Source organism: Inquilinus sp. NPDC058860 (assembly GCF_042743185.1).
Lineage (GTDB): Bacteria > Pseudomonadota > Alphaproteobacteria > DSM-16000 > Inquilinaceae > Inquilinus.
In genome coordinates, this window is sequence record NZ_JBHYMS010000022.1 from 1 (window position 1) to 55,255 (window position 55,255).

At 69.7% G+C, this 55,255-nt stretch carries 53 protein-coding genes, 1 tRNA gene, 1 pseudogene and 1 riboswitch (1 of these 56 cut by a window edge); of the genes and pseudogenes, 32 read left to right on the top strand and 23 right to left on the bottom strand.

The annotated features are described in order from the left end of the window. Positions 1-6: 6 nt before the first annotated feature. Together ACFW16_RS16820 and ACFW16_RS16825 are read right to left on the bottom strand one after the other, a co-directional pair. Positions 7-897: a hypothetical protein gene (locus tag ACFW16_RS16820; protein ID WP_380306968.1), complete on the bottom strand. Its 891-nt coding sequence runs from the start codon at positions 895-897 to the stop codon at positions 7-9. 98 nt (positions 898-995) lie between these two features. Beyond that, positions 996-1,550 carry a helix-turn-helix domain-containing protein gene (locus tag ACFW16_RS16825; protein ID WP_380306970.1) on the bottom strand — a complete coding sequence of 185 codons (555 nt, stop codon included), beginning with the start codon at positions 1,548-1,550 and terminating at the stop codon, positions 996-998. A gap of 85 nt (positions 1,551-1,635) precedes the next feature. Here ACFW16_RS16825 and ACFW16_RS16830 point away from each other — a divergent pair, with 85 nt between their 5' ends. From ACFW16_RS16830 to ACFW16_RS16850, 5 genes are all read left to right on the top strand, one after another. After that, positions 1,636-2,751, top strand: a complete 1,116-nt coding sequence (locus ACFW16_RS16830) for an aminotransferase class I/II-fold pyridoxal phosphate-dependent enzyme (protein WP_380306972.1) — start codon at positions 1,636-1,638, stop codon at positions 2,749-2,751. Positions 2,752-2,848: 97 nt separating this feature from the next. Next, positions 2,849-3,409, top strand: a complete 561-nt coding sequence (locus ACFW16_RS16835; RefSeq protein ID WP_380306974.1) for a hypothetical protein — start codon at positions 2,849-2,851, stop codon at positions 3,407-3,409. A gap of 2 nt (positions 3,410-3,411) precedes the next feature. Beyond that, a complete protein-coding gene (locus ACFW16_RS16840) occupies positions 3,412-3,624 on the top strand; it encodes a hypothetical protein (RefSeq protein WP_380306975.1) in 213 nt (70 codons plus the stop codon). A 229-nt stretch (positions 3,625-3,853) separates the two neighbouring features. Continuing rightward, positions 3,854-4,813, top strand: coding sequence for an N-acetyl-gamma-glutamyl-phosphate reductase (gene argC / locus ACFW16_RS16845; protein ID WP_380306977.1), 960 nt, complete (start codon positions 3,854-3,856; stop codon positions 4,811-4,813). An 8-nt stretch (positions 4,814-4,821) separates the two neighbouring features. Beyond that, entirely contained in the window at positions 4,822-5,376 is a 555-nt protein-coding gene (locus tag ACFW16_RS16850; protein ID WP_380306979.1) for a gamma carbonic anhydrase family protein, read from the top strand. On the opposite strand, the gene ACFW16_RS16855 is transcribed toward ACFW16_RS16850, so the two are convergent. After that, the gene (locus tag ACFW16_RS16855) at positions 5,373-6,668 is read right to left on the bottom strand and encodes a lysophospholipid acyltransferase family protein (RefSeq protein ID WP_380307124.1); all 1,296 of its coding nucleotides are present in this window, start codon (positions 6,666-6,668) and stop codon (positions 5,373-5,375) included. The two genes, ACFW16_RS16850 and ACFW16_RS16855, sit on opposite strands and share 4 nt — an antisense overlap. Between ACFW16_RS16855 and ACFW16_RS16860 the strand changes: the two genes are divergently transcribed. Beyond that, positions 6,621-6,797, top strand: a complete 177-nt coding sequence (locus ACFW16_RS16860) for a hypothetical protein (RefSeq protein WP_380307130.1) — start codon at positions 6,621-6,623, stop codon at positions 6,795-6,797. The two genes, ACFW16_RS16855 and ACFW16_RS16860, sit on opposite strands and share 48 nt — an antisense overlap. Before the next feature lie 22 nt (positions 6,798-6,819). Then, positions 6,820-8,190, top strand: coding sequence for a tetratricopeptide repeat protein (locus tag ACFW16_RS16865; protein WP_380306981.1), 1,371 nt, complete (start codon positions 6,820-6,822; stop codon positions 8,188-8,190). A 24-nt stretch (positions 8,191-8,214) separates the two neighbouring features. On the opposite strand, the gene ACFW16_RS16870 is transcribed toward ACFW16_RS16865, so the two are convergent. Continuing rightward, complete coding sequence (locus tag ACFW16_RS16870; RefSeq protein ID WP_380306983.1) at positions 8,215-8,943, bottom strand: DUF6065 family protein; 729 nt, start codon at positions 8,941-8,943, stop codon at positions 8,215-8,217. A gap of 99 nt (positions 8,944-9,042) precedes the next feature. On the opposite strand from ACFW16_RS16870, the gene ACFW16_RS16875 reads away from it, so the two are divergent. Continuing rightward, positions 9,043-9,816 (top strand): transporter substrate-binding domain-containing protein, encoded by a 774-nt coding sequence (locus ACFW16_RS16875; RefSeq protein WP_380306985.1) that lies wholly within the window; start codon positions 9,043-9,045, stop codon positions 9,814-9,816. 39 nt (positions 9,817-9,855) lie between these two features. Here the strand turns inward: ACFW16_RS16875 and ACFW16_RS16880 are convergent, their stop codons facing one another. From ACFW16_RS16880 to coaA, 5 genes are all read right to left on the bottom strand, one after another. Next, positions 9,856-10,086: a hypothetical protein gene (locus ACFW16_RS16880; RefSeq protein WP_380306987.1), complete on the bottom strand. Its 231-nt coding sequence runs from the start codon at positions 10,084-10,086 to the stop codon at positions 9,856-9,858. Positions 10,087-10,111: 25 nt separating this feature from the next. Next, the gene (locus tag ACFW16_RS16885) at positions 10,112-10,294 is read right to left on the bottom strand and encodes a hypothetical protein (protein WP_380306989.1); all 183 of its coding nucleotides are present in this window, start codon (positions 10,292-10,294) and stop codon (positions 10,112-10,114) included. Positions 10,295-10,395: 101 nt separating this feature from the next. Further along, positions 10,396-10,605, bottom strand: a complete 210-nt coding sequence (locus ACFW16_RS16890; RefSeq protein ID WP_380306991.1) for a cold-shock protein — start codon at positions 10,603-10,605, stop codon at positions 10,396-10,398. 213 nt (positions 10,606-10,818) lie between these two features. Next, positions 10,819-11,577, bottom strand: coding sequence for a phosphotransferase family protein (locus ACFW16_RS16895; protein ID WP_380306993.1), 759 nt, complete (start codon positions 11,575-11,577; stop codon positions 10,819-10,821). 2 nt (positions 11,578-11,579) lie between these two features. Beyond that, positions 11,580-12,545, bottom strand: coding sequence for a type I pantothenate kinase (gene coaA, locus ACFW16_RS16900; protein ID WP_380306995.1), 966 nt, complete (start codon positions 12,543-12,545; stop codon positions 11,580-11,582). A gap of 103 nt (positions 12,546-12,648) precedes the next feature. Continuing rightward, a riboswitch (SAM-I-IV-variant riboswitch) is annotated at positions 12,649-12,758 on the top strand. A 44-nt stretch (positions 12,759-12,802) separates the two neighbouring features. Here coaA and ACFW16_RS16905 point away from each other — a divergent pair. Continuing rightward, positions 12,803-13,078, top strand: a complete 276-nt coding sequence (locus ACFW16_RS16905) for a hypothetical protein (protein ID WP_380306997.1) — start codon at positions 12,803-12,805, stop codon at positions 13,076-13,078. 100 nt (positions 13,079-13,178) lie between these two features. On the opposite strand, the gene phaC is transcribed toward ACFW16_RS16905, so the two are convergent. Continuing rightward, on the bottom strand, positions 13,179-14,909 hold the full coding sequence (gene phaC / locus ACFW16_RS16910) for a class I poly(R)-hydroxyalkanoic acid synthase (RefSeq protein WP_380307126.1): 1,731 nt from the start codon (positions 14,907-14,909) through the stop codon (positions 13,179-13,181). 320 nt (positions 14,910-15,229) lie between these two features. Between phaC and ACFW16_RS16915 the strand changes: the two genes are divergently transcribed. From ACFW16_RS16915 to ACFW16_RS16940, 6 genes are all read left to right on the top strand, one after another. After that, on the top strand, positions 15,230-16,249 hold the full coding sequence (locus ACFW16_RS16915) for an OmpA family protein (RefSeq protein ID WP_380306999.1): 1,020 nt from the start codon (positions 15,230-15,232) through the stop codon (positions 16,247-16,249). A 43-nt stretch (positions 16,250-16,292) separates the two neighbouring features. Further along, a complete protein-coding gene (locus tag ACFW16_RS16920) occupies positions 16,293-17,528 on the top strand; it encodes an LL-diaminopimelate aminotransferase (RefSeq protein WP_380307001.1) in 1,236 nt (411 codons plus the stop codon). Next, positions 17,525-18,817, top strand: coding sequence for a homoserine dehydrogenase (locus ACFW16_RS16925; RefSeq protein ID WP_380307003.1), 1,293 nt, complete (start codon positions 17,525-17,527; stop codon positions 18,815-18,817). Before ACFW16_RS16920 ends, ACFW16_RS16925 begins: the two co-directional genes overlap by 4 nt. Before the next feature lie 143 nt (positions 18,818-18,960). Continuing rightward, a complete protein-coding gene (gene glpX, locus ACFW16_RS16930) occupies positions 18,961-19,932 on the top strand; it encodes a class II fructose-bisphosphatase (protein WP_380307128.1) in 972 nt (323 codons plus the stop codon). An 82-nt stretch (positions 19,933-20,014) separates the two neighbouring features. Then, on the top strand, positions 20,015-21,790 hold the full coding sequence (gene recJ / locus ACFW16_RS16935) for a single-stranded-DNA-specific exonuclease RecJ (protein WP_380307005.1): 1,776 nt from the start codon (positions 20,015-20,017) through the stop codon (positions 21,788-21,790). A gap of 38 nt (positions 21,791-21,828) precedes the next feature. Then, a tRNA-Glu gene (locus tag ACFW16_RS16940) sits at positions 21,829-21,904 on the top strand. Positions 21,905-22,077: 173 nt separating this feature from the next. Here the strand turns inward: ACFW16_RS16940 and ACFW16_RS16945 are convergent. Together ACFW16_RS16945 and dgoD are read right to left on the bottom strand one after the other, a co-directional pair. Further along, positions 22,078-22,878, bottom strand: coding sequence for an FCD domain-containing protein (locus ACFW16_RS16945; protein ID WP_380307007.1), 801 nt, complete (start codon positions 22,876-22,878; stop codon positions 22,078-22,080). A gap of 1 nt (position 22,879) precedes the next feature. Beyond that, positions 22,880-24,121 carry a galactonate dehydratase gene (gene dgoD / locus ACFW16_RS16950; protein ID WP_380307009.1) on the bottom strand — a complete coding sequence of 414 codons (1,242 nt, stop codon included), beginning with the start codon at positions 24,119-24,121 and terminating at the stop codon, positions 22,880-22,882. Between the two features lie 208 nt (positions 24,122-24,329). Between dgoD and ACFW16_RS16955 the strand changes: the two genes are divergently transcribed. The 4 genes from ACFW16_RS16955 to ACFW16_RS16970 all read left to right on the top strand — a co-directional run bounded on the left by ACFW16_RS16955 (position 24,330) and on the right by ACFW16_RS16970 (position 30,252). Then, positions 24,330-25,181, top strand: coding sequence for a carbohydrate ABC transporter permease (locus ACFW16_RS16955; protein ID WP_380307011.1), 852 nt, complete (start codon positions 24,330-24,332; stop codon positions 25,179-25,181). After that, entirely contained in the window at positions 25,181-26,026 is an 846-nt protein-coding gene (locus ACFW16_RS16960; RefSeq protein WP_380307013.1) for a carbohydrate ABC transporter permease, read from the top strand. The genes ACFW16_RS16955 and ACFW16_RS16960 overlap by 1 nt, the downstream gene beginning before the upstream one ends. 17 nt (positions 26,027-26,043) lie before the next feature. After that, a complete protein-coding gene (locus tag ACFW16_RS16965) occupies positions 26,044-27,333 on the top strand; it encodes an ABC transporter substrate-binding protein (RefSeq protein ID WP_380307015.1) in 1,290 nt (429 codons plus the stop codon). Positions 27,334-27,543: 210 nt separating this feature from the next. Next, positions 27,544-30,252 carry a glycoside hydrolase family 2 TIM barrel-domain containing protein gene (locus ACFW16_RS16970; RefSeq protein ID WP_380307017.1) on the top strand — a complete coding sequence of 903 codons (2,709 nt, stop codon included), beginning with the start codon at positions 27,544-27,546 and terminating at the stop codon, positions 30,250-30,252. Between the two features lie 63 nt (positions 30,253-30,315). Here ACFW16_RS16970 and ACFW16_RS16975 read toward each other — a convergent pair whose 3' ends face one another. The 3 genes from ACFW16_RS16975 to ACFW16_RS16985 all read right to left on the bottom strand — a co-directional run bounded on the left by ACFW16_RS16975 (position 30,316) and on the right by ACFW16_RS16985 (position 33,144). Continuing rightward, a complete protein-coding gene (locus tag ACFW16_RS16975) occupies positions 30,316-31,581 on the bottom strand; it encodes a cysteine desulfurase-like protein (RefSeq protein WP_380307019.1) in 1,266 nt (421 codons plus the stop codon). A 24-nt stretch (positions 31,582-31,605) separates the two neighbouring features. Then, complete coding sequence (locus ACFW16_RS16980; RefSeq protein WP_380307021.1) at positions 31,606-32,283, bottom strand: amino acid ABC transporter permease; 678 nt, start codon at positions 32,281-32,283, stop codon at positions 31,606-31,608. 72 nt (positions 32,284-32,355) lie between these two features. Continuing rightward, the gene (locus ACFW16_RS16985) at positions 32,356-33,144 is read right to left on the bottom strand and encodes an ABC transporter substrate-binding protein (protein WP_380307023.1); all 789 of its coding nucleotides are present in this window, start codon (positions 33,142-33,144) and stop codon (positions 32,356-32,358) included. Positions 33,145-33,499: 355 nt separating this feature from the next. Between ACFW16_RS16985 and ACFW16_RS16990 the strand changes: the two genes are divergently transcribed. Continuing rightward, positions 33,500-34,291, top strand: a complete 792-nt coding sequence (locus tag ACFW16_RS16990; protein WP_380307025.1) for a cyclase family protein — start codon at positions 33,500-33,502, stop codon at positions 34,289-34,291. Positions 34,292-34,332: 41 nt separating this feature from the next. Continuing rightward, on the top strand, positions 34,333-34,836 hold the full coding sequence (locus ACFW16_RS16995) for a MarR family winged helix-turn-helix transcriptional regulator (RefSeq protein ID WP_380307027.1): 504 nt from the start codon (positions 34,333-34,335) through the stop codon (positions 34,834-34,836). 135 nt (positions 34,837-34,971) lie between these two features. Here ACFW16_RS16995 and ACFW16_RS17000 read toward each other — a convergent pair whose 3' ends face one another. After that, positions 34,972-36,519, bottom strand: a complete 1,548-nt coding sequence (locus ACFW16_RS17000; protein WP_380307028.1) for an indolepyruvate oxidoreductase subunit beta family protein — start codon at positions 36,517-36,519, stop codon at positions 34,972-34,974. Positions 36,520-36,524: 5 nt separating this feature from the next. Further along, the gene (locus tag ACFW16_RS17005) at positions 36,525-38,678 is read right to left on the bottom strand and encodes a thiamine pyrophosphate-dependent enzyme (protein WP_380307030.1); all 2,154 of its coding nucleotides are present in this window, start codon (positions 38,676-38,678) and stop codon (positions 36,525-36,527) included. 219 nt (positions 38,679-38,897) lie between these two features. On the opposite strand from ACFW16_RS17005, the gene ACFW16_RS17010 reads away from it, so the two are divergent. Then, entirely contained in the window at positions 38,898-39,836 is a 939-nt protein-coding gene (locus ACFW16_RS17010) for a GNAT family N-acetyltransferase (protein ID WP_380307032.1), read from the top strand. Positions 39,837-39,881: 45 nt separating this feature from the next. Here the strand turns inward: ACFW16_RS17010 and ACFW16_RS17015 are convergent, their stop codons facing one another. Continuing rightward, positions 39,882-40,910 (bottom strand): LacI family DNA-binding transcriptional regulator, encoded by a 1,029-nt coding sequence (locus ACFW16_RS17015; RefSeq protein WP_380307034.1) that lies wholly within the window; start codon positions 40,908-40,910, stop codon positions 39,882-39,884. 213 nt (positions 40,911-41,123) lie between these two features. On the opposite strand from ACFW16_RS17015, the gene ACFW16_RS17020 reads away from it, so the two are divergent. Further along, positions 41,124-42,215 carry a fatty acid desaturase family protein gene (locus ACFW16_RS17020; RefSeq protein ID WP_380307036.1) on the top strand — a complete coding sequence of 364 codons (1,092 nt, stop codon included), beginning with the start codon at positions 41,124-41,126 and terminating at the stop codon, positions 42,213-42,215. A 53-nt stretch (positions 42,216-42,268) separates the two neighbouring features. On the opposite strand, the gene ACFW16_RS17025 is transcribed toward ACFW16_RS17020, so the two are convergent. Further along, positions 42,269-43,315, bottom strand: coding sequence for a LacI family DNA-binding transcriptional regulator (locus ACFW16_RS17025; RefSeq protein ID WP_380307037.1), 1,047 nt, complete (start codon positions 43,313-43,315; stop codon positions 42,269-42,271). A 194-nt stretch (positions 43,316-43,509) separates the two neighbouring features. On the opposite strand from ACFW16_RS17025, the gene ACFW16_RS17030 reads away from it, so the two are divergent. The 7 genes from ACFW16_RS17030 to ACFW16_RS17060 all read left to right on the top strand — a co-directional run bounded on the left by ACFW16_RS17030 (position 43,510) and on the right by ACFW16_RS17060 (position 49,714). Beyond that, a complete protein-coding gene (locus ACFW16_RS17030) occupies positions 43,510-44,544 on the top strand; it encodes a substrate-binding domain-containing protein (RefSeq protein WP_380307039.1) in 1,035 nt (344 codons plus the stop codon). A gap of 74 nt (positions 44,545-44,618) precedes the next feature. Then, positions 44,619-45,584, top strand: coding sequence for an ABC transporter permease (locus ACFW16_RS17035; RefSeq protein ID WP_380307041.1), 966 nt, complete (start codon positions 44,619-44,621; stop codon positions 45,582-45,584). A gap of 11 nt (positions 45,585-45,595) precedes the next feature. Further along, the gene (locus ACFW16_RS17040; protein ID WP_380307043.1) at positions 45,596-46,381 is read left to right on the top strand and encodes an ATP-binding cassette domain-containing protein; all 786 of its coding nucleotides are present in this window, start codon (positions 45,596-45,598) and stop codon (positions 46,379-46,381) included. Beyond that, the gene (locus ACFW16_RS17045) at positions 46,378-47,352 is read left to right on the top strand and encodes an ABC transporter permease (RefSeq protein WP_380307045.1); all 975 of its coding nucleotides are present in this window, start codon (positions 46,378-46,380) and stop codon (positions 47,350-47,352) included. The genes ACFW16_RS17040 and ACFW16_RS17045 overlap by 4 nt, the downstream gene beginning before the upstream one ends. Positions 47,353-47,369: 17 nt before the next feature. Continuing rightward, complete coding sequence (gene iolG / locus ACFW16_RS17050; protein ID WP_380307047.1) at positions 47,370-48,377, top strand: inositol 2-dehydrogenase; 1,008 nt, start codon at positions 47,370-47,372, stop codon at positions 48,375-48,377. A gap of 11 nt (positions 48,378-48,388) precedes the next feature. Continuing rightward, positions 48,389-49,351 carry a sugar phosphate isomerase/epimerase family protein gene (locus ACFW16_RS17055; RefSeq protein ID WP_380307049.1) on the top strand — a complete coding sequence of 321 codons (963 nt, stop codon included), beginning with the start codon at positions 48,389-48,391 and terminating at the stop codon, positions 49,349-49,351. Positions 49,352-49,411: 60 nt separating this feature from the next. Beyond that, the gene (locus tag ACFW16_RS17060; protein WP_380307051.1) at positions 49,412-49,714 is read left to right on the top strand and encodes a helix-turn-helix domain-containing protein; all 303 of its coding nucleotides are present in this window, start codon (positions 49,412-49,414) and stop codon (positions 49,712-49,714) included. A 67-nt stretch (positions 49,715-49,781) separates the two neighbouring features. Here the strand turns inward: ACFW16_RS17060 and rhmD are convergent, their stop codons facing one another. From rhmD to ACFW16_RS17080, 4 genes and pseudogenes are all read right to left on the bottom strand, one after another. Next, the gene (gene rhmD, locus ACFW16_RS17065) at positions 49,782-50,972 is read right to left on the bottom strand and encodes an L-rhamnonate dehydratase (protein ID WP_380307053.1); all 1,191 of its coding nucleotides are present in this window, start codon (positions 50,970-50,972) and stop codon (positions 49,782-49,784) included. A 28-nt stretch (positions 50,973-51,000) separates the two neighbouring features. Beyond that, on the bottom strand, positions 51,001-51,756 hold the full coding sequence (locus ACFW16_RS17070; RefSeq protein ID WP_380307055.1) for an SDR family NAD(P)-dependent oxidoreductase: 756 nt from the start codon (positions 51,754-51,756) through the stop codon (positions 51,001-51,003). Between the two features lie 14 nt (positions 51,757-51,770). Then, positions 51,771-52,556, bottom strand: coding sequence for a mandelate racemase/muconate lactonizing enzyme family protein (locus ACFW16_RS17075; protein ID WP_380307057.1), 786 nt, complete (start codon positions 52,554-52,556; stop codon positions 51,771-51,773). A gap of 32 nt (positions 52,557-52,588) precedes the next feature. Next, positions 52,589-52,867: pseudogene (locus ACFW16_RS17080) on the bottom strand (hypothetical protein); the annotation flags it as partial. Between the two features lie 147 nt (positions 52,868-53,014). Between ACFW16_RS17080 and ACFW16_RS17085 the strand changes: the two are divergent. Beyond that, on the top strand, positions 53,015-54,205 hold the full coding sequence (locus ACFW16_RS17085; protein ID WP_380307059.1) for a sugar ABC transporter substrate-binding protein: 1,191 nt from the start codon (positions 53,015-53,017) through the stop codon (positions 54,203-54,205). A gap of 2 nt (positions 54,206-54,207) precedes the next feature. Next, a protein-coding gene (locus tag ACFW16_RS17090; RefSeq protein WP_380307061.1) for a sugar ABC transporter ATP-binding protein crosses the window boundary here: on the top strand, positions 54,208-55,255 show its 5' portion. The gene runs 479 nt beyond the window's last position; the window shows 1,048 of its 1,527 coding nt (coding positions 1-1,048); its start codon is at positions 54,208-54,210; the stop codon falls past the right edge of the window.

A 55,255-nucleotide genomic window follows, 5' to 3' on the forward strand; every position in this document is an offset into this window, starting at 1 on the left:
GCCGCCTCAACCGCGCCTCATGAACCGCCGTGTACGGAACCGTACGCACGGTGGTGTGGGAGGAGGGCCGCCGTAAGGCGCCCTCCTACCCGATTGCGGCGGCCGGCGGCGCGGCGAGGGCGTGGTCGCGACCAGGGTCGGGATCACCGCAGCCGGCTTGACCGGTCCGGCCGGGGCGGGGACCGCCACGGTTGTCGCCACCGTCGGGATCACCGCCGGCTTGGTCGGCTCGATGGCGGTGACGCCGGCGAAGCGGCGGCCGTAGTCGCTGATCCGCACGCCGTTGTCGTCGGCCGGGTCATAGGCACCGGCGGTGGCGAGGAAGCGCTCGGTCCCGTCCGGCCCGCCCAGATGCATCATGGCGCGCAGCCCGTCCCAGGTGATCGGCACCCCGGCGACATAGCCGCCGATCCGCCGGTCCAGGCCGCGCTGGGCGATCTCGCGGTCGAGATGGGCGAGATGCAGCCGGAAGGCCGCGATCTGCGCCGCCGGCGTGTCCAGGAAGTCGCCGATCGACCGGACCCCGGGATAGCCCGGGATGTGGAAGGTGCCGCGCCAGCGGTTGCGGGTGTCCTCCGCCGTCAGCGTCTCGCCCGGGTCGTAGATGCCGGCGATCGCCGCCGCCGATTCGCCGAGCTGGAACAGCCCGGCATAGCCGCCCTTGTTCATCTGCAGCGGATCGCGGCTGCTCTCGGCCGCGGCCAGCAGGTCGGCGAAGGCGTGGTCGCTGGAATGCGGGATCTCGGCCTGAATGTCCGGGCCGAGCGGGATCGCGGGGCCGAGCGGCGGGACCGAGACGGCCAGATCCGGCGCCGGGGGATTCTTCGCCGGCGCGGCCGTCATCAGCAGGCTGCCGGCGACGATGGCCAGCACGGCGTTGCGTCGCGATGAAGTCATCCGATCGCCGCTCTGGTGAGTCCGCGGCCCGCACTGTGCCGGCCGAAGCCAAGCGAGGCAAGCATAGTTTGCCGGGTGGGACGGCGTGACTCAGATGCTCAGCGTCCGCCCGGACTCACCACCTTGACGAAGCGCACCGGCCCGCCCTCCGCCCGATAGGCATAGGGGCGGTCGCTGGCCAGGCGCAGCGCGTGGCCGGCGGGGGCGGCGAGGGCGGCGCCGTCGACCTCCAGCACCAGCGTGCCCTCCAGCACTCGGATCAACTCGACCGTCCCGGCCGGGTCCGGGCTGGCGTCGTAACGGGCGCCGGCTTCGAGCGTCCAGTCCCACAGCTCGGCCCGGCCGCCGGAGGCGAGCAGCCGGGCGCTGCCGGCCTCGGACTGCCACATCGGCACGAATTCCTCGGGCGGGATCGCCCGCGCCGAAGCCGCGGCCTCGCCGGCCACCAGTTCGCCGAAACCGACGCCGAGCGCCGCCGCGATCTCCGCCAGCGTGGCGATGCTCGGGTTGGTCTCGGCCTTCTCGATCAGCGCCAGCATGCGGGGCGACACGCCGCTGCGCTCGGCCAGCGCCGCCTGGCTCAGGCCACGCCCTTGGCGCTCCTGCCGAAGCCGCAGGGCGATCCGCTGCAGCACCTCCTGCGACGATGTCACCCGTGTCCTCTCCATCCGCATCTTGTTGCCGATCGAGATGTAATATATTGCAGTACGCGTGGCGACGGATTTCGGGGATGCGGCGATGACCTTCCAGCCTTTCGAGCTCGAGCAGTGGCAGTCGGAGTGGGAGCACACGGTCGAATACAACCTCGCCGACAGCTCGGTGCGCTGCGCCGCGGTGCGCGAGGTGCTGGGGCCGGACGCGGTCGACCGGCTGCTCGACCAGGTGCTGTTCTATCCGCAGGTCAACGGCACCGAGGCGCTGCGGGCGCGGATCGCCGGGCTCTATGAGGGTGCCGCGGCCGGCCAGGTGCTGGTCACGGCCGGGGCGTCCGAGGCGAACCAGATCCTGTGCCAGACGCTGCTGTCGCCGGGCGACGAGATCGTGGTGATGGAGCCGGGCTATCGCCAGGTCTGGGGCATCGCCCGTAACCTCGGCTGCACGGTGAGGAGCTTCCCGCTGCTGCCCGACCAGGGCTGGCGGCCGGATCTCGACGCGCTCGAGGCCGTGGTCGGCCCGCGCACCCGGATGATCGCTATCGTCAACCCGAACAACCCGACCGGCAGCATCCTGACGGCGGCGGAGGCGGCGCGGGTCACCGCCATCGCCGCCAAGGCCGGCGCCTGGCTGCATGTCGACGAGGTCTATCGCGGTACCGAGCGGCTGGCCGACACCGAAACGCCGAGCTTCTGGGGCGGGTATGAGCGGACGATGGTGGTCGGCAGCCTGTCCAAGGCCTATGGCCTGGCTGGGCTACGAATCGGCTGGCTGGTGGGCCCGAAGGACCTGGTCGAGGCGGCGTGGCGCCGGCACGAATATGTCGTCATCGCCACCGCCGGCCCGTCGATGCTGCTGGCCGAGCTGGCGCTGGAGCCGGCGACCCGCGCCCGGCTGGTGGCCCGGCAGCGCGAGCTGTCGCGCCGCGGCTGGGAAGGGCTGGAGCGCTGGATCGGCGCGAATTCCGACCTGGTCTCGGCGGTGCCGCCCGCGGCCACGGCGCTGGGCTTCGTCCGGGTCCACCTCGACCTGTCCTCCGTTGCGGTCGCCGACGCGATCCGGCGCAAGGCGTCGGTGCTAGTGGCGCCAGGCGTGTATCTCGGCGCCGAGCATCACCTCCGCATCACCCATGGCTACGAGCACGCGCCGGCCGCGCTGGACCGCATCGCCACGGTGCTGCGAGAGTTGAAGGCGGGCTGACGTACAGATTGCGATCCGCCGCCGCAACGCTATCCTCACGAGGATTGACTTTGGAATTATCTCGGGCGCGATTACCGACGAAACGAGACAGGCATCGATGCTGTCGGACGAATATCTGGAAAAGATTTTCCACGAGACGCTGAAGCGTGAGCACAGCCAGGAGGACGATGCCGTCAAGACGATAGGCACGCCGCTGACCGTTCTCGGTCTGTGCGTCACCACAGTTGGTATCCTTAAGGATCAGTATGGCGATGTGAGCTACGACTGGTACTCAGCCCTATTCGCTTTGATCATCCTGGTGTTGTTTTATTGTGTTGTCAGATCTGTGATTTATATTTTTAAGGCGATCAGGCCAAGGGCCTATGATTACCTGCCGGCAGAGACGGAGATCATCGAGTACGCGCAAGGGGAGGAATATCACCTGCAGCATGTCGAGGGCATGGATGAAACAGAGGCCAAGGCCTTCATGGAGCGTCACCTCAGAGAGCTCTATGTGAGGCGCATGGCAGACGCTGCGATGAAAAACAGGAAAATCAATGCGTTGCGACTGAACAGCCGGACCCAAGCCTTGACATGGGCGTTGTGGTCACTGATTTGTTCCGCTGTTCTCGTGCTCGGCTTCATCGTATATTCGGCTGTCATCAACGGGATCGCATGACGATGGGCAAGCTCAATCGAAATGCTGGTGGTGATTACGAGATCACCGTGAAGCCAGGCAGGTTGGAAGGCCCCATGACGCCGGGAACCGCCGGTGGAGCGTCTGCGAGGCCTCGCCGGATCGCTCCGCCCGAGAACCAGCACATCATCATCGGCGCGCGGCTACCCTGGGTGAATGAGCGGAAGATCAAGGGCGTCCGCATCCCGAAAGGTTGACCAGGCATGTCCGACAAGAAGCCGTCCCCACCTCCGCCTCCGGCTGTTCAACCCGCGCGAACGGAGCCGCCGCCGAACCAGCAGATTGTCAAAGGCGACGACAGGAAGCCGACTAAGCGTCTTTGACGCACGCGGATGCGCGATATCGGCCATGACCGCGTTGCCGGTTCGGCCTCGGCCCGGGATGTGTTAAGTCATCGCTGACTGATCTCTTTCCGAGGGCAAGGCGATGCCGGCGACGGTGTTCATCGATGGCGAGGCTGGAACGACGGGGCTGCAGATCCGCGACCGTCTGGCCCGTCGTGCCGATGTCGAGATCGTCAGCCTGGCCGACAACGAGCGCAAGGACCCGGCGGCGCGCCGGCGGCTGCTGAATTCGGTCGACGCCGCGATCCTGTGCCTGCCCGACGACGCCGCGCGCGAGGCGGTGGCGATGGTCGAGAACCCGGATGTGCGGGTGATCGACGCCTCGACCGCCTATCGCACGGCGGAGGGCTGGACCTATGGCTTCCCCGAGCTGGCGCCCGGCCAGGCCGAGGCGGTGGCGAAGTCCAAGCGCATCTCCAACCCCGGCTGCTACCCGACCGGCGGCATCGCCCTGCTGCGGCCGCTGATCGACCGTGGCTTGGTGCCGGCGGACTACCCGGTCACGGTCAACGCCGTCAGCGGCTACACCGGCGGCGGCAAGAGCCTGATCGCCCGCTACGAGGCCGAGCAGAAAGGCCCGCCCTTCTACCTCTACGGGCTGAAGCTGGCGCACAAGCACGTGCCGGAGCTGCAGCGCTGGTCCGGCCTCGCCCAGGCGCCGATCTTCGTGCCCTCGGTCGGGCAATTCGCCCAGGGCATGCTGGTGTCGCTGCCGCTGCCGCTGTGGTCGCTGCCGAAACAGCCCTCGGCCGCCGAGCTGCATGCGGCGCTGGCGGAGCACTATGAGGGCCAGGCCTTCGTCTCCGTCGCACCGCTGGCCGACAGCGAGGCGGCGGCGGAGTTGGAGCCCGAGGCGCTGAACGGCACCAACCAGCTGCGGCTGTTCGTCTTCAGCAATGCCAGGGAGCGGCAGGCGCTGCTGGTGGCGCAGCTGGACAATCTCGGCAAGGGCGCGTCGGGCGCCGCGGTGCAGAACATGAACCTGGCGCTGGGGCTGGCTCCGACCGCCGGGCTGCTGCCGGCGCGGTCGCAGGCGGCCTGAGCGCCGCCATGTCGACGCCGGGCGCGGTGATCCTGCCCTATCGCAACAAGCAGCCGCGGATCGCGCCGGACGCCTTCATAGCGCCGGGCGCGGTGGTGATCGGCGATGTCGAGATCGGGCCGGGCACCAGCGTCTGGTTCGGCTGCGTCATCCGCGGTGACATGCAGCCGATCCGCATCGGCGCCCGCACCAACATCCAGGACGGCACGGTGATCCATGTCGCCGCGGCCGACGGCCCGACCCATATCGGCGACGACGTCACCATCGGCCATATGGCGCTGATCCATGCCTGCACGCTGGAAGACCGCAGCTTCGTCGGCATGAAGGCCTGCGTCATGGACCGGGCGGTGGTGGAGAGCCGTGCCATGGTCGCGGCCGGCGCGCTGCTGACCCCCGGCAAGCGCGTGCCCGGTGGCCAGCTCTGGGCCGGCGGCCCGGCCCGCTTCGTCCGCGCCCTGACCGACGAGGAGCACGAGCACCACCGCAAGCTGGCCGAGGGCTATGTCGCGCTCGGGGTCGAATACCGCGCCAATGTGGTGCTGGACGCCGGATCGGCGCTTTAGTCTTTGAGGGTCGCCAGGCTGGCCTTGTAGGCCAGCACGCGCTGCCGCAGCTTGCGCGGGCGCGGCATCATCCAGCGCTTGTGCAGCCACAGCCACTGCTCGGGGCGGGCGCGGACCCAGCCTTCGACCACCTCGTTCAGCGCGATCGTCGCCGCCTCGATATCGGCCTTGCGGTCGCCGCTGCGCGGCATCGCCAGCGGCGGCTCGAACACCGCGCGGTAGCGGGCGCCGACCAGGCGCTCGATCCTGACCGGGATCACGGCGCAGCCGAGGTGGTAGGCCATGGACACGGCGCCGGGCGAGGTCATGGCGTCATGGCCCATGAAGGGCACCTTCAGCCCGCCATTGTAGCGCTGGTCGACCATCATCCCGAGCACGCCGCCGGCCCGCAGCACCGACAGTGCGCGCTTGGCGTCCGACCCCTCCATCCGCTTCTCCAGCATGATGGTGCCGACCGAGCTGCGGATGCGGTGCAGGAGCCGGCCGACCAGAGGGTTCTTCGGCGGCCGGGCGATGGCGGTGAAGGGCACGCCGTGATTGGCGGCGACCGCAGCCCCGACCTCCCAATTGCCGAAATGGCCGATCGCCATCACCACGCCGCGGCCGCCGTCGCGGGCGGCCAGGAAATGCTCGATGCCCTCGACCTGGATGCGCCGGGGCCGCCGGGCCTCGCTGCGGCGCAGCCGGCCGAGATGCGGGAATTCCGCGATCACGCGGCCGAGATTGTCCCACATCCCGCGGATCACGCCCTCGCGCTCGGCGGCCGACAGCTCCGGCATCACCAGGCGCAGATTGGCGTCGGCCCGGCGCGAGGCGCCGAGGCGCGGGCCGAGGGTGCGCCCGACCCAGCCGCCGAGGCCGGAGGCGAGGTCGAGCGGCAGCGCCCGCATCAGCCCATAGAGCGCGTAGAGGGGCAGCGCCTGCGTGACCGTGATGAGGTGGCGGCGGCCGTGGCGCCGATAGTGCTTCCGGAAGCGTCGGATGCGCGCCGACCAGCCCGGTCGGGCCGATTCCGGAGAATCAATGGTACGCGTAATGGGATGCCTCGGTTCTGCTGGGACCCGGTTCTCGAGCGGTCCGCGGCGGCGTTCGTTGGAACCTACTCGTGGCATGAACGTATGTCCGGCGCCAGATGTTTCGCGTTTCCGGATATTTCTCTCAAAATCGGGGAGGTCGTGCCTGCGGTCTTGCGCCGGACCGGCGAAGCGCCATATGACGGCGGCCCAGCCCGAAAGGAGAGGCCCGTGAAGAAGCCCGTGCCCCAGGCCGGGCCGAAGCGGCGCGATCCGCATGCGCTGATCGCCCGCCGGCTCGGCCACAAGATCGTCCCGTCCGGCAAGGTCTACAGCCGCAAGGACAAGCACCGAAGCCCCCGCCGCCCGGACGGGGGCTTCGCCATTTTTGCCCTTGGGGTATCCTGACCGGGCCATAGAGGAGGCGGCCATGGGCCTTACCGATAGCCGCGGTGTTCCGGTCTCGACCACGAGCCGCGCCGCGCTCGACCGCTACGAGGCGGCCCTCGACCGGCTGCACAGCTATTTCCGCGACCCGCTGGTGGAGATCGAGGCGGCGCTGGCGGAGGATCCGGGCTTCGTCATGGGACATTGCCTGCGCGGCACGCTGATGGCGCTGGCCACGGAGAGGGCGGCGGAGGCGCCGCTGCGGCAGAGCGTCGAGGCGGCGGAAGCGCTGGCGGCCGGAGCCAACGAGCGCGAGCGCGGCCATGTCGCGGCGCTGCGGGCCTGGCTGGACGGCGATTTCGCCGGGGCGGTCGACGCCTGGGGCCGGGTGGCGGAGGTGTGGCCGCGCGACGGGCTGGCGCTGCAGGCCGCCCATCTCGGCGACTTCTATCTCGGCCACACGCCGCTGCTGCGCGACCGCATCGCCCGGGCGCTGCCGGGCTGGGACGAAGCGGTGCCCGGCTATGGCTACGTCCTCGGCATGCACGCCTTCGGCCTCGAGGAGACCGGCGACTACCGCGCCGCCGAGGCGACCGGCCGCCGCGCCGTGGCGCTGCAGCCGCGCGACCCCTGGGCGATCCACGCCGTCGCCCATGTCATGGAGATGCAGGGCCGGCTGCCGGAGGGCATCGGCTGGCTGACCGGCCGCACCGGCGACTGGGCGCCGGACAACATGTTCGCCTTCCACAACTGGTGGCACCTCGCCCTCTACCATCTCGACCTCGGCGAGACCGGGACGGTGCTGCGGCTCTACGACGAGGCGATCCGGCCGCAGCCCTCGCCGCTGGCGCTGGAGACGCTGGACGCCACGGCGCTCTTGTGGCGCCTCCATCTCCGCGGCGTCGACGGAGGCGCCCGCTGGGCCGAGCTCGCCGACAGCTGGGCGCCGATGGCCGAGGACGGCTACTACGCCTTCAACGACATGCACGCGATGATGGCCTTCGTCGCCACCGGCCGCGATGCCGATGCCGACCGGCTGCTGGCGGCCCAGGTCCGCAGCGCGGCGGCCGGCGGCACCAACGCGGCGATGACGGCCGAGGTCGGGCTGCCGGTGTGCCGTGCGCTGCGCGCCTTCGGTACCGGCGACTACGGGACGGCGGTCGAGCTGCTGACGCAGGTGCGGGCGGTGGCCCACCGCTTCGGCGGCAGCCACGCCCAGCGCGACGTGCTGACCCTGACACTGGTGGAGGCGGCGCTGCGCGGCGGGCAGGCGGATGTGGCCCGGGCGCTGGCGGCGGAACGCACCGAGGCCAAGCCCGGCAGCCCCTTCAACTGGCGCCTGACCGCCCGCGCCTCGCGCCTGTCCGGCGACGAGGCGGGGGCGGTGGCGGCGGAGACGAGGGCCAGGGCCTGAAGACCGCGCGGCCCGTTCCGAAGATCAGCCCTCCCGGAACGGCTTCAGCCGCAGCTTGGTCTGGTGCTGCGGGGCGGAGGTGCCGTCGGGGGCGATGCCGCGATAGTAGCCCTTCTGCCACCTCGCCTCGTTGGCTTCGGTGCCGGGCACCGCGAGGTCGGCCAGGAAATCGGCGCGGCCCTGGTGGAAGGCCCAGTAGCGGGCCTCCAGCGCCGGATCGTCGGCCAGCGGACGGAATTCCGGCTCCACCGCCTCGACCCCGTCGCGTGCCAGGGGGAAGAACAGGCAGAAGGGCTCGCCGGCCGCGAACTCGACCAAGTGGTTCGGCCGGGTGAAGCACCAGTTCATGGTGAAGCCGTAGGGTGACCAGTCGGTCTCGACCACGCCCGTCAGTGGCGCAATGCCGTCCTTCGGCGCGTTGGTCGGGCCGGAGACCCAGAGGTTGCAGCCCGGCTCGGTGCGCAGCAGCAGCGGCACGTGGAAGGTCAGGATGCCGCTGCCGAAATGGCCGACCGCCGGGGCAGGGGCGTCGCCCTCCGCCTCGACCCGAACCGACTCCGGCGCCGTGCCGCCGTCCCACCAGGCCCGGATCGTGCCCGGGCACAGGATCTCCCAGCCATGCGCGTTGGCGATGTTGAGCGGCAGGCAGCGATAGGCGAAGCCCTCCGGCGTCGCCGACATCCAGTCGCGCGTGGCCGGGGCCGGGCGGATCTCCGGATGCGCCCCGCCGATGGTGTAGGCGATCAGCTTCATGGCGAGGATGGTAACGGCGACCGGCCGCGCGGACGACCCTGTTGGTGGCGTCCCATTTGTCCGACTAAGATCCTTGCCGAATCAAATCCGGGAGGAATCATGCGCCTGCTTGCCGCCGCCGCTTTGCTGCTCGCCTTGCCCGTCGCCGCGACCGCTGCGGATCGCGCCGACACGCTCGACGCCGTGACCAAGGCCGGGGTGCTGAAGGTCTGCACCACAGGCGACTACAAGCCCTTCACCTATCTCGATCCTGCCAAGGGCGAGTACGAGGGCATCGACATCGACATGGCCCGCGACCTGGCCGCGGCGCTCGGGGTGAAGGCGGAGTTCGTCAAGACCAGCTGGAAGACGCTGATGGCGGATTTCACCGGCGGCGCCTGCGACATGGCGATGGGCGGCATCAGCGTGACCTTGCAGCGCCAGAAGCAGGCCTTCTTCAGCATCCCGATCGATGTCGACGGCAAGACGCCGATCACCCGCTGCGAGAATGTCGACAAGTTCCAGACGGTGGAACAGATCGACCAGCCCGGCGTCACGGTGATCGAGCCGCCGGGGGGCACCAACGAGGCCTTCGTGCGCGAGCGGGTCAAGTCGGCGAAGGTCACCATCTTCCCGGACAACACCAAGATCTTCGACGAGATCCTGGCCGGCCGGGCCGATGTGATGATCACCGACGCCAGCGAGACCCGGCTGCAGCAGAAGCTGCGCCCCGGCCTGTGCGCCGTGCATCCCGACCAGCCCTTCACCTTCGCCGAGAAGGCCTATCTGCTGCCGCGCGGCGACGTGGTGTTCAAGGCCTTCGTCGACCAATGGCTGCATCTGCGCCTGCATGACGGCAGCCACGCCAAGTTCAGCGCGGTTTGGATGGGGTAGGGCGAAAAGGCGGCGGCCCCGGGCCGCCGCGCCGACCGGCTACTGGCCGCGCAGGCGGGTCATGGTCTTGATCGGGCCGCGGGGATTGCCGGACATCTCGGCGATCTTGCGGTCCTGGGCCTCGATGAAGGCCCGCACGGGGGCGTCGCCGTCCAGCCCGTCGGCCTCGGCGCGCGGAACCTTGCGGTTCGAGCTCAGCGTGCCGTCCTGGTAGACGATGTTGAACAGCACGAAGGCGCTGTCATTGGATTGCTTCTTGCTCCGGGCCATGTGGGCACTCCGGTGACGGTTCGGGTCAGGACGGGTCGGTCTCGCCATCCTGCGGCGGCATGTCGCCGTCCTGGGGTGCGTCGCCCTCCTGGGAGGCCTTGCGGCGGGCGGCCTCTTCCTCGCGCTTCTGCAGCTTCTCCTGCTTCTTCTGTTCCTTGGCGCGGTTACGCTCGCTGCGCTGCTGATTGTAGTTCGGCTTGAACGGCATGACGGCCTCCTCTGGCGCGACGCTTCCGCATCGTCGATCTGTCATAAGAAAAGGAGCGCCCGACGGCGCGGGCGCTCCTGATCCGCTCCGCAATCGAAGGCTCAGACTTCCTTCAGATTCTCCGCCGAGGTCTTGCCGCGCTTCGGATCGCGCTGCTCCTCGTAGGAGATCTTCTGGCCTTCGTTCAGGCCGCGCAGACCGGCGCGCTCGACGGCGGAGATGTGGACGAAGACGTCCGAGCCGCCGTTCTCCGGCTGAATGAAGCCGAAGCCTTTGGTGCTGTTGAACCACTTAACGGTGCCGATCGGCATCGCTTTTCCTCCAGTTGAGGGGGTGGCGCCGCGCGGAACTGCGCGACGCATCAAACGGGAAGGGGAAAGGCGAGGGATCCGCGGCCGCGAGGGCATAGCAGGCCGGCCGTCCAAACCAGAATGACCCCCCAAACATGGGGGAATACGGGTGGAATGGCAAGGTCGACGCGGAATCAGACCGGATATGCCGGGTCCGCACAGCCGGATCCGGGGTCAGAACGGCGATCCGGACGCGGCCATCGCCATCAGTCTTTCGGCCTCGCCGGGCACGCCTTCGGCCAGGCGGGCGGCGGCGACGAAAGGCAGCCAGGCGAAGACCAGGTCCCGGCTCTCGCCCGCGGCTGCGATGTAGGTCTCGACATAGGCGACGGCCAGCTCCGGCGCCACCGGCCGGATCAGCACGTAGGAGCGGCAGACATCGGCCGCCGGATCGCCGGCGCAGGCGTCCAGCCAGTCGACCACCACCTCCTGCCCCGGCGGCCCCAGGATATTCCAGGGATGAAAGTCGCCGTGGCAGAGGCGGTCGCCCTCCGGCAGCTCGGCCAGGTCGTCCAGCAGCCGGCGCCGCAATGCTTCATCCGGGATCGGCGCCCGGCCGATATTGACCGCCAGCCTGGCTTTCATGCTGCCGAGATGCGTCCCCGGATGGCCATGGATCTCGATCTGAAGCCGGGCCATGCGCTCCAGGCAGGCCGAAACCCGGTCGGGCCGGCAGCGGATGGCATCGGCGAGGGACGGCCCCCCGGCCCGGGTCATGGCGATCCCCCAGCGGCCGTCGATCTGCCCGACGGCCCGGGCCGAGGGCGCGGGCAGCCCGAGCGCCTCGATCAGCGCCAGGATCGACGCCTCGCGGAACGCCGCCCGCTTCGGCGCGGTCGCCGTCGTCCGGTACAGCTTGACCACCAGGTCGCCGGCATCGAAGACCTCGGCCTCCTTGCCCGATCCGAGCAGCGGTCCGAGGGGCAGGTCCATGGCTACATCCGGCGCAGGGCGACGGCGTCGACCGAATGGTCGGCGGCCTTGTGCAGCACCAGCCGGGCGCGCTGCCGCGTCGGCAGGATGTTCTCGCGGAGGTTCACCCCGTTGATCCGGTCCCAGATCTCGCGGGCGACGCGGCGGGCTTCCGCCTCCGGCAAGTCGCGCTGGTGATGGAAATGGGAGGAGGGGTCCCGGAACGCGGTGCGCTGCAGCAGCAGGCGGCGCTCGACGAACCAGCGGGCGATGTCCTCCTCCTCGGCATCGACATAGACCGAGAAGTCGAAGAAATCGGAGGTGACGACCGAGGCCCCGGCCGGGGCCTGCAGCACGTTCAGCCCCTCGAAGATCAGGATGTCCGGCCGGCGGATCACCTGCTTCTCGCCGGGCAGGATGTCGTAGGCGAGGTGGGAATAGACCGGCGCCTCGACCTCCGGCCGGCCGGACTTCACCGCGGCCAGGAAGCCGATCATCCGGCGCAGGTCGTAGCTCTCGGGGAAGCCTTTGCGCCGCATCAGCCCGCGCTCCTCCAGCACCGATTTCGGCCACAGGAAGCCGTCGGTGGTCACCAGCTCGACCCGCGGATGGTCGGGCCAGCGCGACAGCAGCAGGCGCAGCAGCCGCGCGAAGGTGCTCTTGCCGACGGCGACGCTGCCGGCGACCCCGATGATGTAGGGCGGCGGCGGGCCGGGCCGGCCGAGGAAGGCGTCCTGCACCCCGTCGAGCCTGCGGGCGGCGGCGACGTGCAGGTTCAGCAGGCGCGACAGCGGCAGCAGGATGTCGGCGACATCGGCCTGCGACATCGGCTCGTTCAGCCCGCGCAGCTCGGCCAGCTCGGTCTCGGACAGCGCCATCGGCGTCGAGGCCCGGAGCGCCGCCCATTCCGCTCGGGTGAAGCGGTCATAGGCCTGGGGCCGGGCGGCGAACAGGTCGGGCACGGGCCGGGCAGGGGAGGGATCGGGCATCGCAGGCTCGCCGCTGGAGGACGGGTCAGGGTCCGACGATCCGTGGGTCCGAGGCAAGGCCTGCCATCCCTCTTGCGCTGCGCCTCGGCCCGCGCTACACCCGGCCTCGCATCCAGAGCTGGGCTGACGCCCACGCCAACCTGCCTCCCGGGCAAGGTGGTGGCCTCTCGCAAGAGGGGCGATGCGGCCGGACCGGCAACCAAACGGGTCGAACGCCGCGCGTCAGCCCTCCTCGCAACCGCGAAGGAGGGTTTTTCATGTCCGCATCCGCTTCCGCCGCGATCCCGCTCGCCGGCCCCGGCGACACGGTCGAGCGGCTCGACGAGCACCCCTGTCCCGGCCCGCGCGACCCGCACCGGCGCGAGATCCTCTACGCCGTGGTGCATCGCGGCGCCGGGCTGTGGACCCATCTCTACCGCGTCGTCCTCGCCGCCGCGTCCCGGCCGGAGATCCATCTCGACCGGGTGCTGGAGGGCGATCGCCTGGCCGATCTGCGCCAAGCCTATGGCCGAGTGGCTGACCTGGCGGCGTGAGATGCTGAGTAGGTTGGGTTCGCTGGGCGAACCCAACATCGTGCAGCCGGACCAGTGTCGGGTTCGCTGTCGCGAACCCAACCTACGTCGTGGCGTGCGTTCACGTCGCCCGCACGTAGCGCCCGGGCGCGTCCTCGATCGGGGTCAGCTCGCGGTCCCCAGGGTGCCGGGCCGGGACCTGGCCGCCGGCATGGCGGGAGATCCATTTCTGCCATTCCGGCCACCAGGAGCCTTCGACCTGCTTCGCTCCCTTGAGCCAGGAGTCGGGGCTCGCCGGGGTCCGGGTGTTGACCCAGTGGCAGTACTTCTTCGCCGCCGGCGGGTTGACCACTCCGGCGATGTGGCCCGAGGCGCTGAGGCAGAAGCGCACCGGGCCGCCGAACAGCTGGGTCGCGGCATAGGTCGAGGCCCAGGGCGCGATGTGGTCGTCGCGGGTCGATAGCATGAAGCTGGGCGTCCTGATCGTGGTCAGGTCGATCGGCACGCCGGCGAGCGCTATGCCGCCCGGCTGCGCCAGCCGGTTCTCCTGATACATGTTGCGCAGATAGAAGCTGTGCATCGCGGCCGGCATCCGGGTCGCGTCGCTGTTCCAGTACAGGAGGTCGAAGGGGAAGGGGTCCTTGCCCAGGAGGTAGTTGTTGACGACGAAGGACCAGATCAGGTCGTTGGCGCGCAGCAGGTTGAAGGTCGTCGCCATGGCCGAGCCTTCGAGATAGCCCTTGCCGGACATCTTCGCCTCGATCGTCCGCAACTGCTCCTCGTCGACGAAGATGCCGAGCTCGCCCGGATCGGTGAAGTCGGTCAGCGTGGTCAGATAGGTCGCGCTCTTGACCCGATCCTCTTCGCCCTTGGCCGTCATCCAGGCCAGAGTACAGGCCAGAAGCGTGCCGCCCAGGCAGTAGCCGACGACATTGACCTCGCGCTCGCCGGTCGCCTGCTCGATCGCGCCGATCGCCGCCAGCGACCCCTCCAGCATGTAGTCGGCGAAGCTCTTGCCGGCCAGGCGCCCGTCCGGATTGACCCAGGAGACCACGAAGACGGTGTGGCCCTGTTCCACCGCCCAGCGGATCAGGCTGTTCTGCGGCTTCAGGTCGAGGATGTAGAACTTGTTGATCCAGGGCGGGATGATCAGCAGCGGCCGCCGCGCCACCGTCTCGGTGGCCGGGTCGTACTGGATCAGCTGCATCAGCTCGGTCTCGAACACCACCTTGCCGGGGGTGACTGCGATGTTGCGGCCGATCTCGAAGGCGGTGCGGTCGGTCATGCTGACGGCCAGCCGGCCTTGGCCGCGCTCCAGGTCGGCCAGCATGTTCTCGAGGCCCTTGACCAGGTTCTCGCCGCGCGATTCCAGCGTGCTGCGCAGCACTTCGGGGTTGGTGGCGACGAAGTTGGATGGCGCCATCGCGTCGATGAACTGGCGGGTGTAGAAGTCGACCTTCTTCGCCGTCTTGGCATCCAGCCCCTCGACCTGGCGGACCGAGCCCTGCAGCCAGCGCGCGGTCAGCAGGTAGGACTGCTTGATGAAATCGAACACCGCGACCTCGCTCCAGGCCGGGTCCTTGAAGCGCTTGTCGCCCTTCTCCGCCGTCACCACCGGCTCCGCCTCCTGGCCCAAGAGACGCTGGGCGGTGCGGCTCCACAGCGTGGCATAGTCCTGCCACAGCGACATCTGGGCCTGCACCAGCCGGGTCGGGTCGGCCATCAGCCGCGAGGTCATGGCCAGGAAGGCCGAGCCGATGTTGAGCGGATCCAGCTCCGGCGCCTCGGCGCGGCCCTGCTTCTCCAGGAAGGCGGTGACCAGCCGGGCGCTGCGCTCGGCGATCTCGACCATGCGGCGCGCCAGCTCGGCCGGATCCGCCGGCGGCGGGGCCTCCGGCGCCGCGGTGCCGGGCTTCGTCTGGGCCTTGGGCTCGGCTTCGCCGGACTTCGTCCGGGCCTTGATCTCGGCTTCGCCGGACTTCGTCCGGCTGGGGGCCGCGCGGGCGCGTTCGGTCATGGCCAAGGATCCCTTGTCTGCGGCGGCATCGCCCGAGGCGCGGAATCGAGCGTAGAATGCCGCTTATCCGCCACTTTGCACGGCCATCCTCTTTCCAGTCCACCCTTTCAACGAAGTGTGCTAGGCACGTGCCCATGCGTCGCACCGGCTCTCTCATGATCGCTTCCGCCCGCCCCGGCCTTCCGGTCCGTGGCGCCGTTGTCACCCTCGCCCTCGGCCTCGCCCTCGCAGGCTGCGGCGGCCGCATCTTCGACGGCACGCCCTATGCGGGTGACGTCCCGGCCTCCGTGCCCAAGGTCGAGACCGCCGAGGTCACGCCGCTCGGGCCGGCCGAGGCGCCGCCGGTGCCCAGCGTCGGCGGGCCCCTGGGCACCGCCCAGGCGGGTGACACCAAGACCTACAACCTGCCCGCGCTGGCCCAGACCGACGCCGACCGCGCCGCGATGCAGCAGGCCCGGGCGCAGCAGCAGGCGACCCAGCAGCAGCGCCGGGCGCAGATCGAACAGCAGCGCCAGGCCGCTTTCCAGCGGCAGCAGCAGATCGCGCAGCAGCAGGCGGCGGCGCAGCAGGCGCAACAGCAGCAGCCGACCGGCACGGTCGCGCCGTTGACCTTCGGTCAGCGCCGCGACACCGCCGCCCCCCCGGCGATGGACTCGATGCCGCGCCCGGCCTCGCAGCAGGCCTATCCCAATCTCGGTACCGTGCCGGAGAAGCCGACCGACCTGCCGACGCCGGAGCAGCAGGCCGCGGTGCGCAGCCAGCTCGAAGCCGACCGGGCCGCCTCGGGCGCCCCCGGCGCGCTGAGCTTCGGCAACCGGCCGGCGAACGGTCAGGCCGCAGCGGCCCCGGCGCAGGAATCGAAGCCGGCCTTCAGCTTCAACAACCGGGTCGCCGGCACGGTCAAGTTCGATGGCGGCAGCACCACGCTCCCGGCCTCGGCCAACAGCACCATCGAGAACGTCGCCAAGACGGCGCAGAGCCCGAAGCTGCGGGTTGTCGGCTACGGCGCCGGCGATGGTGCCGCCCAGGCCAAGGCGCGGGCCGAGGCGGTGGCCGCCGCGCTGCGCGCGGCCGGCGTCGACCCGGCCCGAATCGTCACCGGCGGCTCGGCCGACACCCGACCGAACATCACCGACGGCCAGGCCGCCCGCGTCGAAATCTACCTCGCCCAGTAAGCTCAGCACCGGACGCCCCGACGGGCGTCGGGGGGACACGTCGATGACCGATCAGGACTTCCACCGAATCAAGCGCCTGCCGCCCTATGTGTTCGCCGAGGTGAACGCGATGAAGGCGGCGGCGCGAGCTCGGGGCGAAGACATCATCGATCTCGGCATGGGCAATCCCGACGGGCCGCCGCCGAAGCATGTGATCGAGAAGCTGACCGAGGCGGCGCAGAACCCGCGCAGCCACGGCTATTCCACCTCGCGCGGCATCCCGGGGCTGCGCCGGGCCCAGGCCGCCTACTATCAGCGCCGCTTCGGGGTCGAACTCGACCCCGAGAGCGAGCTCGTCGTCACCATCGGGTCGAAGGAAGGCCTGGCCAACCTGGCCCAGGCGATCACCAGCCCGGGCGACATCATCCTGGTGCCGAACCCGAGCTACCCGATCCACATGTTCGGCTTCATCATCGCCGGCGCGTCGGTGCGGTCGCTGCCGATCACGCCGGGCACGAATTTCATGGACGTGCTGGAGCGGGCGGTGCGGCACAGCGTGCCGAAGCCGACCGCGCTGGTGCTGAACTACCCGTCGAACCCGACGGCCGAGGTTGTCGACCTCGATTTCTACCGGCCGATCGTCCAGTTCTGCCGCCAGCACGGCATCTGGATCCTGTCCGACCTGGCCTATGCCGAGATCTATTTCGACACGGCGCCGCCGCCCTCGATCCTGGCGATCCCCGAGGCGCGCGACATCGCGGTTGAGTTCACCTCCCTCAGCAAGACCTATTCGATGGCCGGCTGGCGCATCGGCTTCGCCGCCGGCAACAAGCGGCTGATCGCGGCGCTCGCCCGCGTGAAGTCCTATGTCGACTATGGCGCGTTCACGCCCTTGCAGGTGGCGGCGACCGCGGCGATCAACGGGCCGCAGGATTTCGTCGACGAGATGCGGGCGCGCTATCGCCTGCGCCGCGACACGCTGGTCGAGGGGCTGCGCGCCGCCGGCTGGCCGGTGGAGAAGCCCGAGGCCAGCATGTTCGTCTGGGCGCCGATCCCGGAGGCGTTCGCCAGCATGGGGTCGCTCGCCTTCTCCAAGCTGCTGCTGGAAGAGGCGGGGGTGGCCGTGGCGCCGGGCGTCGGCTTCGGCGAATACGGCGACGGCCATGTCCGCATCGCGCTGGTCGAGAACCACCAGCGCATCCGCCAGGCCTGCAAGGCCATCAAGACCTTCCTGAGCCGGCGGCGCAACGACCCGCAGCCGGCCAGTCTGCGTGTCGACAGCCTGAAAGCGGTATCGTGATCCCGGTTCTTCGCATCGGCATCGCCGGCCTCGGCACCGTCGGCGGCGGCGTGCTGCGCCTGCTGCAGGCGCATGCCGACCTGTTGGCCCAGCGCAGCGGCCGGCGCATCGTCGTCGCCGCCGTCTCGGCCCGCGACCGGCACCGCGACCGTGGCGTGCCGCTCGACGGCGTGCGCTGGTATGACGACGCGGTGGCGCTGGCCGCCGACCCCGAGATCGATGTGGTGGTCGAGCTGATCGGCGGCGCCAACGGCGTCGCCAAGGCGGTCTGCGAGACCGCGATCGCCCATGGCAAGCAGGTCGTGACGGCCAACAAGGCGCTGCTCGCGGTGCACGGCCCGGATCTCGCCGCCCGGGCCGAGGAGGCCGGCGTGGCGCTGGCCTTCGAGGCGGCGGTGGCCGGCGGCATCCCGGCGATCAAGGGGCTGCGCGAAGGGCTGGCCGGCAACCGCATCGACGGCGTGTTCGGCATCCTCAACGGCACCTGCAACTACATCCTGACCGAGATGCGGACGACCGGCCGGGAGTTCGCCGAGGTGCTGGCCGAGGCGCAGAAGCTGGGCTATGCCGAGGCCGATCCCAGCTTCGATGTCGACGGCATCGACGCCGCCCACAAGCTGGCGGTGCTGGCGGCGCTGGCCTTCAACGCCCGGGTCGAGTTCGACGACCTGCACATCGAGGGCATCCGCCAGGTCTCGGCGCTCGACATCGCCTATGCGCAGGAGCTGGGCTATCGCATCAAGCTGCTCGGCATCGCCCGGCGCACCGATGAGGGGCTGTCGCTGCGCGTCCATCCCTGCATGGTGACCGAGGCTTCGCCGATCGCCCATGTCGAGGGCGTGTTCAACGCCGTGGTGGCGCAGGGTGACTTCGTCGGCCAGGTGATGATGACCGGCCGCGGCGCCGGCGCCGGCCCGACTGCCTCGGCCGTGGTCGCCGACCTGGTCGACCTGGCCCGGGGCCTGAAGGTGCCGGTGCTCGGCATCCCGGCCGCGCGGCTGGAGCGCGCCGCCGTGGCGCCGATGGACCACCGCCGCGGCGCCTATTACCTTCGGCTGATGGTGGTCGACCGGCCGGGCGTGATCGCCGACGTGGCCGCCGCCATGCGCGACCAGCAGATCTCGGTCGAGAGCCTGCTGCAGCGCGGCCGGTCGCCCGGCGACGCGGTGCCGCTTGTGATCATCACCCATGAGACCGACGAGGCGGCGATGACCCGGCTGCTGGCGGCGCTGGGCGCGCTGGACGCGGTGCTGGAACCGCCGCATGTCATCCGCATTGAAGACCTGTAACTATTCCCGGTACCGGCCGTAGCCGAAAGCCGGTACACCCGTCGCACGATGTGTCCGCCGCCGCCCGTGAGGGCCGATGCGGCGGAGACGAGACCGAGAGGATCGGAGAGACGATGAAACGGCCGGAAACCAAGTCCCAGGTGATGGACCGCAACCTCGCGCTCGAGGCGGTGCGGGTGACGGAAGCGGCAGCCCTCTCCGCGTCGCGGCTGATGGGCCGCGGCGACGAGCGCCAGGCGGACCAGGCGGCGGTCGACGCGATGCGGCAGGCGCTGAACAGCCTGGCCATCGAGGGCGAGGTGGTGATCGGCGAGGGCGAGCGCGACGAGGCGCCGATGCTCTATATCGGCGAGAAGGTCGGCGCCGGCGACGGGCCGGAGATCGACATCGCCCTCGACCCGCTGGAGGGCACCACCATCACCGCCAAGGGCGGGCCGAACGCGCTGGCGGTCATCGCCATGGCGAACAAGGGCGGCTTTCTGAAGGCCCCCGACGTCTACATGGACAAGATCGCGGTCGGCGGCGACCTGCCGAAGGACCTGATCGACATCGACGCCAGCCCGGCCCAGAACCTCAAGGCGCTGGCGCTGGCCAAGCGGGTCGCGGTCTCCGACCTCGTGGTCTGCGTGCTCGACCGGCCGCGCCACCAGGAGCTGATCGCCCGCGTGCGCGAGGCCGGCGCCCGGATCATGCTGATCTCGGACGGCGACGTGTCGGGCGTGATCGCCACGTCCACGCCCGAGGCCGGCGTCGACATGTATCTCGGCACCGGCGGCGCGCCCGAAGGCGTGCTGGCGGCCTCGGCGCTGCGCTGCATCGGCGGCCAGATGCAGGGCCGCCTGCTGTTCCGCAACGACGACGAGCGTGAGCGCGCCAAGCGCCAGGGCATCGAGGACTTCACCCGCGTCTACGGGCTGATGGACCTGGCCGGCGGCGACGTCATGTTCGCGGCCACCGGCGTCACCACCGGCCCGATGCTGCGCGGCGTCCGCCTGATCCCGGGCGGGGCGGTCACCCATTCAATCGTGATGCGGTCGAAGAGCGGCACGGTCCGCACCATCGAGGCGCGGCACGATTTCCGCCGCAAGGCCGGGTTCGAGTTTGTTGGTGGGTAAAGGGGGCGGATAAGGCCGTCGGCGGATGGCGGCCGACGGGGGCGGCCGGGGAGGGGCTGGTGATGACTTCAAGGCGGGGGTGGTGAGCGCGCCGGCGCTGTTCGGCGTCGAACGCTCCGTCAAGGGCGCGCGCTGGATCGGCCGCGCCACCGACGACCGGCTGGCGCTGGCCCTCTCCCAGCGCCATGCCCTGCCGGAGCTGGTCGCCCGGGTGCTGGCGGCGCGCGGCGTCGGCCTGGACGACGCACCCGCCTTCCTCAACCCGACGCTGCGGGCGCTGCTGCCCGACCCCTCGGTGCTGCGCGACATGGACCGCGCGGCGGAGCGCATCGCCCGGGCGGTGACCGGCGGCGAGGGCATCGCCGTGTTCGGCGACTACGACGTCGACGGCGCCACCTCGACCGCGCTGATGGTCCGCTATCTGCGCGGGCTCGGCATCGAGCCGCAGATCCATATCCCCGACCGCATCGCCGAGGGCTACGGCCCGAACGCCCAGGCGCTGGAGAAGCTGCGCGCCGGCGGCGCCGGGCTGGTGGTCACGGTCGATTGCGGCACCACTGCCTTCGACGCGCTGGAAGGCGCCGCGGCTTCGGGCCTCGACATCGTCGTGCTCGACCACCACACGGCCGAGCCGCGCCTGCCCAAGGTGACGGCGGTGGTCAACCCGAACCGGCTGGACCAGGATCCGGGGCTGGGGCAGCTCGCCGCCTGCGGCGTCACCTTCCTGGCTTTGGTGGCGCTCAACCGCACGCTGCGCCAGGCCGGCGCCTTTGCCAACCGGGCGGAGCCGGACCTGATGGCGCTGCTCGACCTGGTGGCGCTCGGCACGATCTGCGACGTGGTGCCGCTGACCGGGCTGAACCGGGCGCTGGTCGGGCAGGGGCTGAAGGTGATGGCGCAGCGCCGCAACACCGGCCTGGCCGCCCTGGCCGATGTGGCGCGGGTGACCGAGACGGTCGACGCCTACCACGCCGGCTACATCCTGGGGCCGCGGATCAATGCCGGCGGCCGCATCGGCCGGGCCGATCTCGGCGCCCGCCTGCTGGCCACCGAGGACAAGGCCGAGGCGGCGCGGATCGCGGCGTTGCTGGACGAGCACAATGTCGACCGCAAGACCGTCGAGGCCGAGGTGATGGCTGCCGCGATCGCCCAGGTCGAGGCCTCGGAGTCCGGGCCGGTGATCCTGGTCGCGGGCGAGGGCTGGCACCCGGGCGTGGTCGGCATCGTCGCCGGCCGGCTGCGCGAGCGTTATGGCCGCCCGTCCTGCGTCGTCGGGATCGAGGGCGGCATCGGCAAGGCTTCGGGTCGCTCGGTGCCCGGCGTCGATCTCGGCGCCGCGGTGATCGCGGCGCGCCAGGCCGGCCTGCTGCTGTCCGGCGGTGGCCACCGCATGGCGGCGGGCTTCACCGTGCGGCAGGAGCGGATCGCCGGGCTGCGCGCCTTCCTGGCCGAGCACATCGACGGCCAGGTGGACGAGCCGATGGTGCCGCTGGTCGAGCTCGACGGCACGCTGGTGGTGGAGGCGGCGACGGTCGATCTGGCCGAGACGCTGTGCCGCCTCGGCCCCTTCGGCGCCGGAAATCCGGAGCCGCGCTTCGCGCTGCCGCGGGTGCGGGTGGTGGCGCCGTCGGTGGTCGGCGGCGGTGGCCATGTCGCCTGCACGCTGGTCGGACCGGATGGCGGCCGCCTCAGGGCGATCGCCTTCCGCTGTGCCGACCAGCCGGTGGGCCAGGCGCTGCTGCGCCGCGACGCGCTGCTGCATGTCGCCGGCACGCTCAGGCTCAACCGCTGGAACGGCAACATCCGGGTGCAGCTGTTCATCGACGACGTGGCGCCGCTCTGGGCCGAAAACGCTTGATTTCCCCGGCCGCTGCCGGTAGGTCTCTGCGCCGCGCCGACCCCTTCGTCTAGAGGCCTAGGACACCGCCCTTTCACGGCGGTAACACGGGTTCGAATCCCGTAGGGGTCGCCACTTCGGTACAAAGCCGGGCACTCCGAGCGCCGCCATCGGCAGCCGGTGCCTTCAGAAGTTTGCTCTCAGGTGGTCGAGCCGCCCGATCCGGCGGGAAGAACCGACAGAACCGCGGCACCCGTGGAGTGCCCCGGTGAACGGCGACGCATGCCCCGCGCTGTCCTGCGAGGACCTCAGTCGCCTATGACGAGGGCGAGGTCGATGGCGGCGATGTCGAGGAGGCGGGACATCGAGGAGTGGGCGCCTTCGGGATCGCGAAGGCGGATGCGTTCGACCACGTCGCGGTGATAGGGGAGCGAGTCGGCCGGTGAGCGGGCCTGCCCCGTCGAGATGCGGAAGGAATAGGCGAGCGCGGCGCTGATCGTCGTCCACATCTGCTGGAAGACCAGATTGTGGCTCGCGCGCAGGAGGCCGCGGTGGAAGTCGATATCGGCCTCGTTGAAGGCGACGATGTCGTCCGGCATGGCCCGTTCCATGCGCTCATAGGCGGTCTCCAGCTCCGCGACGTCCTTGGCCGAGGCACGGGCCGCGGCGAAGCGGGCCGCGGCGGGCTCGATCACCCGGCGGGCCTCGAGCAGGCTGTGGACGAATTCCGGGCTCGGCGGGCAGGCCATCGACCATTCAAGCATGTCCGGGTCGAGCAGGCTCCAATCCTCGATCTCGCGCACCAGGGTGCCCACGCGAGGACGCGTGCGGACGAGCCCCTTGGCGGAGAGGACGCGGATCGCCTCACGGAGCGCGCTCCGGCTGATCTTCAGGGTTTCGCAGAGCTCGGTCTCGGAGGGCAGCAGCGAACCGGACTTGAACTCGCCCGACAGGATGCGGGTCGCGATCGCGCGCACCACCTGGCCGTGGATGCGGGGCTTCGAGAGGGTCCGTCCTCCCGCCCCGGCGATCGGTGCGGCCTCACCCTCGCCGATGCCGCGGCCGGCGCCGGTCACGATCGCAACCTTATCCTCGAGGCGGCCCGCCATCTCACCAGTCCACGATCGTGCCGTCGGCGAGGACGGCGTGCTGCGGATGGATCACCTCCTGCGCGAAGGGATGGCGCGCGCATTCGGCTTCGTCGACCTCGACCCCCAGGCCGGGCGCGTCCGGCACCTGCCAGAAGCCGTCGACCATCCGGATCGGACCCTTCACGACGTCGAAATACCAGGGCACGGCGCCGACCATCTCCTCCTGGATGACATGATTCGGCGTCGATACGGCGAAATGCAGCGCCGCGACGCCGGCGATCGGCCCCAGCGGATTGTGCGGCGCGACGCCGATCCCGAACGTATCGGCGATCGCCGCGATCTTCTTCGCTTCGAGCAGGCCGCCGCAATGGCAGATATCGGGCTGGATCACGCTCACCGCCCGGCTGGTGACGAGATCGGTGAATTCGGCGCGCTCGACGAGGCGCTCGCCGGTCGCGACCGGCACCGAGGTTCGGGCGGCGATGGCCGTCAGCCCCGCCGTGTCGCCGGGCGGCAACGGCTCCTCGACGAACATCGGCCGGCCGGGCGCGAGCGCGTCGATATAGGCGAGCGCCGCGCCGACCGACGCCGGGCGGCCGTGGAAGTCGACCATGATCTCGACCTCCGGCCCGACGGCGGAGCGGAGCGCGTCCATCAGGCGCGCCACCTTGCCGATCTCCGGCAGCGGCGCGTGGAAATGCGTGTAGGGGATGAACACCGCCTTGAAGGCGCGATAGCCGCTCTCCACCACGGCGCGGGCGCGCTCGACCAGCGGGTCGACCTCCAGCGTCTCGTAGACGGCGCGCATGTCGCCGAGCCCGAGATGCGTGTAGACGCCGACCTTGTCGCGCACCTTGCCGCCGAGCAGGCGCCAGACCGGCACGCCGAGCTCCTTGCCGAGGATGTCCCAGAGCGCGACCTCGATCCCCGAGATCGCGCTCGTCGCCACCGCGCCGAGCCGCCAGAAGGACTGCTTCTTCATGGCGCGCACCGCCTGCTCGATGTCGCGCGGGTCGCGGCCGATGATCAGCGGGGCGAGATCGTCAATCGCGCCGACCACCGCCCGCGTCTTCCATTCGAGCGTCGCCTCGCCCCAGCCGTGGAGCCCCGGCTGGTCGGTCTCCACCTTCACGAAGACCCAGTTCCGCATCTCGGCGTTGACGATCCGCGTCCGGATGGCGGTGATCTTCACCGGGCCTCTCCTTCTTGTCTGATTTATTGATGTTATGAATGTGCGGGGCGCTAGCGTCAAGTCGACCACGGAAGCGGGTGGGCCGCGTCAAGAGCCGAATTTATTGGAGATCGAAACTCATAAAAGGGTCCGACGAGGGCTTGACCCCTATTCAAATATCGGATGTTTAATAGGAAACGATCCGATAAAGGAGGCAGGGAGGATGCGGCTCGGCAGCGCCTCGGCGGTTCCGTCATCCGGACGCCGGTCCAGTCGGAACCGAGCCTTCTATGCGACCGTGGCGCCCTTCTTCGCCATTTTCGCCGTCTTCAGCCTCTTCCCGGTCCTGTTCTCGCTCTATCTCGGCTTCAACCGCTGGGACGGCTTCGGCGCGCCGGAATTCGTCGGCCTCGACAACTATCTCCGCGCCCTCGCCGATCCGGTGTTCCGCCAGGCGATCTGGAACACCGTCGTCGTCTGGATCGCCTCGTCGGCGGCGACGGTGGCGCTCGCCTTCGGGCTCGCCGTCCTGGTCAACGAGTTCGTGGTCATCGGCCGGCAGTATTTCCGCGTCGTCTTCCTGTTTCCGCTCCTGGTCGCGCCGGCGATCTCGGCGATCATCCTCCGCGTGATGTTCTCGTCGAATGGCGGCATCGTGAACACGCTGATCGGCGCGGCCGCGGGCAAGCCCTTCTACTTCGACTGGCTCGGCTCGGAAGGGTGGATCAAGCCGCTCGTCGTCCTTCTCGTCGTCTGGCGCTGGACCGGCTGGCATTTCCTCATCTTCCTGTCGGGCCTGCAGTCGATCTCGCGCGACCTCACCGAGGCGGCGCGGATCGACGGCGCCAGCCGGCTGCAGGTCTTCCTGCGCGTGACGGCGCCGCTGATGCTGCCGACGCTCGGCTTCTCGATCACCAACGCCACCCTGGGCGGGCTGCAGATCTTCGACGAGCCCTATGTGCTCACCGCAGGCACGGGCGGCACCGACAATGCGACGACGACGCTCGGCATGTATCTCTACGCGACCGCCTTCACCAATTTCGATTTCGGCCTCGGCGCGGCGGTCTCCTGGTACATCTTCGCCGCGATTACGCTGCTGACGGTCCTCTACCACCGCCTGCTGGGGCGGATGACGGCGGGGACGGCGTGATGGCCGGCTTCTTCGCCAGGCGCGAGCGGCGCGCCAACGTCCTGATCACGATCGGGCTCGGGCTCTTCTCGCTGGTCTTCATCCTGCCGCTCTACTGGACCGCGGTCATGGCGACGCGGCGGCTGGAGGAGGTGTTCCAGTTCCCGCCGCCGGTGTTCTTCGGCGATGCCCTCCTCGACAACTTCGCCCGCATCCAGGCGGTCTACGAGCCTTTGGCGCCGCTCGTGAACAGCCTGATCGTCGCCGTGCCGAAGACGATCGGCCTCGTCCTGGTCAGCGCCCTCGCCGGCTACGGCTTCGCCCGCTATCGGCGCGCGAGGGGCCACCGGCCGCTGCTGGTCCTCGCCTTCGCGACGCTGTTCTTCCCGCCTTCGCTCGCGCTGATCCCGTTCTTCCTCGAGATGAACTGGTTCGGCTGGCTCGACACCTTCTGGCCGCTGATCGTGCCGGCGCTCGCCTCGGGCTTCGGCGTGATCTGGATGTACACCTACATCTCCGGCACCGTGCCGCACGAGCTCTACGAGGCATCGGAGGTCGACGGCGCCGGCGTCTTCTCGGCCTTCTTCCGGATCGTGCTGCCGATCATCAGGCCCGGCCTCGCCGCGCTCGGCGTCTGGACGCTGATCAGCACCTGGAACGACTTCCAGCTGCCGCTCGTCATCCTGACCGACCAGGCGAAGTTCACGGTACCGCTCGCGCTCAGCTCGCTGAACTCGATCTATTTCGCCGACCTCCCGGCCGTGATGCTCGCCACCCTGATCGGCCTCGTGCCGGTCTTCATGATCTTCGGCTTCCTGAGCCGGCAGTTCATCAGCGGCCTGACCGGGGGCGCCGTGAAGTCATGACCAAGGGAGGACCCGACATGAAGAGACGCTGGACCATCATGGCGGCGGCGGTGCTCGGCCTCGCCGCAAGCCTGCAGGCCGCGGCGGCGCAGGAGACGCCGAACACCGGGATCTCGGGCGCCGTCAGCCTCTGGACCTGGCCGCACAACGACCGGACGCTGTCGTCGCTGCTGCCGGAATTCAACAAGGCCTATCCGAACATCAAGGTCCGGATCCAGGGCTTTCCGTCCGGCAAGAACGTCTATCTGAACAAGCTGCTCTCGGCTCTGCTCGCTGGCACCGGCCCGGATGTCGCGATGGTCGAGATCAACAACGTCGCGCAGCTGAGCGGGAAGCAGCAATTCGCCGACCTCTCGAAGCCGCCCTTCAACGCCGGCGCGCTCAAGGCCGATTTCGCGCCCTTCGCCTGGTCGAAGATCGAGGATCCGGCGACGGGCCGCATCTTCGCGCTGCCGAAGCACACGGGGCCGGGCGCACTGTTCTACCGGCGCGACCTGTTCGAGGCGGCGGGCCTTCCCGGCGATCCCGGGGCGCTGGCGGCGACGCTCAAGGACTGGAACGCCTTCATCGAGGCCGGCAGGAAGATCGCGAAGCCGAACGAGCGCTGGATGGTGGGGACCGGCAACGAGCTGGTCCGCGCCTACATCGCGCAGCGCGGCGTCTCCTATTTCGACAAGGACGGCAACCTGCTGGTGAACGGTCCCGTCTTCAAGGAGGCCTTCGAGCTGGTGGTGAAGGCGCGCGACGCCGGGCTGATTTCGCCTTTCGCCATGTGGACGCCGGAATGGCAGGGCGCCTTCGCCCGCGGGCAGATCGCGACCGTCGTCATCGGCAACTGGTTCGGCGGGCTCCTGAAGAGCGCCTATGCGCCGGGAGACGCCGGCAAATGGGGCGTCGTGCCGGCGCCGGCGGCGGAGAACGGCGTCTCGGCCTTCAACTGGGGCGGCGACTTCCTGGGCATACTCGAGACGAGCGAGAACAAGGAAGCGGCCTGGGCGCTGGTCAAATGGATCGCCCTGAACGACACCAGCCTGAAGCTGCAATATGAGAACGGCGATCTCTATCCGGCCTATACGACGGCCGGGAAGGCGCCCTGGATCAATTTCCAGGACCCCTATTACGCGGGCCAGAACACCAACGAGATCTTCGCCAAGGTCCAGGCCGAGATGGTGCCGCAGACCACCAACCCGCTCGATTCCATCGCCTATCTGGCGGTGGAGACCGCGGTGAACGCCGTGGTGACGAGCGGCAAGCCGGTCGACGCGGCGCTCGCGCAGGCAGAAGCCGAGATCAAGGCGAAGATGTAGAGACCATTTGTAAATGCTACTGGTGCGGCCGTCTGACGGCGGGCTCGAGCGCTTCCGGTGCTCACGGACCCAAACGTCCGCTGCGCTCCGGTTCTCGAAACCACCGCCAGCCGACTCTCACCAGCGCATTTCCAAACGGTCTCTGAGGTCGGGGTAGGAGACGGTCCGCGCCCGGAGCGGCTCCTCATTTCATGATCATCCGGAGTGACAATGCTGTTCGAGACATCCCTCGCCGGGATCTGGTCCTTCGCGCTCGATCCCGGTCATCGCGGCCTGAAGGAGGCCTGGTTCGGCCGCGATCTCGACGACACGATCGCGCTTCCCGGCAGCGTCGACGAGGCGCGGAAGGCGCCGGCCAATCCGGACGGCACGATGGCGCATCTCTCGCGCCGCCATCCCTATGTCGGCCGCGCCTGGTACGGCCGGCCCTTCGAGGTCGCGCCGGAGGCGGAGGGGCTCTATCACCAGCTCGTGCTGGAGCGGCCGCATGGCGAGGTGACGGTCTGGCTCGACGGCGTGAAGATCGGTCGCGACCGCAGCCTGTCGACGGAGCACCGCTTCCTGCTCGGCAGGCTCGCGGCCGGCCCGCATCGCCTGGTCCTGATGATCGACAATGGCCGGGTCGAGGCCGTCGGCGAGGCGATCAGGCATACGGGCGTCGAGGATGTCGCCCATTCCAACACGGATCACACCCAGACCAACTGGAACGGCGTCGTCGGCTCGCTGCGGATCGAGGCCTCGGCCGGGGCGATCAGCCGCGTCGCCGTCCATGCTCCGACGCGCAGGGTCCGGATCGACATCGAGCTCGATGGGTTCGACGCCGACATCCATCACCCGACCTTCTGGACCGGCGACGCCGAGGACCGGCTGACCCTGCGGTTCCGCCTCGCCGGCATCGCGGAGCCGCTCGTCATCGAGCGGCCGGTCACGATCCGCAGCGGCTTCACGCCGGTCTCGATCGACGTCGATCTGCCGGAGACGGCGGGCCTCTGGGACGAGTTCTCGCCAGTCGTGCACCGGCTCGATGTCGAGTGGTCGCGCAACGGCGTCCCGATCGACCGGCACGAGACCGGCTTCGGCATCCGCTCCTTCACCCGCGACGGACGGCGCCTGCGCCTGAACGGCCGGGCCGTCTTCCTGCGCGGCACGCTCGATTGCTGTATCTTCCCGCTCACCGGCTATCCGCCCTGCGACGTGGACGGCTGGCGCAAGGTCTATTCGACCGTGAAGGCCTATGGCCTCAACCATGTGCGCTTCCACTCCTACTGCCCGCCCGAAGCGGCCTTCGTCGCGGCGGACGAGATGGGCGTGCTCCTCCATGTCGAGACGCCGGTCTGGGCCGTGCTCGGCTCCGACCCCAATCTCGACCGCTTCATTCACGAGGAATCCGAACGGATCGTCCGCGCCTATGGCAATCACCCGTCCTTCGTGATGATGGCGGTCGGCAACGAGCCGCACGGCCCGGGGCTGCACGCCTTCCTGTCGCGCTGGGTCGCCCATTGGACCAAGGCCGATCCGCGCCGGCTCTACACCGGCTGTTCCGGCTGGCCGACGATCGCCGAAGCCGACTATGTCTCGAAGCCGGAGCCGCGATCGCAGCGCTGGGGCGAGGGGCTCGCCGGGCGGCTCAACGCGCAGGCGCTGGAGACGATGACCGATTGGAGCGCCTATCGCGACGCGGTCGACATGCCGCTGGTGACGCATGAGATGGGCCAGTGGTGCGTCTTCCCCAGCCTCGATGAGATCGGGAAGTATCGGGGCGTCGTCGAGGCACGGAATTTCATCCGGGTCCGCGACGACCTCGCCGGGAAGGGCATGCTCGACCTCGCCGGGGAGTTCCTGATGGCGAGCGGCAGCCTGCAGACCAAGCTCTACAAGGAGGATATCGAGAGCGCGCTCCGGACCCGGGGTTTTGCCGGCATCCAACTGCTCGGCCTGCAGGATTTCCCCGGCCAGGGCACGGCGCTGGTCGGCGTCGTCGACGCCTTCTGGGACCGGAAGCCCTATGTCTCGCCCGAAGCGTTCCGCGAGTTCTGCGCGCCCGTCGTGCCGCTGGTCAGGAGCGAGCGCTTCGTCGTGACGCGGGGCGAGCCGATCAGGGTGGCCGTCGAGATCGCGCAGTTCGGGCCGGCGGACATCGAGGATGCCGTGCTGCGCTGGTCGCTGACCGACGACTCCGGCAAGGTCGCCGGCCAGGGCGAGATCCGGGCTCGAAGCCTCGCCACAGGCGATCTCCATCGGATCGGCGATCTGGTGATCGAAACCGGTGCCCTGGCCCAGGACCGTTACGAGCTCCTGCTCGAACTCGCCGGGACCGGATACCGCAACCGCTGGGGCTACTGGGTCTTCGAGAAGGCCGGGGACGCGGCGCCGCTCGAGATCGTGCCGGATCTGGACGAGGCGATCCTGCGCCGGATCGAGGCGGGCGAGACCATCGTCTGGTCGCCCGATCCGAAGGCGATCCGGCAGGACAGCATCCTCGGCTTCACGACCGTCTTCTGGAACACGCTCTGGACCCGCCGTCAGCCGCCGCACACGCTCGGGCTATTGATCGATCAGGACCATCCGATCTTCAGTGCGTTCCCCAGCGGCCGCGCGTCCGATTGGCATTGGTGGGAGCTGGTCCATGGCCGCGCGGCGCTCGACCTCGGCGGCCTCGGCCTGTCGCCGATCGTCCGCGTCATCGACGATTGGAACTCGAACCGGGACCTCGCGCTTCTCGCGGAATGCCGGATCGGGCGCGGCCGACTGGTCATGAGCGGGATCGACCTTGCAAGCGGCCTCGACCGGCGCCCGGTCGCTGCGGCACTCCGGAAGGCCCTGGCCCGTCATCTCGCCGGCAGCCAGGACGGGCGGCAGCCTGCCTTCCTGGATCGGGAAACGGTGCTGGATTGGTCGGCCGCCCTGATGGCGCGCTGACGGCGCTGCGGATCGTGCAGGCCGGCGAGCGAGGCGATGGCCGGGCCGGCTGGCGGAAGCGGATCAGCCGGTCCTGCCGAGACAGGCCGCCAGCTCCTCGCCGAAGCGCCGCACCTCGGCCAGCGTGTTGTAGTGGACCATGGAAACGCGCAGCGCCCCCGTCGCCATGGGCAGGCCCAGCCGCTGCATCAGCCGCGGCGCGTACATATGGCCGTCGCGGATGCCGATCCCGGCGTCGGACATTGCATCGGCGATCGCCTGGGGCGAGCGGCCGGGAATGTTGAAGCAGATCGTCGGCACCCGCCCATCCAAGCGGGCCTCGTCGGCGATGCCGTAGATCGTGGCGCCGCAGACCTTCAGCACGCGCAGCATCGCGCGCGACAGCCCGGCCTCATAGGCCCGGATCGCGGTCATCCCCGCCACGATGTCGCCGCGGCGTGAGCCGGCCGACAGGCCGCCGAAGCCGCGGCCGAGGGCTTCGAGATAGCGCACCGAGGCGTCCATGCCGGCGACGTTCTCATAGACGAAGGTGCCGGCCTCGACCTTGTAGGGCGGCTCGTCCGGGATGAAGTCCTCACGGAAGGTCGGCAGCCGCTTCAGCGCGTCGAAGCGGCCCCACAGAAAGCCCATATGCGGCGAGAAGTTCTTGTAGCCGGAGCAGACCAGGTAGTCGCAGCCCCAGGCCTGGACGTCGATCAGCCCGTGCGGGCCGAAATGGACGCCGTCGACGAAGACCTCGGCCCCGACGGCCTGCGCCGCCCGCGACACCGCGGGGATGTCGACGATGGTGCCGATCGAATGCGCCGTGGCGGTGCAGGCCACCAGCCGCGTGCGCGGGGACAGCAGCGGCACCAGATCCTCGACATGCAGGGTGCCGTCCTCGCGCATCCGCCACCAGGCGAACTTGGCGCCGGCGCCCTCCAGCGCCAGCCAGGTGGCGATGTTGGCGTCGTGGTCCATGTCGGTGACCACGATCTCGTCGCGCTCGCCGAGGGTCTGGCCGATGCCGAGGCTGACCAGCCGGATGAACGACGTGGCGTTCATGCCGAAGCAGATCTCGGCCGGCCGGTACGCGTTGACCAGCAGCCCGACGCTCTCCCGCGCCTCGGCGATGGCGCGGTCGACGGCGCGGCTCTTGTCGTAGCGGCCGCCGCGCTGGACGTTGTGGTCGACCAGATGGCGGGTGACGGCATCCAGCACGCTCTGCGGGATCTGCGCGCCGCCGGCATTGTCGAGGAAGATGAAGTCGCCGGCCTTCTGCAGCGCCGGGAACCGAGCCCGGACCGCGTCGATCGGGAAGGCGCTGGCGTCGGCTGGCGTGTGAGTCACGATGATCTCCGATGAAGGGCGCGGTCAGGCCCGGCCGGCGCGGCGCTTGGCGCGCGCTTCGAGATGGCCGATCAGCCGGACCAGCGGCCAGAGGAAGGCGAGATAGATGATCGCGGCGCCGATCAGCGGCGTCGGGTTGGCCATCTGCGCCTGGGCGTCGGTGGCCTGCTTCAGCAGGTCCGGCATGGCGACGACCGAGGCCAGGGCCGTGTCCTTGAACACCGACACGCAGTTGCTGGTCAGCGGCGGGATGATGACGCGGATCGCCTGGGGCAGGATCACCTTGCGCATCGTCAGCCAGAACGGCAGGCCCAGCGCGGAGGAGGCCTCGAACTGCCCGCGCGGGATGCTCTCGATGCCGGCGCGGCAGACCTCGGCGGTGAAGGCCGCCAGCACCATCGACAAGGCGAGGGTGGCGGAGACGAAGGAGGACAGCCGGATGCCGACGAAGGGCAGGGCGTAGTAGATCAGGATCAGCAGCACCAGGATCGGCAGCGCCCGGAACACGTCGATGTAGGCGATCGCCAGCAGCCGCAGCGGCCGGGGCGCGTAGAGCCGGACCAGGCACACCAGCAGCCCGGCCAGCGTGCCGAGGACGATGCTGACGCAGCCCAGGAGGATGGTGTTGCCCAGGCCGCGCAGCAGGATCGGCACGGCGCGCAGCAGCACCGGCCCGTTGAAGAAGGTGTCGATCAGTTCCATGGTCCGGACCGGATGGCGCGCCCAGCGGCGTGGCGGAAGGGCCGGGCGCGGCGCCCGGCCCGGCTTCAGCGGTTACTGGGCCTGCGGGATCGGCCCCGGCGTCACCGTGCTGCTGCCCGGCTCCGGATCGACCCCGAACCAGGTCTTGTGGATCGCGGCCAGGGTGCCGTCGGTCTTCATCGCGCCGATCGCATCGTTCGCCTTGGCCAGCAGCGGATGGTTCTTGCGCGTCATCATGGCGAAGCGCTCGCCGGTCGGGATGCGGACCAGGATCTTCAGCGCCGGCATCTGCCTGATCGCGTACTGGAAGCCGGCCAGCTCGCCCGCGCCGCCGTCGATCCGGCCGTTCTGCGCCTCCAGCAGCAGGTCCTGCTGCGCGTTGTAGCTCTTGACCTCGGCGAAGCCCAGCTTCTCGCCATTCGCCTTGGCGAAAGCCTCGCCGGTCGACCCCGAGATCACGCCGATGGTCTTGCCCTTCAGGTCGTCCAGCGAATGGATCGGCGAATCCGCCTTGCCGACGATGGTGCCGTCGCTGTCGTAGTAGGGCTGGGTGAAAGCCTGGTTCTGCAGCCGCTCGTTGGTCACCGAGATCGAGGAGATCGCGAAGTCGATGCGGCCGGAGCTGGTGGCGGCGAACAGCGCCTGGAAGCCCAGGTCCTGGAACTCGACATCGACGCCGATGCGCTTGGCCACCTCCTTGGCCACGTCGACCTCGAAGCCTTCGAAGGCGCCGCTGTCGGTCTTGTACTCCCAGGGCGGGTTGGCCGGGTAGGCGCCGACCGTGATGGTCTCGGCCAGCGCCGGCGATGCCGCCGCCAGGCCGAACGCAACCAGGGTTCCCAGCGTCCTGAAGAGCTTCATCGTGCTCGCCTCCTCTGTCAGCCCGCATCGCGGGCATTCTTGGCTTGTCGTCGCCGAAGAGGCGGGCGCTGCTCCGGCCGATGGCCGTCCGCTGGCTGGGCGGGCAGGCTGGAACGCCGCCTCGTTGGTCGCGCTAGGTGATCATGGAGGGTGTCCCCGATCAATCGTATTGTTTTAGGCCTCAAGCTTCTCCTATGCAATTCCATGTTTCCAGAGAGCCATGTAATGGAACGTATAGCCAAGTTTATTGTGATTGCAGATATTCCGACCTAAGGTTCGATGCTGGCGGCCTGCGATCCGTCCCGCGGACAGGGCGGATCGACCGGGCAGAACCATTCGAAAACGGGAGGCAATCATGGCAACCGATCATCTCGCCGGATTGGCGGCTTCATTGCTCGACGGCTCGATCCGGGTGGTCGACCTCACAGCGCCGCTCGGGCCGGAGACGCCGGTGATCCAGCTGCCGCCCCAGATCGGCAAGAACACGCCAGCGGTGAAGGTCCACCCCATCTCGCGCTATGACGAGAACGGCCCGTTCTGGGCCTGGAACTGGCTCGAGCTCGGGGAGCATACAGGCACGCATTTCGACGCCCCGGTCCATTGGATCACCGGCCGGGACCATGCCGACGGGACCACCGACCGCATCCCGCCGAAGAGCTTCGTCGCCCCGGTCAACGTCATCGACCGTTCGCAGGAGGCTGCGGCCGACCCCGACTATCTGCTGACGGTCGACAGCATCAAGGCCTGGGAGACCGGGCACGGCGCGATCGAGGCTGGATCCTGGGTCTTGCTGCGCACCGACTGGTACAAGCGCAACGGGTCGGCGGAGACCTACCTGAATGCCGACGAGAACGGCCCGCATTCGCCGGGCCCTACGGCGGAAGCGATCGAATACCTGCTGTCGAAGGGCATTCTCGGCTGGGGCTCCGAGACGGTCGGCACCGATGCGGGATCGGCCGGCGGCATGACGCCGCCCTTTCCCGCCCATACCCTGCTGCACAAGGCCAACCGCTATGGCCTGGCCAGCCTCTGCCACCTCGACCAGCTGCCGCCGAAGGGGGCGATCCTGATCGCGGCGCCGCTGAAATTCGTCGGCGGCACCGGCTCGCCGGTGCGCGCCCTTGCGCTGGTGCCCCAGGCAGGGTAGGGGCCGGCACGAGCCCGGATGACTGGAAGCAGATGGGAGCGATGACCGACAGATTTGCCGGAACGGTGCTGCGACGGCCGGACCAGGGCGACACGCGCCCGACGCTCGGCGAGATCGGGCTCAGCCAGTTCGCGCCCTATCTGATGAACCGGGTGATGGCGCGGTGGAACGCCAACATGTCCGACGCGCTGAAGGCGCACGACATGACGACCACCAAGATGCGGGCGCTGGCCATCCTCAGCATCTCGTCGACGCTGACGATCAACGAGCTGTCGGTCTATGCCGTCACCGAGCAGTCGACCATGAGCCGGACGCTCGATGCGCTGGAGGAGCAGGGCTATATCCGCCGGCAGCCGCGGGCCGAGGACATGCGCGTCCGCGACATCGCCATCACCGAGGACGGCCGGGCCGTCTTCGACGCGGTATGGCCCACCATGTACGCGCTGCTGACGCAGATGTTCGAAGGCGTCGACGGTGACGAATACGTCGCCTTCGTCGCCACCCTGCACAAGATCCTGCGCAACATCCGCAAGCACGACATTTGAGAGGGGCATTGCGACGATCACAGCCGCGTAGGTTGGGTTCGCGACAGCGAACCCAACAGGTTGCGGGCGGCAAGGCGTTGGGTTCGCCCATGGCGAACCCAACCTACGCACCGAGCGGTGCATGGGGCCCGGCGGTCACAGCGTCGCGATCGTCTTCAGCGCGCCGTCGAGGGCGGTGCCGTCCTCGTCGGCCAGCGCCGCCTGCCGCAGCCGGCGCAGCCAGGCCGCGCCGTCGTCGCGGCCGACCAGAAGGGGCAGGCCGGACAGCACCCGCCCGAACTTCGACTCGCCGCGGGCATGCGTGTCGGAATAGCCCTTCACCAGCCGTCGGCATTCCAGGACCTCGACCGCGAGGTCGTGGTTGACCCGAAGCGTGTCGAGGGCGGTGGCGAGCCAGGCGTCGCGATGCGCCGTCTCGCGCGCATGGCGCAGCGTTCCGCGCCGGACCCGTCGCAGCCCCGACACGGCCTGCAGGCCGAGGAACCAGACGATCGTCCCGGTGCGCACGCGCCGGCCGCGGCTGACCAGGCGGTCGAGCCGGGCGAAGAGCGCCGGCCGCGCCTCGATCCAGACGCCGAGCGCCCTCGGCAGCGTGCCGCAGACCTCTTCCATGCGCGGATGCATGTATTCCATCGTATAGACGATCTGGTCCGCGCCGGCGCCGACCTCGCGGCGCACCCGCTCGAACCGGCGCGAGCGGACCTTCAGGTCGGCGACGCGGATGACGTCGTCATAGGCCATCGCCACCGCCACATGCTTCGCCGCCGCCAGGGTGAAGGCGTGGCCCTTCCCGGCGCCGCCTTGCACCTGGTCGGCGGCATGCAGCCGGGCCATGAGCGTCAGGTACTCGTCTGCATAGGCCGGGTCCTGGTAATCGGTCAGCCGCTTCACCCCGGCGAACAGCATCGGATGGGTGGCGGCCGGGAACTCCTGCGCGATGCGCGCGACGAGGCGGTCCAGCGCGGGGTGCCCGGCGGCGGCCGGCAACGCCTCGAAGCGTTTCCCTGGCGTGCGGGCGACGGCCTCGGTCCCCGGCACGGCGGCCCGGTCGCAGGCGGCGCGGAAGGCGGCGACGCTAGCGTCCACGGCCCGGCCGCCGGCGCGGATCGTCGCCTCGAACGCGTCCCTCGGAAACGGCAGGACGCCGGCCCCGGCCAGGGCGCCGAACATGGCGGCGGAGATCATGCTGCCGCTGCGGCCGGCCATGGCCTCCATGTCGAAGGCGATGGTGCGCCGGGCGGCGAAGTCCGTCGCATCGACGACGGCCGCGGGATCGCCGGTGCCGTCGCCCGGCTTCTCCTTCTCGACCACGGCGAAGGCTCGGTGCGTCGACGCGATCAGCGTGGTGCGGTCGGGCGTGACCAGGCCGCGCAGCACCGCGCGCCCGGCCTCCATCAGCTCGGCCGCCAGCACCACGTCGACATCGCCCGGCGTCGGCATCAGCGCGAGGACCGGCGCGGCGCCCGGCTTCACCGCGATCATCTCGATATAGTAGATGGTCGCGCCGGTGCGCTGCGCCACGCCCGGGACCGAGGTCGACTGGGCGACCCAGCCATTGGCCTCCGCCAGCGCCACGATCCAGTCGGCCAGGACCCCGCCGCCCTGGCCGCCCATGGCCAGGATGGCGATGGCCAGCGGCCGATCCTGGGACAGCTGAGAACGGTCCGGCAGCGTGTCGGCCACGGCGCTCACTCGGCGAAGGCGATGCGGCGGCTTTCGCGGCGGCGCTGCAGCCAGCCGATCACCGCCCCGCGCAGCCGCGCCAGCAGCCGGTCGGCCCGGGTCGGGTTCTGGATGATGTCGGCCCGGTAGAAGGACGGGCACAGGATCGCGGCCTCGGCGACCTCGCCGCAATTGCCGCAGCCGACGCAGGACTGGTCGATGGCGGCGACCGGGTCGTCCTTCAGCGGATCGTCGGTGTGCCTGACCGACAGGGACGGACAGCCGGACAGCCGGATGCAGGCATGGTCGCCGGTGCAGACATCTTCGTCGACGCCAAAGCGCTGCCGGACCACGCGCCGGCCTTCCTTCACCGCCCGGGCCAGCAGCGGCCGGACCCGGCGCTGCTTGTTCAGCATGCATTCGGAGGAGGCGACGATGATCTTCGGCCCGGGCTCCGGCGTCGTCAGCGCCTCGCGGAAGGTGTCGCGCAGGCGGGCCACGTCGTAGGTCCGGTCGATCTGGCGCACCCATTTGGCGCCGATGCCGCGGACCGCGTCGGTGATCGCGTTGTTGGTCTGGCGCCGCGGGTTCTGGGCGCGGGAGGAGGGGATGTCCTGGCCGCCGGTCGCGGCGGAATAGTAGTTGTCGACGATCAGGATGACGCCGTCATGCTTGTTGAAGACGGCATTGCCGATCGAGGAGGCGAGGCCGTTGTGCCAGAAGCCGCCATCGCCCATCACCGAGATCGCCCGCTTGTCCGCCTTGACGTTGAAAGCCGAGGCCGAGGCCGGGCCGAGGCCGTAGCCCATCGTCGTGGCGCCGATGTTGAAGGGCGGCAGGATCGAGAACAGATGGCAGCCGATATCGGCCGAGACGTGGTGCTGGCCCAGCTCCTTCTCGGTCAGCTTGAGGGCGGCGAAGATCGGCCGTTCCGGGCAGCCGGTGCAGAAGCCGGCCGGGCGCGGCGGCACCACCTCGGCCAGCGCCTTGACGCGTTGGTCGGCGAGAACCGGCGAGGCGTCCGGCAGCGGCGGCCGGTTGCCGAGCAGGGTCGGCGCATAGGCCTCGAGGAACGCCGAGAGTCCCTTCATCAGCACCGGCGCGGTGTATTCGCCGCCCATCGGCAGCACATCCTTGCCCGCGACCCGGGTCTGGATGTCGCGGCGCTTCAGGATGGCGTTGAGCGCCTGCTCGATATAGTCGGGCGAGCCCTCCTCGACCATCAGCACCGCGTGCTTCGACGCGCAGAAGGCCGCGAGTTCGTCGTCGATCAAAGGGTAGGCGACGTTGAGGACGTGGATCGGGACAAGCGAGCGGCCATAGATGTCGGCGAGGCCGAGCAGCTGCAGCGAGCGGATCAGCGAGTTGTAGAGCCCGCCCAGCACGACGATGCCGACATCGCCCTCCGCCGGGCCGAAGGTCTCGTTCAGCCTGCGGCCCTTGATGAACTCGACCGCCGCGGGCCAGCGCCGCTCGATCTTCTCCTTCTCGTGCAGGAAGGAGGCGGGGGGCAGCACGATCCGGCTGGTGTCGCGGACCGGGTTCTCCATCGCCTGCTTCAGCGTGAAGTCTGGGCGCCGGTTGTCCCTGGCGGTGAACTGGCCGTGGACGTGGCAGGTGCGGATGCGGACCTGCAGCATCACCGGCGTGTTCGAGGCCTCCGACAGCTCGAACCCGGCCTCGACGGCCTGCACGATCGAGGGCAGGTTCGGGCGCGGGTCGAGCAGCCAGATCTGCGACTTCATCGCATAGGCGTGGCTCCGCTCCTGCATGATCGAGGAGCCTTCGCCGTAATCCTCGCCGATGATGACGAGGGTGCCGCCGGTGACCCCGCCCGACGCCAGGTTCGACAGCGCGTCGGCGGCCACATTGGTGCCGGCGGTGGACTTCCAGGTGACGGCGCCGCGCAGCGGGTACATGACCGAGGCCGACAGCATCGCCGCGGCCGCCGCCTCCGAGGCCGAGGTCTCGAAATGGACGCCCAGATCCTCCATCACGTCCCCGGCGTCCGACAGCACGTCCATGAGGTGGGAGATCGGAGACCCCTGATAGCCGCCGACATAGGCGACGCCCGACTGCAGCAAGGCCTTGGTGATCGCCAGGATGCCTTCGCCCCTGAAGATGTCGCCGTCTCCGAGCTTCAGATCCTCGACTTCCCGGGCAAACGAGCGCTCGGCCATGGCGTTCCTCCGCCGGCGACGTCTTCGCCGCAAATTATTTGCAAGAGCATATTTTGTGGCGGGGTGTTGTCAACACGGGATCGCCGTGCCTCGGGGTTGCCCGACGGCGCCGGGCCGGAGCGGACGGTCCATGCCGGCCCAATCATGCATCGTTGCCGGTCTGCGCAGTCCTGATCGCGTTCCCTCGACAGGCCGGTTTGGCCCTGCCAGGGTGCTTGCATGGACGATCTTGGCCCGACCGAACTCCGGCTGATGCAAGGGCTGGCCCAGCAGGTGACCGCATTGCGGCCGGAACTGCTGAACGGCGACGCGACCGTTGGCGAGCTGGCCTGGGTCTGGGCCAAGGATGTCGACGCGCTCAGCCGGTTCTGGCGGCACCGGATGTGGTTCGTCGACGGCCGGCTGGCCGCGTGGGGGTGGGCGCATCTGCCGTACCGGATCCCGCGCGGCGACGGGACGTTCCGCGAGGCCAAGGCGGCCAATCTGATCTGGCAGGCGCATCCGGACCGGCCGGAGCTGCTGGCCGAGATCCTGGACTGGTACGACGAGGTGGCGGGCGCCGTCGACCGGTTGCTGACGGTCCAGTCCGCGGATGTGCGGGCGCAGGCCACCGTCGCCGCGCACGGATACGAGTTCGACATGGAAACCGGCTCGGACGACGGGTCCTGGGTGCAGTTCAACATGCGGGAGCTGACGGAGGTGCCGGATCCGGCGTTGCCCGAGGGCTTCCGGTTTCGGACGGCCGGGGATGTCTCGGTGGCGGACGCGGTCAAGGCGCATCGGGACGCGTGGCATCCGTCCAATCTCACCGAGGCGGCGTTCGAGCGGGTCCGGCGGACCTGGCCGTACCGGGCCGATCTGCATGTGCTGATCGCGGCGCCGGACGGCACGCTGGCCGCGACCGCGGTCATCTGGCTGGACGAGTCGACGCGAACCGCCGAATTCGAGCCCGTCGGCACGCACCGGGACTTCCGGCGGCGGGGGCTGGGCACCGCGTTGCAACTGTACGGCATGCATCTGGCCAGGGCGGCCGGCGCGAGCCGCGCGCTGGTCGCCTGCCTCGGCGCGCCGGCGCACCCGGCCGCCCGGAACCTGTACTACAGCGTCGGCTTTCGCGCGTTCACCCGGGACCTGCCGCAGATCAAGGTCGCGGGATGACGCCCGGGCATTCGGGTCGGACCCGACGCGGCGCACAAATGCGCTTCAGAGGTTTTCGGCCGTAAAGATGTCGAAGGGCACCGGGCCTGGAACCGGGAGATCCCGGTCGCCGGGTTCCGCGGCGCGGATCATGGCTGCGACTGCTGTCTCGGCCAGGCCTTTCACCGGATGGGAGAGCACGAGCTTCAGCACGCCGTCGATCAGGGCGGACCGGGTGTCCTCCGTGATCTCGTGACCGACCGTGACGATCCGCCGGAACACATCGCCGCCCTGATCCCGCAGCCCCCGGATCACGCCCTCGACCCCGCCGCCCGCAACGTAGAGGCCGACCAGGTCGGGGTTGCGCTTCAGCAGGTCGAGCGTGCTCTCATGGGCGTAGCGCGGGTCCTCGAGGCTGGTCAGCGGCTCCAGCAGCTGGAACTCCGGCGCATGCTCCCGGAAATAGGAGCGGAAGCTGGCCTCGCAGACGTCCTGGCAGAGATAGCGGTGGCTGCCGACGAAGATGCCGACCTTGCCCGGCGCCTTGCACAGGTTGGACACGGCCCAGGCGGCGGTCCGCCCGACCTTCCAGTTGTCGAGCCCGACATAGCCGGCCCGCGCCTGGGCCGTCAGGTCCGAGATGAAGGCGAAGACCGGGACGCCGCGGCCGTTCAGCCGATCGATCGCCTGGGTGACGTGCGGGTGGTCCGCCGCCACCACGGCGGCAGCGTCGACATCGGCGCCCAGCTTCAGCAGCCGGTCGGCCACCGCGCCGGGGGTGAGGTCGTCCATGAACTCGATCACCGCCCGGCCGCGGACCGCCGGGGAGGTCCGCACGGCTTCCTGCAGCGCCTCACCCAGCAGCCGGTAGTAGGGGCGCGAACGCTGCTGCAGCAGGAAGCCGAGCGTCCGGTCGGGCCGGTCCAGCCGCTGCCGGATCAGCCCGGTGGCGTGGAAGCCGATCGCCTCCGCCGCGGCCAGCACCTTCTCGGCCGTTGCCGGGCGCACCGGATCGCGCCCGTTGAGCACCCGGTCGACGGTGGAGACGCTGACCGAAGCGGCGCGGGCGAGATCGGCAATGGTGGGCCGGTCCATCTGGTCCTCTGAGAGATTCTCTCACTTCGTCAGCCAGCATTTCTGGCGGTAATGAGAGATAATATCCCGGTTGGATTGAGAGATCAAAACCGGCCGTGATAGCTTTGCTGCCAGATCAAGCTGCGGGCCAGAACGCAGCGGATCGCAGCACGGCCGGCCGTCTCCGAGCGTGCGGAGTCGCCCGCCGCGATCCGACAGACCGGGAGTGACGCGATGCCTCGATCCGCCTGGAAGACCTATGCCCTGAGCGGCGGCGCGGACGGCGCGGCCGAGCTGACCAACGACGCCTTCGAGGACCGGGTCGAGGCGGAATGGCACTCCTGCCGGATCGACCGCCGCGAGCTGAAGCGCCTGATCAGGCGGTCCGACGCGGAGGCGCTGGGCCATATCGGATTGTGGCTGGGCCTGTTGGCGGCATCCGGCGCCGTCGCCTTCGCCACCTGGGGGACGCTGTGGTGCATCCCGGCCTTCGCCGTCTACGGCGTGCTCTATGCCGCCGCCGACCACCGGCACCACGAGCTCTCGCACGGCACGCCGTTCAAGACCCGCCGGCTCAACGACGCGCTGTTCCACCTCTGCGCCTTCATGACCCTGCGCGAGGGGTTCTACTATCGCTGGAGCCATTCCCGCCACCACACCCACACCATCATCGTCGGCCGCGACCCCGAGATCGCGGCGCCGCGGCCGCCCGACATCATCGGCATCGCCTCGGACCTGTTCTTCATCAAGGACGGGATGACCCAGTTCGGGCGGATCGTCCGCAACGCGACCGGCGACATCACCGAGGACGGCAAGCACTTCATCCCGCCGGCGGAGCGGTGGAAGGCGGTCTGGGCGGCCCGGGCCTATGTCGCGATCTGCGCCGGGGTGACCGGGTCCTGCTTCGCCCTGGGCAGCATCCTGCCGGCCCTGTTCGTCGTCCTGCCCCGCTTCTATGGCGGGCCGCTGTCGCAGCTGTTCAACCTGACCCAGCATGCCGGGCTGAACGAGGACGTGTACGACCACAGGCTGAACACCCGCACGGTCTATCTGAACCCGGTGTTCCGCTTCCTCTACATCAACATGAACTACCACATCGAGCACCACATGTTCCCGATGGTGCCGTTCTACCGCCTGCCGGAGCTGCACGAGCTGATCAAGGCCGAATGCCCGCCGCCTTATCGCGGCCTGTGGGCGGCCTATCGGGAGATCGTGCCGGCGCTGCTGCGCCAGCGCCGGGATCCCAGCTGGTTCGTCCTTCGCCCGCTGCCCGGCGGGGCGGTTCCGGACCGCGCCCCGGCCGGCGCGATCGCCGCCGCGGAATGAGGAGGCCGTGCCATGTCCCGCTGGATCGAGGCGAGGGCGGCGCCGGTGCGTGATCAGTTGCAGCTGTACTTGGTGTAGACCCGGACCTTGGTCCGGGCCGGGGCCGGCAGCGGACGCTTGTCGAGGAAGGCCTCGATCACCTCGACGCTCTGCGCCACCTCGCGGTCGACATCGTGGCCGACGACGAAATCCATCCCGCCGGATTCGAGCAGCATGCGGGAATTGGCGTTGAGCTCATGGCCGATGAAGACGACCTTTCCCTTCAGCCCCTCATCCTCCAGCGCCCGGGCGATGCCGACGTTGCCGCCGGCGACGTTGTAGACGCCGATCGGCGCCCCATGCTCGGCGATGTACTTGCGCACGCTGCGGCGGGAGTATTCGGCGTCGTCGTTGGAATTGACCCGCTCCTCGACCCGGAGATGGGTGAATTCGGCGCGCAGCACGCGCCGGAAGCCCAGCTCGCGCTCCTCCTGGCTGCGATAGGGCGCGCTGCACACCAGCAGGATCTTGCCGGAGCGGTCGCCGAGGACGCGGCCCATCAGATAGGCGGCCGTCGCACCGGCATTGGTCTGGTCGCTGCCGACATAGGCGGTGCGGTTGGAGTTCGGCAGATCGGTGGTGATGCAGACCACCGGCACGCCGCGGCCCGTGATCGTCCGGATCGCCCGGTTGATCATCAGGTCCTCGCGGGCGACCACGACCAGCCCGTCGGCCTCGCCCGCCGTCCGTTCGATCAGCTGGGCGAACTTGATCGGGTCGACCTCGGCCGTCTGGATCGCGGTGAAGCCGACATCCAGGCCGGGATGCGCGGCGCCGTACTCTTCGGCCGCCTGCTGCAGCGACTGGTTGAAGCTGATGCCGGAATCCGCGAGGACGGCGATCCTCCGCCGGCCGGGAGCATCGGCGCGGAGGCCTGCGCCGAGCTGGGCGAGGGCGTCGAGCACCTTCGTCCGGGTGACCTCGCGCACGCCGCCGCGGCCGTTCAGCACGCGGTCGACCGTGGCGGTGCCGACGCCCGACGCCTCGGCGATCTCCGCGATCGTCGGGCCGCGCCAGATGGATGGGGCGCGCGTCTCCGCGCGGCGGCTTCGTTGCTCCATGGCGCCAGTGTCTGATGGGTTTCGCATCAGGTCAATCATCTGATCGACGGATCTCGATCGGAGGAGCGAGGGATTGGCAGATTTGATTTTATTTACATCAGAAATGGCCAAAAGATGGCTTCCGATGATCGTGATCCTTTGATTTGATATGTTTATTCAATCAAACAGAATGTCTGTTCCAAGGGAGGAGCGTGATGAAGGCAGCAAAGCTGTTCGCGGCCGTCTGTGCCGCCGCCGTGGCGATCGCAGCCGCCGGTGCCGCGCAGGCCCAGCAATCGGACACGTCCTATCGTTACGTGATGGTGTCCCATATCGGGTCGAACGATCCGAACATGAAATGGCTGACCCTCTCGATGGATGAGTTCAAGCGGACCCATCCGAACGTCACCGTCGAATATGTCTCCTCGAACAACTACTCGGTGCAGGAGCTGGTGCGGCTCCTGGAGCAGACCATCGCCTCCCACCCCGACGGCATCGCCGTGCCGATCGTCAGCACCGACGCGCTCGAAGGGCCGATCCGCAGCGCCGTCGACGCCGGCATCCCGGTGGTCGCCTTCAACATCCCGGACGGGCGCCCGGCCGGCGAGCGCATCCCCTACATGGCCTATGTCGGCGGCGACGAATACCTCACCGGCTTCAAGACCGGCGAATACGCCATAGCCAAGGCCAAGGAAGGCGTCGTGCCGATGCCGAAGAAGGTCGTCTGCGCGCTGATCGCGGCGGAGCACCGGGGCCTGCGCGAGCGGTGCCGCGGCATCGAGGACGCCTTCAAGACGGTCGGCGCCACCGCCGAATACCTGTTCACCGGCGCCGACCCCGAGACCTTCCGCAGCAACCTGCAGGCCTATCTCTCGGCCAACAAGGACGCCAACTACATCCTGAACATGGGCGACGTGACGGCGCCCTGGTCCTGGGCGGTGGCCCGGGACCTGGGGCTCGACCCCGACGTCGACGACAAGGGCATGACGATCCTGACCGTCGGCATCAGCCCGATCGCGCTGTCGGGGCTGAAGGCCGGCCATCTGCTGGTGGCGAGCGAGCAGGGGTTCTGGCAGCAGGGGTATGTGCCGATGGAGCTGCTCTACTGGCACGACGTGCTCGGCTACGAGCCGCAGTCGGACATCATCACCGGGCCGATCCTGGTGGACAAGGACAACATCGACAAGTTCGACGCCCTGTCCAAGGCGGTGTTCGGGGCCGGCTCCGAGGACGGTTCCGCCTGGCAGTAAGGCACCGGGTTCCCGGCGACGCCCTGCCGCCGGGAACCCGCCACCCCAGAGCTCCTGGTCAAGGGAGATCCGCCATGGCCTGGTCCCCAGGCAGCCTCGTCCGCCGCGTCGATTTCGGCGCGATCTTCGGCACCGTCCTGATCCTCGCCGTCTTCACCGCGATCGATGACGGCTGGTGGTCGGGCGACACGCTCGGCAGCATCATCCGCTTCTCCGCCATCCTCGGCTGCATCGCCATGGGCCAGGCGCTGGTGATCATGGCGCGGGAGATCGACCTGTCGGTCGGGTCGGTCTACGGCCTGGCCGGCATCGCCTTCATCACGCTGGAGGCCGATCTCGGCGTGCCGGGCGCGATCATCGCCGGCCTCGCCATCGCGGCCGCCGTCGGCTTCCTCCAGGCCATGGCGGTGCTGCGGGGCAGGGTGCCGTCGATGATCGTCACGCTCGGCGGCCTCTTCGCCGTGCGCGGCCTGATCTATCTGTGGACCGGCGGCACCGTGCGGTCGCTGCCCGAGGCCGCCCGGACCCATTGGCTCACCCGGCTGTTCGGCGGCGAGGTGTTCGGCATCCAGGCGGCGATCGTCTGGGCGCTGGTCGTGCTCGCCCTCCTGTCCTTGCTGCTGTGGCGGATGCGTTTCGGCAACCGGCTGCTGGCGACCGGCGGCGATCCCGCCACGGCGCTGAGCCAGGGCGTGCGGACCGACCGGACCAAGACGGCGGCCTTCGTCCTCTGCTCGCTGCTGTCGGGCTTCGCCGGTATCCTCACCCTGACCAATGCGCCGCAGACCCATGTCACCCTGGGCGACATGATGGAGCTGGAGGCGATCGCCGCAGCGGTGATCGGCGGCTGCGCGCTGGCGGGCGGCCGCGGCTCCCTGATCGGCGCGGTGCTGGGCGCCTTCGTCATCACCAGCGTCCGGTTCGAGCTGATCCGGCTCGGCGCGCCGGGCTCCTGGTACATCACCTTCGTCGGGATCGTGCTGATCGCGGCGGTCATCTTCAACCACTCGCTGGCCTTCTGGGTCGGGCGACGGGCATGAGGGCCATGGCCATGCCGAGCGACACCCCCTTGATCGAGGTCCGCAACCTCAACCTGTTCTTCGGGGCCTTCCATGCGCTGAAGGACGTCTCGCTGTCCCTGCACGCCGGCGAGCTGGTCGGCCTGGTCGGCGACAACGGCGCCGGCAAGACCACGCTGATCCGCGTCCTTTCAGGCCTGCACAAGCCGTCCAGCGGCGAGGTCTATTTCGACGGGCGGCGAGTCGAGCGCTTCCACCCGAAGCTCGCGATCGAATTCGGGATGGAGACCATCCAGCAATCGGTCGGGCTCTGCGACAACCTGTCGATCGCCCGCAACTTCTATCTCGGCCGCGAGCCGGTGAAGCGCCGCTTCGGCATCCCGCTGCTCGACTTCGCCAAGATGCGCGAGGCCAGCACGCAGGTGATCCGCTCCTTCGGCCTGCGCGCGAACGTCTCGGCCGATGACGAGGTCGAGGTCCTGTCCGGCGGCGAGCGGCAGTCGATCAAGATCGGCCGGGCCGTGGCGTTCCGGAACCGGGTCGTGATCATGGACGAGCCGACCAACCACCTGTCGGTGCGCGAGCGCGAGCACGTCAACGACCTGGCGAAGCAGCTGCGCGACCAAGGGCTGCTGGTGATCTACATCACCCACGACATCTTCCAGGTCCACAAGCTGGCGGACCGGGTGATCATCATGGAGAACGGCACCAAGATCACCGATGTGCGCAAGCACGAGATGACCGCCGAGGCGCTGGAACAGGTGATCCGCGACGGCGGCCGGGTGGTCGAGGCCGAGAAGGCGAGGGCGATCGCATGAGCCTCTCCTTCCGCCGCCTGGCGCGCCGGCACGCCGAGATCGGCATCCTGCTGATCGCCGCCGCCCTGGTGATCGCCTTCGCCTCGACCTCCGGCGGGCGCTGGGCCAACAGCTACAACTTCGCCTCGATCGCCCAGGTCACCGCGACCCTGGCGATCATGTCGATCGGCGTGGCGCTGGTGATGTGCACCGGCGAGATCGATATCTCGGTCGGCTCGGTCTTCGGCTTCTCGGCGCTGATCTATCTCGGCACCTCGGCACATCTCGGCACGGTTCCGGCCGCCCTGCTCGGCATCGGCACCGGCGCTGCGATCGGCCTCATGAACGGCTTCCTGGTGACCTGGTTCCGGGCGCCGTCGCTGATCATCACGCTCAGCACGCTGATGATCTTCCGCGGCCTCTCGGTGGCGGTGACGGAGGGGTTCTCCTTCTCGGTGCCCTACGCGTCGCGCTCGGGCCTGCTGTACCAGATCCTCGGGGGCGGCAAGCTGCTCGGCGTCAACGTCGCCTTCTGGTGGCTGGCGCTGATCCTCGCCGTCGCATCGGTCTTCGTCTACGCCACGCCGCAGGGCAACCGGCTGCTGGCGGTCGGCGGATCGGCGGCGACCGCGCATTCCCGCGGCATCCGGGTCGACCGGGTCAAGGTCTCCGCCTTCATCCTGTCCGGCACGCTGGCCGCCCTGGCCGGGGTGCTGGAGGGCGGCAAGCTCGGCTTCGCCGATGGCGGGCTCGGGCAGCTGAGCGAGCTGCAGGCGATCGCCGCCTGCGTCCTCGGCGGCTGCGCCCTGGCCGGCGGCCGCGTCACCCTGATCGGCGTCGTCGCCGGCGCATTCACCCTGTCCTCGGTGCAGAGCTACTTGGTGGTGAACGGCGTCCGGCCCCAATGGTTCATCTTCCTGCTCGGCCTGATCGTCGTCGTCGCCGCCATGGGCGACCGCGCGTTGCGGGACTGGGCTTTGCGCGGCCGCTAGAGAGACAGAGAACAGCCATGACGAGAAGGCCTTACCAGATCGCGCTCTTCGGGGCCGGTCGGATCGGAACCGTGCATGCCCGCAGCGTCGCGGACCATCCCGAGACGCAGCTCCGCTACGTGATCGATCCGGCCGATGGAGCAGCGCGGGCACTGGCGCAGCGCCACGGCGCCGACCCGGCAGACGAGAGGACCGCGCTGGCCGATCCCGAGGTGACGGCGATCGTCGTCGCTTCCGCGACCGACACCCATGCGGAGCTGGTCGAGAAGGGGCTGAAGGCCGGCAAGGCGGTGTTCTGCGAGAAGCCGATCGACCTGTCGATCGACCGGGTGAATGCCTGCCTGCAAGCGGTCGAGGGCTGCGACCGGCCGCTGTTCCTCGCCTTCAACCGCCGGTTCGACCCCGGCGTCGCCGAGATGCGCCGCCGGATCTCGGCCGGGGCGATCGGCGATCTCGAGCTGGTGACGGTGGTGTCGAAGGATCCCGGCGCGCTGCCGATCGAATACCTCAAGGTCTCGGGCGGGATGTTCCGCGACATGACCATCCATGATTTCGACATGGTCCGGTTCATCCTCGGCGAGGAGCCGGTCTCGGTGACCGCGACGGCGGCCACCCTGACCGATCCGGCCATCGCCGCCGAGGGCGACATCGACACCGCCTGCGTCACGCTGCAATGCGCCAGCGGCCGGATCGCGGTGATCACCAACAGCCGGCGGGCCAGCTTCGGCTACGACCAGCGGGTCGAGGCGCACGGGTCGCTCGGCACGCTGCGCACCGAGAACGTGCCGCAGAGCATGCTGGTGCAGGAGCGCGAGGACGGGGTGCGGCGCGAGAAGCCGCAGTTCTTCTTCACCGAACGCTATGCCCAGTCCTATCGCGACGAATGGGCCCATTTCGTCCGCGTGCTGAACGGCGAGGAGGCGCCGTCGCCCTCGGGCGAGGACGGGCGCCGCGCGCTGCTGCTCGCCGAGGCCGCCTACCGCTCCCTGCATTCGGGTCGCCGCGTCGACCTGGCCACCTTCTGAGGACATCCGCCATGAAGATCGGTCTCGTTTCCGACTCGCTCGCCCATCTCGGCTTCGAGGAGATGCTGGACGCCGCCGCCGCGGCCGGCGTGCAGGGCGTCGAGGTGAACACCGGCAACTGGTCCCCGGCCCCGCATATCGACCTGCCGCTGCTGGTGCAGGATGCCGGGGCCCGGGCGCGGTTCCTCGCCGCTTTCGAGCGGCGCGGGCTGGAGCTGATCGCGCTGAACGCCAACGGCAACCAGCTGCACCCGGTGACCGGCGCGGCGCAGTCGCAGGTGCTGCACGACACCATCCGCCTCGCGGGCCTGATGGGCGTCAGGACCGTCTGCCTGATGTCGGGGCTGCCGGGCGGCGGGCCGGAGGATCGGACCCCGAACTGGATCGTCTCGTCCTGGCCGCCCGAGACCGGCGAGATCCTGGCCTGGCAGTGGCGCGAGAAGCTGCTGCCCTACTGGCGCGATCTGGCGGTGCTGGCGCGCGACCACGGGATCGAGAAGCTGTGCATCGAGCTGCATGGCGGCCAGCTCGTCTACAACGTCCCGTCGCTGCTGCGCCTGCGGCAGGAGATCGGGCCGATCGTCGGCGCCAATCTCGACCCCAGCCATCTGCTGTGGATGGGGGCGGACCCGATGGCCGCCGCCGACGCGCTCGGCGATGCCGTCCACCACGTCCATGCCAAGGACACCTGGCTCAACGCGGCGAAGCAGGCGACGACGAGCCTGCTGGAGAACGGCCCGCAAGGCGACGTGGCCGCCCGGTCCTGGAGCTACATCACCCTGGGCTACGGCCATGACGAGAGGTGGTGGCGCGAGTTCTGCTACCGGCTGCGGATGAACGGCTATGACGGCTGGCTGTCGATCGAGCACGAGGACGTGATGCTGTCGCGGCTGGAAGGCGTGCGCCGGTCGGTGCAACTGCTGAACGCGGTGGCGCCGGCCGAGCCGAGCGATTACGCCCCGCCGTCGATCTGAGGCCTGGACCGAAGGGGATGCACTGGCTCTGGCGCGCAGCCTCTGGACGGAAGCCGAGGGGTGTGGGACGTGGCGGGGAAAAGCGCAGAGCCGATCATCCTGTCCGATCGCGAGCGCGCCGTCCTCGATCGGATCGCCCGCCCCGGTGGTGGGCGGCAGGCGATGGCGCTTCGGGCCGGCATCGTCCTGCTGGCGGCGGAGGGGCTGAGCAACCGCTCGATCTCCGACCGGCTGCTGCTCGAGGAGCATTGCGTCGGCCGCTGGCGTCGGCGCTTTGCGCGCGAGGGAATCTGGGGGCTCTTTGACCGCCCCCGTTCGGGTGCGCCGCGGAAGAACCACGGTGAAGGCCGATATCGGCGATGATCGGTGCGCTTGCTCTGCGTTGAGCGGAGAGGCGGCAATGTGCGAGGTCACGCTCGACGGATGCGGCTCAAAGCCCGTCGGCGTCGAACCGCCTTAGCGGGGCGTCGAGGTTGAGCTCCAGCCCGAAGCCGGGGGCGTCGGAGACGTCCAGCCGGCCGTCCTGCGGCACCGGCTCGTTCCGGAACAGGCTGCCGAACACCGGCCGCACGCTGCGCCCGTCTGGGCTGTTCGCCACATATTCGCAGAACGGCGCGTTCGGCTGCGACATGACGTAGTGATAGCTGTAGGGGCCGCTGCCATGCGGCACCACCGGGATGTCGTAGGCGGCGGCATGGGCGGCGATGCGCAAGAGCTCGGTCAGGCCGCCGGCCCACATCACGTCCGGCTGCAGGATGTCGACCGTCCGCCCCTCGATCAGCCGGCGGAAGCCGTAGCGGGAATATTCGTGCTCGCCGGTGGTGAAGCGCGTGGCGGGCAGGGCCCGTTTCAGCAGGCCGTAGCCCTCGACATCGTCGGGGTGCAGCACCTCCTCCCACCAATGGATGCCGAGATCGGCGCAGGCGGTGGCCAGCTCGACCGTATAGGGCACGTCGAGCGCCATGTAGCAGTCGACCATCAGCGGGAAGTCCGGCCCGACGGCGGCGCGGTGCCCGGCCAGGAACTCCCGGTTCGCCCGCACCCCCTCGCGGCCGTCGGCGGGGCCGTGCGGCAGTGGCACCTTGCCGCCCCAGAAGCCCATGCGCTGGGCTTCCGCCGGCAATGGGCCGGTGCAGTAGAAGCTCAGCTCCGGCTTGGTCCGCCCGCCGATCAGCTTGTAGACCGGCTCCTGCCGGATCTTGCCCACCAGATCCCACAGCGCCAGGTCGACCACGCTGATGGTGGCCAGCGGCAGCCCCTTGCGGCCGTAGAACATGCTGGCGCGGAACATCTGGTCCCACAGCAGGTTCAGGTCGCGCGGGTCGGCGCCGATCAGGAAGCGCCGGAGATGCTTCTCGATCAGCCAGCAGGCCGGCGGGCCGCCGAAGCCGGTGGCGAAGCCGACGCGGCCCTGGTCGTCCTCGATCTCGACCAGGATCGAGCCGAGCACGTCGATGCCCCAGCTCAGCCGCGACGCCTTGTAGGGCGCATAGCCCGACATCGGGTTGGCGATCAGCGAGTCGATGATCCAGTGGCCGCCTTTCTGGCGATGATAGTCGCCGCCGTCCCCGGTGCCTTCGATCAGATATGTGCGGATATCGGCGATGCGCGGTGCGGTCATGATGGTGTCCGGAGGGTGGCGGGAACGGCTAGCGCATCAGCTGGCCGCCATTGACGTCGAGGGTGTGGCCGGTGACGTAGCCGGCCCAGTCGCTGGCCAGGAAGGCGACGCAGCGCGCCACCTCCTCCGGCGTCGCGGCGCGGCCGAGCGGGATGGTGGCGAGGAAGCGGGCCAGGGCGTCGGGGGCCACGCCGTCGCGCAGCATCGGCGTGTCGGCGGCGCCCGGCGACACGACGTTGACCGTGATCCCCTCCGGCGCCCAGGCGCGGGCGAAGGACTTGGCCAGCGCGATCACCCCGGCCTTGGTCGCGGCGTAGATGGCGGAGCCGACATAGCCGCCGGTGTGGGCGCCCTGGCTGGCGAACAGCACGATCCGGCCGTGTCCCTGCGGCGCCATCGCGGCATGGGCGGCGCGGCACAGATGGAACGGGGCGGCCAGGTTGACCCGCATCTGCCGGTCGATGGCGTCGTCGCCGACCTCGTCGATCGGCTGCCGGATCATCAGCGCCGCCGCGTTCACCAGGATGTCCAGCCGGCCATAGGCCTGGGCGGTGGTCTCGACCAGCTCGCGGCAGGCCGCCGGATCGGCCAGGTCGAACACCGCCGGCGCGATCCGGCCGTCCGCCCCTTGCCCCGCGGTCTCGGCCGCCCCGGCGGCGTCGCGGTCGGCGGCGGTGACGATGCAGCCAAGCCGGGCCAGCAGCAGCGCCGTCGCCCGGCCGATGCCGCTGGCCGCCCCGGTGACGATGGCGGCGCGGCCCTCGAGGCCCAGATCGTCGGTCATCTCCGCCCTCCCCGTCACAGCGGCAGCCGGTACTTGTCGATGCAGTCGGCGCGCGGCTCGACACCCAGGCCGGGACCCTCGGGCGGGCGCACCAGCCCGTCCCGGTGCCAGATCGGCGTGTCGACCAGCTCGTGCTGCATCGGGTTCTCCAACGGCTTCAGCTCGAACAGCCGCGCCGCCGGGCTGGCGACCGACAAATGCAGGCTGGCGGCGCTGGTCACCGCCGTGCTCCAGGCATGGGCGTTGACGGCGATGCGCGCCGCCTCGGCGAGGGCAGCCACCTTGCGGAAGCCGGTGATGCCCTCGGCCCGGGCGGGGTCGATGCCGAGCACGTCGACCAGCCCGGTGCGGATCAGCCGGGCATAGCCGGCCACGGTCCATTCCCGCTCCCCGGTGGCGATCTGGGTGGCGACGGCGGCGCGCAGCCGGGCTAGGCCGTCGAGGTCGTCGGGATGCAGCGGCTCCTCCACCCAGTCGATGGCGAAGGCCTCGAACCGGCGGATGGTGGCGATCGCGGTGGCGGCGTCCCAGCGCACGCCGTTGCCGATATCGATCATCAGCCGTGCGGCCGGGCCGGCGGCCTGGCGCACCGCGCGGACATAGTCGACATCGTGGTCGGGGTCCTGGCCGACCCGCGACAGGCCGCGCTTGCCGAAGCCCAGCTTGGCGCCCTTGAAGCCGCGGCCGATATGGCCCGCCACCTCGGCCGCACCCTCCTCGATCGTGGCGCGGTTGACATGCATGCTGGCGATCGCCGGCAGCGCCTCATGGACCCGGCCGCCTTGCCGCAGGAATCCCACACCGCCATGTCGATGCCGGCCAGCGCCATGGTGGCCAGGCCGCCCTCGCCGTACCACCAGGTGTGGCGCTTCAGCGCCTGCCACACCGCCTCGGGCTCCCGCACATCCATGCCTGCGACCACATCGGCCAGCCCGCCCTGGATCAGCGCGGCGACGGCACGGCAGGCCTCGGGCCACATGGCGATGCATTCGCCCCAGCCGGTCAGCCCACCCTCGGCCTCCAGCCGCAGCAGCACCGTGTGTCGGATATTGCCGTGGTCGTTCGGCTCCGGATAGCGCAGCACGATCGGGGTGATGCCCTGGATGCGCATTGGTCTCCTCCCACCGGCCGCTTCGGCGGCTCCTTCGTCCCGGTTCCGAACACCCTCTTGCCAGGGCGGCGGAACCGACACTACGATGCCTCAAAAGAATTGGCCTGTCCAATTTACCAGTGGACCGGAACTGAGGGGAGGAAAGGGATGATCCGCGCGCACCGCTTCCGGGGTTTCGCCATCGCCGCCGTTGCCCTGCTTGCCGCCGGCGCCACAGCCCGGGCCCAGGATTTCCACGGTTTCGATCCCGGCGCCTTCTCCGGCGCCATGCTGTCGGCCGACCAGCTCAAGGCCATGGTGGCCGACGCCAAGGCGGCGACGCCGCCGCGCAACGGCTCCGGCTACGTCATCGGCTTCGCCAACCTGCAGCGCGACATCTCCTTCGGGGTGAAGGTCGAGGGCGGGATCAAGGCCAATGCCGACGCCGCGGGGGTCGAGCTCGCCGTCGCCGACAACCGGCTGGACGGGCCGACCGCCCTGGCCAATGCCGAGAGCTTCGTCCGCCGCAACGCCGACTTCGTCATCGAATTCCAGACCGACGTGAATTTCGGACCGGCGGTGATGAACCAGTTCGACACCGCCGGCATCAAGGTGGCGGCGATCGACATCCCGATGCCGAACGCCACCTTCTTCGGCGCCAACAACCCGCGCTCCGGCTTCATGGGCGGGTCCTACCTGGCCCAGGCCGCGGTCGCGGAATACGGCGCCGACAAGGTGGCGCAGGGCTATCTGGTGGTCGGCGAGCTGCCGCAATCCGGCGCCATCCCGGCGATGCGCACCGGCGGCCAGGTCGCCGGCTTCCAGGCCGAGCTGCCGGACTTCCCGGCCGATCACATCCTCAAGATCGACACCAAGAACACGCTGCAGGAAAGCTTCCAGCAGATGAGCAACCTGATCGGCCGCATCCCCGCCGGGGTGCCGATCATGGTGACCGCGATCAACGACCAGGCGGCGACCGGCATGCTGCGCGCCGCGCAGCAGGCGGGGCGCGAGGCCGACACCATCGTCGTCGGCATGGGCGCGGACGAGACCGAGACCCTGGCGAAGGAGGCGCGCTTCGTCGCCTCGGTCGGCTACTTCCCGGAGCGCTATGGCAACTACCTGATCCCGATCGCCCTTGCCACCCTGGCCAACAAGCCCCTGCCGCCGGCGGTGCTGGTCAACCACGTCATGGTGACCAAGGCGAACATCTGCGAGTTCTACCCGGACGCTGCCTGCGCCAAGGACGCCAAGGTCCTGGACTACAAGTTCCCGCAGGAGGCCTTCGCCAAGCACCTCGCCGCCCTGCGCGGGCTGGAGGAGCTGAAGGGCTACGAGACCCTGATCCCGAAGGAGTGACGATGACCGCTCCTCGCTTGGAGATGCGCGGCATCCGCAAGGCCTTCGGCGGCGTCGACGTGCTGCGCGAGGTCGAGCTGACGGTCGCGGCGGGGGAGGTGCTGGCCCTCTTGGGCTCGAACGGCGCCGGCAAGTCGACGCTGGTCAAGATCCTGGCCGGCAGCTACGGCCGCGACGCCGGCACGGTGCGGCTGGACGGCGCCGAGGTCAGCTTCGACCAGCCGCGCCAGGCGGTGGCCGCCGGAGTACGGCTGCTGCCGCAGGAGATCTCGGTGATCCCGGACATGACCGTGGCCGAGAACATCTGCATCGGCGACCTGCCGATGCGCGCCGGCCCCGGCTTCCGGGTGGTCGACACGGCGGCGATGCGCCGCCGGGCGGAGGAGCTGCTGCAGCAGCTGGGCTATCCCGGCATCGACCCCGCCGCCCGGGTCAAGGGCCTGAGCGTGCCGGAGCAGCGGATCGTCGAGATCGCCCGGGCCCTGGCCGGCAAGGCCCGCGTCCTGATCATGGACGAGCCGACGGCGTCGCTGACCGAGCAGGAGGCGGCGACGCTGTTCGCCATCATCCGCCGGCTGAAGGCGCAGGGCGTCGCGGTGATCTACATCTCGCACTATTTGTCCGAGGTGTTCGAGGTGTCCGACCGCATCGCCGTGCTGCGCGACGGCCGCAACGCCGGCAGCTTCCGCACCCATGAGGCGACGCCGGCCGAGGTGCTGCGCGCCATGCTGGGCGGCGTGGTCGACGACCTGTATGGCGCCGGCCCCGCCGCACCGCCGGGCGAGGCCGTGCTTTCCGTCGAGGGGCTGCGGATCCCGGGGGAGATCGAGGATGTCGACCTGACCGTCCGGGCCGGCGAGATCGTCGGCCTGTTCGGCCTGGTCGGGTCCGGGGTCGAGACGCTCGGCCGGGCGCTGTACGGCGCGCTCGGGCCGGTCGCGGCGCGGCGGGTCGCGATCGGCGGCGCCCCTTATGCGCCGCGCCATCCGCAGGCCGGCAAGGCCGCCGGCATCGGCTTCATCGCGGCCGAGCGCAAGCGTGAGGGCATCG

Excerpts from the sequence above, each read along its gene's own strand:
- ACFW16_RS17035 (WP_380307041.1), top strand. The coding sequence starts at position 44,619 with ATGGCCTGGTCCCCAGGCAGCCTCGTCCGCCGCGTCGATTTCGGCGCG.
- ACFW16_RS16870 (WP_380306983.1), bottom strand. The coding sequence starts at position 8,943 with ATGAAGCTGATCGCCTACACCATCGGCGGGGCGCATCCGGAGATCCGC.
- ACFW16_RS16980 (WP_380307021.1), bottom strand. The coding sequence starts at position 32,283 with ATGGAACTGATCGACACCTTCTTCAACGGGCCGGTGCTGCTGCGCGCC.
- ACFW16_RS16920 (WP_380307001.1), top strand. The coding sequence starts at position 16,293 with ATGACCGATCAGGACTTCCACCGAATCAAGCGCCTGCCGCCCTATGTG.
- ACFW16_RS17025 (WP_380307037.1), bottom strand. The coding sequence starts at position 43,315 with ATGGAGCAACGAAGCCGCCGCGCGGAGACGCGCGCCCCATCCATCTGG.
- glpX (WP_380307128.1), top strand. The coding sequence starts at position 18,961 with ATGGACCGCAACCTCGCGCTCGAGGCGGTGCGGGTGACGGAAGCGGCA.
- rhmD (WP_380307053.1), bottom strand. The coding sequence starts at position 50,972 with ATGACCGCACCGCGCATCGCCGATATCCGCACATATCTGATCGAAGGC.
- ACFW16_RS16970 (WP_380307017.1), top strand. The coding sequence starts at position 27,544 with ATGCTGTTCGAGACATCCCTCGCCGGGATCTGGTCCTTCGCGCTCGAT.
- ACFW16_RS16855 (WP_380307124.1), bottom strand. The coding sequence starts at position 6,668 with ATGCGGATCGCGCCGCTTCGGCCCGGCCTGGGGCACGGGCTTCTTCAC.
- iolG (WP_380307047.1), top strand. The coding sequence starts at position 47,370 with ATGACGAGAAGGCCTTACCAGATCGCGCTCTTCGGGGCCGGTCGGATC.
- ACFW16_RS16995 (WP_380307027.1), top strand. The coding sequence starts at position 34,333 with ATGACCGACAGATTTGCCGGAACGGTGCTGCGACGGCCGGACCAGGGC.
- ACFW16_RS17020 (WP_380307036.1), top strand. The coding sequence starts at position 41,124 with ATGCCTCGATCCGCCTGGAAGACCTATGCCCTGAGCGGCGGCGCGGAC.
- ACFW16_RS16875 (WP_380306985.1), top strand. The coding sequence starts at position 9,043 with ATGCGCCTGCTTGCCGCCGCCGCTTTGCTGCTCGCCTTGCCCGTCGCC.
- ACFW16_RS17030 (WP_380307039.1), top strand. The coding sequence starts at position 43,510 with ATGAAGGCAGCAAAGCTGTTCGCGGCCGTCTGTGCCGCCGCCGTGGCG.
- ACFW16_RS16835 (WP_380306974.1), top strand. The coding sequence starts at position 2,849 with ATGCTGTCGGACGAATATCTGGAAAAGATTTTCCACGAGACGCTGAAG.
- ACFW16_RS16850 (WP_380306979.1), top strand. The coding sequence starts at position 4,822 with ATGTCGACGCCGGGCGCGGTGATCCTGCCCTATCGCAACAAGCAGCCG.
- ACFW16_RS16830 (WP_380306972.1), top strand. The coding sequence starts at position 1,636 with ATGACCTTCCAGCCTTTCGAGCTCGAGCAGTGGCAGTCGGAGTGGGAG.
- ACFW16_RS17040 (WP_380307043.1), top strand. The coding sequence starts at position 45,596 with ATGCCGAGCGACACCCCCTTGATCGAGGTCCGCAACCTCAACCTGTTC.
- ACFW16_RS16895 (WP_380306993.1), bottom strand. The coding sequence starts at position 11,577 with ATGGACCTGCCCCTCGGACCGCTGCTCGGATCGGGCAAGGAGGCCGAG.
- ACFW16_RS16915 (WP_380306999.1), top strand. The coding sequence starts at position 15,230 with ATGATCGCTTCCGCCCGCCCCGGCCTTCCGGTCCGTGGCGCCGTTGTC.
- ACFW16_RS16965 (WP_380307015.1), top strand. The coding sequence starts at position 26,044 with ATGAAGAGACGCTGGACCATCATGGCGGCGGCGGTGCTCGGCCTCGCC.
- ACFW16_RS16990 (WP_380307025.1), top strand. The coding sequence starts at position 33,500 with ATGGCAACCGATCATCTCGCCGGATTGGCGGCTTCATTGCTCGACGGC.
- ACFW16_RS16820 (WP_380306968.1), bottom strand. The coding sequence starts at position 897 with ATGACTTCATCGCGACGCAACGCCGTGCTGGCCATCGTCGCCGGCAGC.
- ACFW16_RS16960 (WP_380307013.1), top strand. The coding sequence starts at position 25,181 with ATGGCCGGCTTCTTCGCCAGGCGCGAGCGGCGCGCCAACGTCCTGATC.
- ACFW16_RS17045 (WP_380307045.1), top strand. The coding sequence starts at position 46,378 with ATGAGCCTCTCCTTCCGCCGCCTGGCGCGCCGGCACGCCGAGATCGGC.
- ACFW16_RS16890 (WP_380306991.1), bottom strand. The coding sequence starts at position 10,605 with ATGCCGATCGGCACCGTTAAGTGGTTCAACAGCACCAAAGGCTTCGGC.
- ACFW16_RS16885 (WP_380306989.1), bottom strand. The coding sequence starts at position 10,294 with ATGCCGTTCAAGCCGAACTACAATCAGCAGCGCAGCGAGCGTAACCGC.
- ACFW16_RS17055 (WP_380307049.1), top strand. The coding sequence starts at position 48,389 with ATGAAGATCGGTCTCGTTTCCGACTCGCTCGCCCATCTCGGCTTCGAG.
- ACFW16_RS16985 (WP_380307023.1), bottom strand. The coding sequence starts at position 33,144 with ATGAAGCTCTTCAGGACGCTGGGAACCCTGGTTGCGTTCGGCCTGGCG.
- argC (WP_380306977.1), top strand. The coding sequence starts at position 3,854 with ATGCCGGCGACGGTGTTCATCGATGGCGAGGCTGGAACGACGGGGCTG.
- ACFW16_RS16880 (WP_380306987.1), bottom strand. The coding sequence starts at position 10,086 with ATGGCCCGGAGCAAGAAGCAATCCAATGACAGCGCCTTCGTGCTGTTC.
- ACFW16_RS17015 (WP_380307034.1), bottom strand. The coding sequence starts at position 40,910 with ATGGACCGGCCCACCATTGCCGATCTCGCCCGCGCCGCTTCGGTCAGC.
- ACFW16_RS17010 (WP_380307032.1), top strand. The coding sequence starts at position 38,898 with ATGGACGATCTTGGCCCGACCGAACTCCGGCTGATGCAAGGGCTGGCC.
- ACFW16_RS16865 (WP_380306981.1), top strand. The coding sequence starts at position 6,820 with ATGGGCCTTACCGATAGCCGCGGTGTTCCGGTCTCGACCACGAGCCGC.
- ACFW16_RS17005 (WP_380307030.1), bottom strand. The coding sequence starts at position 38,678 with ATGGCCGAGCGCTCGTTTGCCCGGGAAGTCGAGGATCTGAAGCTCGGA.
- ACFW16_RS17085 (WP_380307059.1), top strand. The coding sequence starts at position 53,015 with ATGATCCGCGCGCACCGCTTCCGGGGTTTCGCCATCGCCGCCGTTGCC.
- coaA (WP_380306995.1), bottom strand. The coding sequence starts at position 12,545 with ATGCCCGATCCCTCCCCTGCCCGGCCCGTGCCCGACCTGTTCGCCGCC.
- ACFW16_RS17070 (WP_380307055.1), bottom strand. The coding sequence starts at position 51,756 with ATGACCGACGATCTGGGCCTCGAGGGCCGCGCCGCCATCGTCACCGGG.
- phaC (WP_380307126.1), bottom strand. The coding sequence starts at position 14,909 with ATGGTCGAGATCGCCGAGCGCAGCGCCCGGCTGGTCACCGCCTTCCTG.
- ACFW16_RS16905 (WP_380306997.1), top strand. The coding sequence starts at position 12,803 with ATGTCCGCATCCGCTTCCGCCGCGATCCCGCTCGCCGGCCCCGGCGAC.
- ACFW16_RS16840 (WP_380306975.1), top strand. The coding sequence starts at position 3,412 with ATGGGCAAGCTCAATCGAAATGCTGGTGGTGATTACGAGATCACCGTG.
- ACFW16_RS16945 (WP_380307007.1), bottom strand. The coding sequence starts at position 22,878 with ATGGCGGGCCGCCTCGAGGATAAGGTTGCGATCGTGACCGGCGCCGGC.